This window comes from Gelidibacter salicanalis (genome assembly GCF_016469035.1).
Classification (GTDB): domain Bacteria; phylum Bacteroidota; class Bacteroidia; order Flavobacteriales; family Flavobacteriaceae; genus Gelidibacter; species Gelidibacter salicanalis_A.
In genome coordinates, this window is record NZ_JAEHJZ010000046.1 from 1 (window position 1) to 57,671 (window position 57,671).

Below are 57,671 nucleotides of genomic sequence, written 5' to 3' on the forward strand. Positions count from 1 at the left end.
TACCGACCAGACACTAATTAGAAATCCGTTGATATGAATTGGTGTCCCTAATGATATGGTCATGGAATAAAGGTTGCCAAATAAAATCGATCAAATTCGTGGTGGCATAGGTTTTCACAGATGATTTATATCCGCGGATTATGGATGCCAAATTTTTGGATTGTGGGCCAAATTTATTTGGTTGTTGTTGTTGTTGTTGTTGTTGTTGTTGTTGTTGTTGTTGTAGAGACGCAATATTTTGCGTCTCTACCGCACCCGCACCCGTCCCCGTTTCCATCCCCACACCCATCGGTTTATCAATAATGATAATTCCGTGTACATGATTTGGCATAATCACATGATTACCAATTTTACAAATGGAAAATGTTCAGGGATTGACAACCAATTTTGATCTGCGATTTTCCCAATTTCTGATAATTGCATTTGTAGAGACGCAATATTTTGCGTCTCTACAATATTTTGTGACCCTACCACATCCCCAAAATAATGGATTCTATTTTTTGTACAAATGGTTATAAAATAAGCGCCATTACTTCCATAATCCCAACTCTTCAATCGGGTAGATTCTATTCTATATTGATTTCTAAATTTTTCAGACATTTGTTACGGTATTTTGCTTTGGTGGAGATGCAAAATATTGCTTTGGTGGAGACGCAAAATATTGCGTCTCTATTCCACCGTCAGCACCAAATCATCTTGCATCACCATGGTTCCTTCCTTAAGTAGAACAGACTTTACTTTTCCGGCTTTAAATGCGGTTACGGTAGTTTCCATTTTCATAGCCTCAATGATAAATAAAGGGTCATTTTCTTGTACTTTCTGTCCGCGTTTCACTAATACCTTATACAACGAACCTTGTAAAGGTGCACCAATATGACTGGTATTGGAGGGGTCGATTTTCTCGTGGGTCTCCTTTTTTATATTGAGCGATTTGTCTAACACTTCCACAAATCTGTTTTCGCCATTTACGCTAAAGAATACAATTCTGACGCCATCTTCATTAGGGATGCCTACAGACAATAGTCTGACGATAATTGTTTTTCCTGGTTCTAGTTCAATCAGGGTTTCTTCACGCGGCTTCATGCCATAGAAAAAGTTTTTGGTAGGTACCAAACTCAAGTTTCCGTAAAGTTTATAATTTTCGTGGGCTTGTTCAAACACCTTAGGATATAGTGTATAGGACAAGAAATCTTCAATCTCGATAGCACGTGTAAATCCTTTTTGGAATTTCTTCTTGAAGGCTTCAAATTCTACGTCAAAATCAATCGGTTCTAAATGTGCGTTGGGCCTGTCAGTATAGGCTTTGTGGTTTCTTAAAATGATCTTTTGTAATTTTTTAGGAAATCCGCCGACGGGTTGGCCTAAATCACCTTTAAAGAAATTGATCACCGATTCTGGAAACGAAATTTCCTCACCGCGTTGCATCACGTCTTCTGGGGTCAGATTGTTGGTCACCATAAATATAGCCATATCTCCCACTACTTTAGAACTTGGGGTTACTTTAATCAAGTTCCCAAACATAGTGTTTACTTTGGTATACATCTTTTTAACCTCATCAAATCGATCGCCCAAACCAAGAGCAATGGCTTGCGGACGTAAATTGGAATATTGTCCACCAGGAATTTCGTGTTGAAAAACTTCAGCAGTTCCTGCTTTAAGGCCAGATTCAAAAGGATAATATAATTCTCGGGTATCTTCCCAATAATTCGAAAATTGGTTCAACGTATTGATATCAAAATCGTGTGCTCTTGGCTGCCCTTTCATCATTTCTACCACAGCATTGAAATTTGGTTGAGAGGTCAGGCCAGACAATCCACCCAATGCTACGTCCACAACATCCACACCAGCCTCGATGGCTTTTAAATAGGTTGCCGTTTGTAAGGATGAGGTATCATGGGTGTGTAAATGAATAGGGAGATTGACCGTGTCTTTTAAAGCACCTACCAATTCCGTTGCCGCATATGGTTTTAATAATCCAGCCATATCTTTAATGGCGATCATATGCGCCCCAGCATTTTCAAGGTCTTTGGCTAATTGGGTATAGTACTTTAAATTGTATTTGGTCTCCTTAACATCTAAGATATTTCCGGTGTAACTGATGGCGGCTTGCGCAATACCTCCCGTTCTATCTCGCACATAATTGATGCTTGGCTCCATAGCTTTTACCCAGTTAAGCGAGTCAAAAATTCTAAAGATATCCACGCCGTTTTCCCACGATTTTTCAACAAATTTTTCAATCAAATTGTCAGGATAGGCTTTATAACCTACGCCATTACTGCCTCGCAGAAGCATTTGGAATAAAATATTTGGGACAGCCTTTCGCAATTCGCGCAAACGGGTCCATGGGCTTTCGTGCAAAAAGCGTAAGCAGACATCAAAGGTAGCACCTCCCCACACTTCCATACTAAAGGTGTTGGGATGATTTTTTGCATAACTCTCCGCCACCCTCATCATATCAAAGGTTCGCATACGGGTGGCGAGCAGCGATTGATGGGCATCGCGCATGGTGGTATCCGTATAATGGATTTTAGTGTCATCTTTTAACCATTGGCAGAATTTTTCAGGACCCATTTCCGTCAACATGTCTTTGGTTCCTTTTGGATGTGCTGCTGTTAAATTAAACTTTGGCACTTTCGGGTTCCTAAAAACCTTGTTGTCCTCTTTATTTTTGACATCAGAATTGCCATTCACAATCACTTCTGCCAAAAACTGCGTCACTTTGGTCGTTCTGTCTTGTGGTAATTTTATCTTGAATAGAGAAGGGGTGTTTTGAATGAAATTAACCGTCACTTTTCCTTCCTTGAAGGTATCATGAAGAATCACATTCTGTAAAAAGTGAATGTTGGTATTGACACCTCTAACTCTAAATTCCTTTAAGGCCCTCACCATTTTACGTATGGCACCATCCAAAGTCCGCCCTTGGGCAGAAACTTTAACCAGCATGGAATCAAAAAACGGACTCACACTGTAACCTTGGTAGATGCTTCCGGCATCCAAACGAATACCCATACCTGAGGCACTTCGGTAAGTGGTTATCGTACCGTAGTCTGGGGTGAAATTATTACTAGGATCTTCTGTGGTCAATCGGCATTGCAATGCAAAACCATTTGTTTTTAATGATTCCTGTTCATAAATCTTAATTTGTTGATCGGATAATTTATAGCCCCCAGCCACAAAAATCTGTGTTTTTACCAGATCGATCCCCGTTACCATTTCCGTTACGGTATGTTCCACCTGAATCCGAGGATTTACTTCAATAAAAAAGACATTGTCTTCCTTATCCACCAAAAATTCGACAGTTCCAATATTATTATAATTGACTTCCGTGGTAATATCAATCGCGTATTTATAAAGGTCTTGTTTAACCTTTTCTGAAACGTTATGTGAAGGGGCAATCTCCACCACTTTTTGATGGCGACGTTGTACAGAGCAGTCGCGTTCAAACAAATGGCGAATGTTACCGTGATTATCGGCTACTATTTGTACTTCAATATGTTTTGGATCTTCCACATATTTCTCAAGGAACATGGTGTCATCACCAAAAGAATTAAGCGCTTCGTTTCTGGCAGAATCAAAATTCTGTTCCAAATCTTCATCTTTTCTGATGATGCGCATCCCACGTCCGCCGCCGCCAGATGCCGCTTTCAACATTAATGGGTAGCCAATGGTTTTAGCTTCTGATAAGGCAATTTTTAAAGACGTTAACTGCTTTTTGCTACTTTCAATAATGGGTACATTACATTTTACGGCAATTTTCTTGGCCGTAATCTTATCGCCCAAAGCATCCATAACCTCTGGATTTGGACCGATGAAGATAATGCCGTTTGCAGCACATTTTCGGACAAATTCTGAGTTTTCAGCCAAAAAACCATAACCAGGATGGATGGCATCCACATTTTTGGACTTCGCCAAAGCGATAATTTCGTCCATATCCAAATACGGCTTTAATGGCTGATTGTCTTCACCAATTTGATAGGATTCATCTGCTTTATTACGGTGTTGGGAATACCGATCTTCATACGTGTAAAGCGCAACAGTAGCTATATTCAGCTCTGTACAGGCGCGCATAACACGAATGGCAATTTCTCCTCGATTGGCAATAAGTACCTTTTTAATTTTCATGATGTGTTTATGTTATGTTGTTGTGGATGGCTTAGAATATGGAATCTTTGAGCGAAGCGGTCAGATGTTTTTTCCAAAAACAAGGGCTTTTGAAATGGTAATTCTGTTTTGGAAATGAGCTTTTTGTTCACAGATTTTCTAGGATTTGCTCGAAGATAATTTTTAAATTATTCAAAAACAAAAATGTTGACTCAAAATATAAAGGAGATTTATGCCGTGGCGTGCTTTAGTGTGCAGAATTTTTTGTGAGCCATCCGCGCTATTTGGGATGAAAATTAACTGTTACTAATTGACGACCTTGCATAAAAAAACCACCCCGTTTGCACGAAGTGGTTTTGTCTTAATACTTAATTCTAAAAGCGACTTGTGCTGAGCGCAGTCGAAGCAAGTGTTCTTAATTCTTATTTAATCATTTCATAAGAACGTTTGATGAATTCGCTCAACTCTTTTCCTTTTAGCAAGCCTTGAGATAAACGTGCTAAATCTAAACTTTGAGAGATTAAACGCTCTTGTTTTTTCTTGGTTTTGGTACTTAAAATCTCACCTACCAATTCAGAATTGGTATTGACCACCAAGTTGTACATTTCTGGCATATTGCCCATTCCGAACATACCGCCACCGCCAGTTGCCTGCATCTCTTTCATACGACGCATAAACTCTGGTTGGGTGATGATGAAAGGCGACGCATCACTATCCATAGCTTCTAATTGTACCATGAACTTCTCAGATGGAATAGCTTCTTTTAAAATAGCATCCAACTCTTTTTGTTGCTCATCCGTTAATTTTGAAATCTTAGTATCATCTTTCTTGATCAGATTGTCAATATGATCAGCATCTACACGTGCAAAGGTAATGTTCTCTTTAGAAGATTCCATTTTTTGCATTAAGTGACTCACAATTGGAGAATCTAATAGTAACACTTCATAACCTTTCGCCTTTGCAGCTTCCGTATAGCTGTGTTGTGCATCTTCATTGGATGCATATAAGATGACCAATTTACCGTCTTTATCGGTTTGGGTGTCCTTTATCTTATCAAATAACTCTTGATAGGTATAGTACTTACCGTCTACCGTTGGGTATAGTGCGAATGCATCTGCTTTGTCATAGAATTTATCTTCTGAAAGCATGCCGTATTCAATAACTATCTTAATGTCGTTCCATTTTTTCTCGAAATCGGCACGGTTTTCATTGAACAACGATTTTAATTTGTCAGCCACTTTACGAGTGATGTAAGACGAAATTTTCTTCACATTGCCATCAGCTTGCAAGTAACTACGCGACACGTTTAATGGGATGTCTGGAGAATCAATCACCCCACGTAACATCGTTAAGAATTCAGGAACAATACCTTCAACATTATCCGTTACGAAGACTTGGTTTTGGTACAGCTGAATTTTATCCTTCTGCATGTTTAAATCGCCCGTCATTTTTGGGAAATATAAGATACCAGTTAAGTTGAACGGGTAGTCCACATTCAAATGGATATGAAATAACGGCTCCTCAAACTGCATTGGATACAGCTCTCTGTAAAAAGCATTGTAATCCTTATCTTCTAACTCGGTTGGTTGTTTTGTCCAAGCCGGGTTTGGGTTGTTGATAATGTGGTCAACCGTAATTTTCTTTTGAGGCTCAGTAGTTTCCTTACCGTCCTTGTCTTTTACAGTTTCAGGTTTGTGATCTGGATCATTCACTTCCTTAGTTCCAAATTTGATTGGAACAGGCATGAACTTATTGTACTTGGTCAATAGCTCACGGATTTTAGATTCTTCTAAAAACTCAGTAGAATCTTCAGCAATGTGAAGGATGATTTCTGTACCACGTTCTGATTTTTCAGCAGGCTCTAAAGTGAATTCTGGAGAACCATCGCATGTCCAACGTGCAGCTTCTGTACCTTCTTTATAAGATTTGGAAATGAGTTCCACTTTTTCTGCCACCATAAAAGCAGAGTAGAAACCTAACCCAAAATGTCCGATGATGCCTGAATCTTTTCCGGCATCTTTATATTTATCCAAAAACTCTTCAGCACCTGAAAAAGCAATTTGGTTGATGTATTTTTCAATTTCTTCAGCAGTCATCCCAATACCTTGGTCAATGATGTGTAGTTTTTTGCCTTCCTTATCGATTTTTACTTCAATTTGTGGATTGCCATACTCTACTGCTGCTTCCCCAATACTAGTAAGGTGCTTTAGTTTTAAAGTTGCATCTGTGGCGTTACTAATCAACTCACGTAAAAATATTTCGTGATCGCTGTATAAGAACTTCTTAATTAAGGGAAAGATATTCTCTACCGAAACATTAATATTTCCTTTTGTCATATTTAATTTATTAAATGTTCCCACGAATCCCGATAGTTATCGGGAGGGAAACTGTTTGCACTATAAGTTTATTTCCGTAAGTAGTAGTCAACAAAAATGCCAATTCAACATTTGTGACAAGATGACATAGAAAAAAGCCATTCTGAATGAGAATGGCTTTAGATGATAACTATTACTGTAGTTAATTTTTAATCGTCTCCGTTGTTTCAATAGGAGCTTCCTTCTTTTTATTCTTCACATAAGTTTCCAGCCATTGGTCCTGTTCCCAAAGCATATGCATTACAGACTCTTTGGCACTGTACCCATGACTTTCTTTAGGCAACATGACTAATCTAACAGGAGCTCCCAATCCTTTTAAGGCATTAAAATAACGCTCACTTTGCATTGGGTAAGTCCCTGAATTGTTATCCGCTTCTCCATGGATTAATAATAACGGTGTTTTCATTTTGTCAGCATTCATAAATGGCGACATGGTGTTGTACACTTCTGGTGCTTCCCAATAGTTACGTTCTTCACTCTGGAAGCCGAACGGTGTTAAGGTTCTGTTATAAGCGCCACTTCTGGCAATACCAGCGGCAAATAAATTGGAATGCGACAATAAATTGGCTGTCATAAAGGCGCCGTAAGAATGGCCTCCAACTGCAACACGGTCGCGATCAATATAGCCCATAGCATCCACTGCGTCGATAGCCGCTTTAGCGTTTCCTACTAATTGGGCAACAAATGTGTCATTAGGCTGGTCATCTCCTTCACCAACAATAGGGAATGCGGCATCATCCAAAACTACATAGCCTCTGGTTACCCAATATAAAGGAGAACCGTATGATGGATAGGTGAATTCATTTGAATTGGACGTGTTTTGGCCAGCGCTATTTTTGTCTTTAAATTCACGAGGGTAGGCCCACATGATCATTGGATACTTTTCACCTTCCTTATAATCAGTTGGTAAATACAGTGTTCCTGTAAGTGGTAAGCCGTCATCACGTTTATAAGTAATCACTTCTTTATGCACATCTTGAATACTTTTGAATGGATTTTCAAATTGGGTTAAAGGTTGTATGGCGATGCGCTTTTTGATGTTTCTAATATAATAATTCGGGTATTCGTTTTTAGATTCAATTTGAACCACAAACTCGCCAGCTTTCGCATCTAATGCAAAGACGATGTTCTCAACTTTATCTGTGTAAGCTGATTGATACAAACGCTCTGTCTTTTGCGATTTCAGATTCATTTCATCTATAAAAGGAAATTGACCTTTATCACTAAAGCCATCACCAATTAAGTAAGCTTTGCCATCATTAAGATCTAATACGGATTCGTCGTAAGCATTTAAAGTGGTTACGAAATTTCCTGGATCACTATACACATCTTGGTAATTTCTATCTGAAAGCACTTTTGGTGCTTTACTGGCATTAGAAGGGTCAAATAAATAGGTTCTTGTGTTTCTACTATTCCACCATCTGTCATAAGCAATGGCAGTGGTTTCATTCCCCCAACGGATGCCGGAAAAACGATCTTTAGTTTTTAAAAGGGATTGCTTTTTAGCCGTGAATGGCGCCTTTTGTTGGAAGACTTCATCTCTGTAAGCTACTTCATTTGCAGGATCTCCACCGTCTAAGGCCTCTGTCCATACTAAGGTTGCAGGATGGTCATTACGCCATGTTAAGTCGCGCATGCCTGTACGTTCCGCCATAAAGCCTTGGGGTAAATCTTCAATAAGCGGAACTTCCAATACTTTTTTAACCAAGGTGCCGGCAGCGTCATAAATGGTGGTGGTGGAAGGGAAGCGGCTATACGGTACCAAATAGGAAAAAGGTTTGTTAATTGTGGTGACCAATATATAATTGCCATCTGGTGAAAAATTCAAGCTTTGGTAAATGTCTGTAGATTTCCAATTATAAGACGAACCATCTAAGTTTACTTTTTTAATGTCAGATAACGCTAACTGCTCAAAATTGTATTCGTCATTTGGATTTTTAAGTAAATCTTGATAGGTTCTGTTTTGAGCTTTTACTCCAGCTTCACTTACGGAGATTGTTGGACCTTCCGGAACAGAAGCTTTAGGATCAATCAATTCTTTTTTTGAGGTTGGCAATGTTTGGACCAAAAGTGAGTTGCTGTCTTTAAACCAGGTATAGGGCCTGCCCATATTGGCATTAAGATTGTCAGTGGTCAATTTTTTTGCATCTGAACTATTGATGTCCACAATCCACAACTCAACACCTTTAAGGGTCGTATTTGTAAAAGCGGCATAATTTTGGTTTGGCGACCAAGAAACATAGGCGAAACGTCCGTTTTCTGGCAATCCCTTGATGTCCTGTGGATCACCCTCTCTACCTTTTCTCATTTTGATATCGGTATAAAAGGTAGTTCTGCTCCCAATATTTGTTATCGGATTAATTCTTAATCCGCCCAAACGCATTTCAGTTTCAGAAAGTTCATCAATGCTTTTATAATTGCTTCTGTAAAGAAAAAGAATGTTTTCACCATTGTTATCCATACTGATACGCGGTGCCAAAGGAGCTTCTGCAAGATTTAGGATACTTTGATCGGGTTTTTGGTAGGACAAATTGACTTGTCCCACACTTATCACGGACCAGGTCAATAGGAAACTCACTAATAATGCTTTCATTGTAGATAGTTTAAGTTAAAGCTCTAAAAATACTCAAAACCATACGAGATAGTCATACAGTAAATGTTAAAAAGCGTCGCTTTTAGCTGCATTCTGCATTTAAAACAGGTAATTTTATGAAAACTATGAATAATGTTTAAATTGCAAGACTTTTTAATTCTAAATAAATTGACTTATGTATAACTCCAAAATAATTGGATTAGGGCATTACGTTCCTGACAATGTGGTGACCAATGACGATCTATCCAAAATGATGGATACTAATGACGAATGGATCCAAGAACGTACGGGAATAAAAGAACGCCGCTGGGCAATTGAAAATTCAGGAGATACAACATCTGCGATGGGGGTAAAGGCCGCTAAGGTGGCTATAGAACGCGCAGGTATAGATAAGGACGATATTGATTTTATAGTGTTTGCAACCTTAAGTCCGGATATGTATTTTCCAGGTCCAGGGGTTCAGGTGCAACATGCGCTCGGTATTAAAACGGTGGGTGCATTAGATGTTCGGAATCAATGTTCAGGCTTTATTTACGCGCTTTCAGTGGCCGATCAATATATAAAAACCGGCATGTATAAAAACATTTTGGTTATTGGTAGTGAGTTGCATTCTCATGGATTGGACAAAACAACACGTGGACGTGGCGTGACCGTAATTTTTGGAGATGGGGCAGGAGCCGCAATTTTGTCAAGAGAAGAAGATAATACTAAAGGTATTTTATCCACGCACTTGCATTCTCAAGGTGAACATGCTGAAGAATTGGTGCTCGTGGCTCCAGGAATGGGAAAACGTTGGGTGAATGACATTCTTAGAGATAATGACCCGAATGACGAAAGCTATTTCCCTCATATGAACGGACAGTTTGTGTTTAAAAACGCTGTGGTGCGCTTTAGCGAAGTGATTATGGAGGGTTTGATGCAAAACAATTTACAAAAGGAATCTATTGATATGCTGATTCCACATCAAGCCAATTTAAGAATTGCACAATTTATTCAGAAAAAATTCGGGTTGAATGATGATCAAGTGTTCAACAACATTCAAAAATACGGTAATACTACGGCTGCATCTATTCCTATAGCACTTACTGAGGCTTGGGAAGAAGGAAAAATAAAAGAAGGTGATGTGGTGGTCTTAGCGGCTTTTGGTAGCGGCTTTACTTGGGGGAGTGTAATTATAAAATGGTAGCAACAGGTTTCTAAAATAAAGATATTTCTAAGTCAAACAGAACATCTGCAAAGCTTGTTGCCTAACAAATTTATGTGTCATAAAAAACCCGAGACCTAACATCTCGGGTTTTCCTGCTATTAATCAACATTAACTAACACTTTTGATTAAATTACATTAACATCAACTAAGGCATTCATTAACCAATAACTTAAAAACTTATCACTACTTATATGACGTAAAAAGTTGATTTTTATTTCGTTAAAATGTAATTTTAACTATCAATTTAACATAGAGACGACAATTTGAAAGTTTACCCTTTCAATATTAACAAAGTTGTATGACATGGCTCTCTAAACCCGATAGTTGATTTGAGTTGTCTCTCAGGTTAAATTTAATTGTTACATAAAGCCACCGCTTCCCGATTTTTCATTACTATCTCTATTCTTTCTTTGCAAGGCACGATATTTTCCACCCCCAAAACGGTAAGACAAGCCTATGTTCCAAGTGTTGCTTTCCCAATTAAACTGTCCAACCTGTATATACGGTCTAGTGCTTTCAAACCTGGCCTTCATAGTGTTGAATATGTCATTGTAATTAAAGCTAAAAGTGGCTGCATCATCCAGAAAATTATAGCGCAACCCCGTATTGATAAAATACATAGATTTGCCCATAAACTGTAAGCCTTCACGTTTTGATCTATACATCCCAAATACCGAGAGACTCAAGTTTTTAGTGGCTTTAAAAGTATTGTTCATTCTGAAATTATAAGCAATATTGTCTACTTTAATTTCCGTGAGTGCAATATCATCTACCGTTGGATTTTGTCCGATAGGGGTGTTTAAAACTTCAGAAATCCCTTTTTGGGTCTGTGCAAAAAGATCAAAACTGGTATTAAAGTTCCACCATTTGGTCGGCTTATAGGAGCTTGATAGCTCCACACCATATGCAGTGGTATTATCAAAATTGTCATAGGTAAGGATGACTTTATTCAGATCCAATCGGTCAATAAAAACCGCACGGTTGATTTCATCTTCAATAATTCTGTAAAATACACCTCCAGTGATAGAGCCATTTTCAAGTTTTCTGGTGTAGTTGACTTCAACTGAATTGGTAAATTGAGGCTGTAGTTCAGTATTTCCAAAGGATGAAATTAATGGGGTACTCCATTCTCTAATAGGGTTGACTTGTTTTAAGCCCGGTCGGTCTACACGTCTGCTTACACTGGCCTGATAAGAATTTTTTTCACTTGGGGTATAGGTTAAAAAAGCAGAAGGATACACCTGGAAATAATCATTTTTAAATGGTGTTGTTTTGCTAGAGTTTTCTAAGGTGCTTATGGCTTTGGCATCATCTGTGACAGCTTCTGCTCGCGCTCCAAATTGATAGCTCCATTTGTCAAAAGTTTTACCGTAAGTGATATATGCGGAATAAATGTCTCTTTGGTAATTAAAATCTGTACTTGGCGTATTAATGATCATTCCTGATTCATCAAACGATTGTCCCGTGGACGTATAATTGACATCGGTATTGAATAATCGTGCCTCAAGGCCCACTTCCAACTTTGCTTTATCACTTAGCGGATTCACATAATCTAAATTAATCGTGGTCTGATCGCGTTGTGTGTTTACAAAATCTTCATAATTTGGAGGGAATGCAATATTAAAATAAGTAAAGTCTGAAGTTTCATGTTCTTCATAGGCATTATAATCTGCTTCTAACTCTATTTTTTCGCCTTCTTTGGCAAAATTGTGTTTGTAAACTAAGTTGTATTGGGATGAAATGTTATCTGAAACATTGCCGAAAAGTTGCTTTTGTTCTTCAGTATTGGAAGAGAAAATGCTAGTGGAACCATTTCCCTTGCCATCATACGTGTTCTGATTTGTAAATACAGAAATGGTATTGTTATCATCAGCATAAAAGTCAACGCCAAACTTGTAAAGATGCGACTTGTTATTATTGAAAAAATTAAATACCTGTTCCGAATTATCATCAGGTCTTGTGATCGTTCCATAATTGGTGCTTTTGCCAATATTGTTTCCGTAATTTCCGTAAAGGTTGAATTTTCCGTTTCTATAGTTTAAATCGATGGAGCTGTTAAATCTCGCGTTGATTTCTTTGGTCAAGCCGATATTAAGGTTTCCGTTAAACCCAATATTGGTATTTTTATGAAGAATGATATTGATAATACCACTCATACCTTCAGGGTTGTATTTTGCTGAAGGATTGGTTATCAACTCAATTTGTTTGATAGAGGTTGACGGAATTTGTTTTAACAATTGATCTACCGGAACATTGGATAACTTGCCGTCTACCATCACCCGAACATTTTCATTGCCACGCAAGCTCAAATTACCGGTTTGCTGATCAATACTTACAGAGGGGATATTGTTCATGATATCTGATGCCGTAGCTCCAGATGTGGTCAGGTCTTTGCCAACGGTAATGACCTTTCTGTCTACTTTTTGTTGAATGGTAGATACTTCTGCAATAACGGTAACTTCATCTAGTGCCGCCACGTCTTCTTCTAAAAGGATGTTGCCCAAGTTGACATCATAACTGTCTTTCCCTATTTGAAAAGATTGCGTAACAGTTTTGTAACCCATATACTGAATGAGCACAGAAAATGTACCTTCAGACAGTTTCGAAATTTTAAAACTTCCATCTTCTTGAGTAATGGCGCCAGTAACGTTAACGTTGCTGCCGTTTTTAATAACAATGCTAACATAGGCTAAGGGTGCATTGAGTTTTGCGTCTAAGACAGTTCCAGAAACTGAGCCTTCTTTTAGTAAGGTGGTGGTGGCGGATGTTTGTGCCGTTAATGTGGAACACATTATTAAGCAGCATAAAATTAATAATTTCATTTGTGTGTGATTTTTTGATTTGATTGATGAATTTTGATTTGATTGTTATAAAAGAGACGTGTACTTTTGCATATTGTTACGCTCTTATAAACTTTTTTTACAAAAAACAATCTTGAAACTATGCAAACAAATAAAAAAACCTTGGTTTTTGGAGCTTCTTTAAACCCGAGTCGGTATTCAAATTTGGCCATGCACAAATTGGTGGCTCACAAACATGAAATTGTCGCTTTCGGATTGCGGGAAGGGGAAGTTGCGGGTATTACAATTGATACAGAATTGATCCCCTATACAGATATTGATACGGTCACTTTATATATGAATGCCACAAGACAGGCGCCATTTTATGAGTATCTGATTGGTTTAAACCCTGAGCGTGTAATATTCAATCCCGGTACAGAGAATCCTGAGTTTTTTAAGTTATTGAGAGCGGCTCAAATTGATTTTGAAATGGCCTGTACTTTAGTGATGCTTGGTACGAATCAATATTAGTCCTGAAAATGTTAAGAGGCCATTGAGGATGAGAATAAAATATCCAAACTCAAGGCCCAACCACTTTAAGCTGTTAACACTGATAATGTACGATAGGATTGGAGACAGAATGGCAATAACAGGAACCCATTTGTCTTTTATTTGCCAGGTGGTGAATAATCCAAAAGCATAAAGCCCCAGCAAGGGGCCATAGGTATAGCCCGCAAAAAGCAAGAGTTTAGCAATGACACTTTCGTCTTTAATGGCATATTTAAAAGCGATGATGACCAAGATTAATACCAACGAAATCATAATGTGAATGCGCTTTCTAATTGCAATTTGCTTAGCCGGATCATACTTTTTTTCAATGTCTAAAATGTCAATGCTAAAGGATGTAGTCAACGCTGTCAAGGTACTATCGGCACTACTGTATGCGGCAGCGATCAATCCCAGTAAAAAGAATACAAATACGCCAATACCTAAATGGTTTTTTGCCAAAATAGGGAAGAGCTCATCTTTGTGCGCATCAATGCCATTCTTTTGGGCATAGACGGTTAACAATAATCCCAAGCTTAAAATTACAAAGTTGACAATGGTTAAAATGATGGTAAACCAGAACATGTTTTTCTGTGCATCTTTTAGAGTTTTGCAGGTTAAGTTTTTTTGCATCATGTCCTGATCCAATCCGGTCATGACGATGGCAATAAACGCGCCGGATATAAACTGGTTCCAGAAATAATCGCCCGATTTAAAATCGTCAAAAAAGAAGGTTTTAGAGAGGTCGCTTTCTAGGATATAACCTAAAAGATTGCCGCCACTAATCCCCAAATCATCGCTCACATAGTAAATTGTTACGCCAACGGCAATGAGCATAAATAAGGTTTGCAGCGCATCAGTCCAAATAATGGTCTTAATGCCAGATTTAAAGGTATAGAGCCATATTAAAAAAACGGTGATGGTTACCGTTTGCCAAAAGCTGATGCCCAAATCGTCAAAAAGAAGCACCTGTAGTACATTGGCCACTAAATACAGCCGGAAACTCGAGCCTACCATTCGAGAGATAAGAAAGAAGGACGCACCTGTTTTATAGGAGGCGTTTCCAAAGCGCTGCTCTAAATAGGTGTAAATAGAGGTGAGATTGAGTTTGTAATAAACAGGAAGAAGCACCGTACCAATCACGAGATACCCTACAATATAACCCAACACCATTTGCATATAGCTAAATTGTGAGGACTCTATCCAACCCGGAACTGAAATAAAGGTCACGCCAGACAGTGAGGCGCCAATCATCCCGAAGGCCACCACATACCACGGTGCCTGTTTATTTGCTTTAAAGAAGGTGTTATTATCAGATTTTTGTCCTGTGAGTAAAGAGATTAAAACAAGTACTCCAAAATAAGAGAGTATAAGCAGGATATTGGCTGTAGAATTCATGTATTGTAAATATGGCGCAAATAACTTATTAAAAAAATCAAATTCCAAAATTATAAGAATCAATCATTATTGTCCGGTAAAGAATTAAGATCGCTGCGCTTATAGTCCCGAACTATCGGGAAAAGAACCAAGACTTGATAGTAACTGACTGATAAACGGTCGTCATTCTAAATTAAATTTGCCCAATCACTCTGAGTGAAATTGGTTTCAAAAACAAGGTGTCATTTTTAAGTTCTCGAACCAGATCATGTTTTAAGGGGATTTACAAACTTTTCACCTGCTATACCGGACACTGATGCGCATCAATGTAAAATAAGTCTGAAGTAAAGCGTTCAAAATGTGGACTAAAATTGTAATTTTGTACCCATGGAATTTTCTTCAAAACTACTCGAAAAAGCAGTATATGAAATGTCACAGCTCCCAGGAATTGGGAAACGTACGGCGTTGCGTTTGGTCTTGCATCTACTAAGACAACCTCAAGAACAAACCGTGCATTTGGCTTCCGCCTTGCAACACATGAGGAATGATATTAAGTTTTGCTCAAGTTGCCACAATATAAGTGATACACAACTTTGTGAGATTTGCGCCAATCCGCGTAGAACTGAAGACATCATTTGTGTGGTAGAAGACATTAGAGATGTGATGGCCATTGAAAATACAAGTTCCTTTAAAGGCCTGTATCATGTGTTGGGCGGCAAGATTTCACCTATGGACGGGATCGGTCCCAATGATCTGAATATTACAACCTTGGTCAGTAAAGTAAAAGAAGGCCGTGTAAAGGAATTGATTTTTGCATTGAGCTCCACAATGGAAGGCGATACTACCAACTTTTATATTTTTAAGCAAATTCAAGACTGTGAGATTGTCACGTCTACCATTGCCAGAGGAATTTCAGTGGGCAACGAGTTGGAATATACAGATGAGGTCACCCTTGGAAGAAGTATTTTAAACAGAATCCCGTTTGAAGCGTCCTTAAAATCCTGATTTTCTTTGAAACTATCTGTCGTCATAGTAAATTATAATGTACGTTACTTTTTGGAGTTATGCCTAAAAAGTGTGCAAGCCGCGATTACCACCTTGGACGCTGAAATACTGGTGGTCGATAACCATTCTTCAGATGATAGTTGCCAAATGGTAAAGCAGCTTTTCCCAGAGATCACATTAATCCAAAACGAGCAAAATCTCGGGTTTTCTAAAGCTAATAATAGGGGCGTTGCCCACGCAAAAGGCGAATATGTGTGCATGTTGAATCCTGATACTGTAGTGGCTGAAGATACGTTTATCAAATGTTTGGCATATGCTGATAGTGTTTCTAAATTGGGCATTTTGGGCTGTCAACTCATTGATGGGCGCGGTCAGTTTCTTCCAGAGAGCAAACGAAATATTCCAACACCAAAAGTGTCATTTAAAAAAATCCTCGGCTTTCCAAAGTCCTATTATGCCACTCATTTGGCGCCGTCAGATATTGGAAAGGTTGAGGTGCTGGTAGGAGCTTTTATGTTGTTAAAAAAATCAGTTTTCCATCAGGTTAACGGGTTTGATGAAGATTATTTTATGTATGGTGAGGATATTGATCTTTCCTATAAGGTTTTAAAAGCCGGCTATCAAAATGTTTATTATGGAGAAATGACTATCCTTCATTATAAAGGAGAGAGCACGCTTAAAAACAAGGTTTATATATCCCGTTTTTATGGGGCGATGCAGATTTTTTACACTAAACATTTTAAATCCAATCCTGCTTTTAATACGATGGTATGGATGGGGGTCAAATGGTCGCGTTTCCTTTTTAAATCACCAAAACAAATAGAGCCCCACACCAGTAATTACGTGGTAGTGTCTGACCAGCTCAATTTTAATAAGAAACTTCCATTTCAGTTTCAGGTAGTTGCGAATAGCAAAAGTGTTTCTACACATACCCAATTTATTTTTGACGGGAATGTTATAAAGTATAAGGACATTATTGCGGATATGGCTACTTTAGACAAGAAAAAATCTTTCACCTTTAGAATTTTACCATCCAACGCCCAATTTATTATTGGTAGCGATAGCTCAGAGCAGCGTGGCGAAGTGCTTTTATTCCCATAATACGAATGAATATATGCACCGTGAAGTCGGAAATTATAGAGGATTATGTAATGAAGTATGGCATTTTTAATTAATTTTGCAAGAGCAAATAAAAATTTTAGCATTAGAATAACAATATGGCAAAGTTTGAATTGAAACTTCCAAAGATGGGAGAAAGCGTAGCAGAAGCAACCATTACCTCATGGTTGAAAAATGTTGGAGACACTATTGAAGCTGATGAAGCAGTGTTGGAAATCGCAACCGATAAAGTGGATAGTGAAGTGCCCAGTGAAGTGGATGGCATCTTGACCGAGATCCTTTTTAATGTGGATGATGTAGTAAAAGTGGGTCAAACTATAGCGATTATTGAAACTGAAGTGGATGCAGCCACAGTGCCTTCTTCATCACAAGAGACACCAGGGCAAGCACCGGTAACTGAAACAGCTGAGGTAGCGCAAGTTATACAAACTGTTGAAGCAGCAAAAACGGCGGTAGCAGCACCGGTAACTTCTACTGAAGATCGTTTTTATTCGCCATTGGTTAAAAACATAGCCAAACAAGAAGGCATTTCGCAATCTGAATTGGATAAAGTTTCTGGAACAGGAAAAGAAGGGCGTGTCACCAAAAGTGATATTCTGGACTATATTGAAACGAGAAAATCTGCACCGGCAGCAGCATCTCAGGTTTCTACAAACGTTGTCAATGAAATTCAACAATCAACTGTGCAAGCTGAAAAACAACCGGCTGTAGCAAAACCAGCACCTGAGAAAGCCAAGGCAGCTTCTGAAGTCTTAGAGAATGGCGACGAAATTATTGAGATGAGCAGAATGGGCAAGCTCATTGCACATCATATGGTAGAATCTGTACAAAAATCAGCACATGTCCAAAGTTTTATTGAGGCTGATGTTACCAATATTTGGAACTGGCGTAATAAAGTTAAAAACGATTTTGCAAAACGCGAAGGTGAGAGTTTGACGTTCACTCCAATTTTTATGGAGGCCATTGCAAAAGCATTGCGTGAATTCCCCATGATGAATATTTCGCTTCAAGACGATAAAATCATTAAAAAGAAACATATTAATTTAGGAATGGCTGCGGCACTACCTGACGGAAACTTGATTGTTCCAGTTATTAAAGATGCTGACCAATTGAATCTTATCGGCATGACCAAGCGGGTTAATGACTTGGCCAACAGAGCCCGTTTAAATCAATTGAAACCAGACGATATTCAAGGAGGCACCTATACCGTTACTAATGTGGGAACGTTTGGGAGTATTATGGGTACTCCAATTATCAATCAGCCACAAGTTGGTATTTTAGCATTGGGTGCTATCAGAAAAGTACCGGCGGTTGTAGAGACGCCTCAAGGCGACTTTATTGGCATTCGTTATAGGATGTTCCTTTCCCATTCCTATGACCACCGTGTTGTTAATGGGGCTCTTGGTGGACAATTTGTAAAAGCTGTTAAAGATTATTTGGAAGCTTGGGATGTGAACAGAGAGATTTAATATATCTACCTTACCTTATAGTCCTGAAACTTGGGAACTGTAAAGTCTTTATAAATACAAAGCCTAAACAAATCATAAACCCAATCTTAAACTAGTTGGGTTTTTTTATTTTTACGCTGATGAATATCAGACCAATAAAAACATTTAATACAATTTTATTATGACACTTAATCTTACCAAACCCATCTGCTTTTTCGACCTTGAAACTACAGGCATCAATATTACAAATGACCGCATTGTTGAGATTGCTATTTTAAAGGTCTTTCCTGACAGCAAAGAAGAACGGAAAACATGGTTGGTCAATCCGGAAATGCCAATTCCCGCTGAGGTTACGGCTATTCATGGTATTTCTGATGCAGATATAGCAGACAAGCCTACCTTTAAGGAATTGGCCAAGGAAATTCATACCATGGTTAAAGATTCTGATTTGGCAGGCTTCAATTCCAACCGTTTCGATATTCCGTTATTAGCGGAAGAAATGTTACGTGCAGAGGTTGACTTTGATATGAAAGGACGCGTGGCTGTTGATGTGCAAACAATTTTTCATAAAATGGAACAACGCACACTTTCTGCCGCTTATAAATTTTACTGTGATAAAAATTTAGAGGATGCCCATAGTGCCGCTGCAGATACAGATGCCACTTATGAAGTCCTAAAAGCACAGTTGGCCAGATACGATGAACTGGAAAACGACACCAAGTTTTTGGCCGAATTCAGCTCTCGCAAAAAGTTTGCAGATTTTGCCGGATTTATCGTGTACAACAAATATAATGAAGAATGTTTTTCTTTCGGTAAGCATAAAACCAAGAGGGTAGAAGATGTCTTAAATGAAGAACCCGGCTATTTTGGCTGGTTGCTTAATGCTGATTTTCCGCTGTATACTAAAAAAGTCTTGACGGCCATTAAGTTACGAGCGTTCAATAATAAATTGGCGTAGTTCAGTTGGCAGTTGTAGGGTTATAATGGACGGTTAGGGAAAAAAGTAGCCTAAATGGAATAATTTGTAAGCCGAATTTTAACTGCTTTTCGCGAATCAGAAAGTCAGTGTTCAATACTAATATAAAATAAATTTACCACGTGAAAATCATCTGCATAGGTCGTAATTATACGGAACACATCAAGGAGTTGGCCAATGAAAAACCGACAGATCCCGTGGTGTTCTTAAAACCAGACACGGCCATCCTCTTAAAAAAACAACCGTTTTTTATTCCTGATTTTTCCAATGATGTGCATCACGAAGTGGAGATTTTGGTCAAAATCAATAAGGTCGGAAAATACATTGATAAAAAATTTGCCCATAAATATTATGATGACATCGGTCTTGGCATTGATTTTACAGCGCGCGATTTACAGCAGCATTTAAAAGATAAAGGCTTACCCTGGGAAAAGGCTAAAGCTTTTGATGGTGCAGCAGTCATAGGTGAATGGTTGCCAAAATCAGAATTTGAATCTGTAGATGCACTTAGTTTTACCTTAGAAAAAAATGGAACTGTTGTACAACAGGGCAATACAAGTCATATGCTTTGGAAAATTGATGAGCTTATAGAATATGTCTCAAAATATTTCACTTTAAAGATCGGAGACATTATCTTTACGGGAACCCCTGCAGGAGTTGCTAAGGTAGAAGCTAATGATGAATTGAGGGGGTGTATTGAAAACGTTGAAATGTTTAAAATAACAGTCAAGTAAAAATGGAAAATAATTATAAACTCTATCGTGTTCGAGAGCTCGCAGATGGGGATGAGGATTTTGTTAAGGCACTTGCCGCTGCATTTTTGGAAGAAGTTCCGGAAGATGCCGCGCGTCTAAAAAAAGCGGTTGCTGAGGTAGATTATTATACGACCTATCAAGCGGCGCACAAAATGAAGCCAACTATTGATTTGTTTGAGCTTGGTGTTTTGGAAGATTTAATCGTCGTGCAGGATTGGGGTAAATTGGAAAAAAAAGAAGATGATGTTTCCGTGCAATTACAATCGGTTTTGGAGGCAATAGAAAAAACTGTTGAAGAAATTAAAAGTGATTTCAATCTCTGATGTTAGCAGAAATCATAACCATTGGAGACGAAATTTTAATTGGACAAGTTGTTGATACCAATTCTGCATTTATCGCCAAACAACTTAATAAAATTGGGGTGTCTGTATATCAGATTACCTCTGTTCAGGATGATAAAGAACATATCTTAAAATCTCTTAGGGAAGCAGAGGAGAATGCAAGTATCATTATTCTTACGGGTGGATTAGGCCCCACTAAAGATGATATCACCAAAAACACCCTTGCCGAATATTTTGACGATACCCTGTTAAGAAACGAGGCCGTTACACAAAATATCAAGCGTCTTTGGGCTGATTTTGTCAATAATATTCCCACCCAAGTCAATTTGGACCAAGCGTTAGTGCCTTCTAAAGCACAAGTGTTAATGAATTTACACGGGAGTGCCCCAGGCATGTGGATCGAAAAAGATGGTAAAGTGTTTATCTCGCTACCTGGTGTCCCATATGAGATGAGAGGATTGATTGACGATGTGGTAATTCCGAAGTTAAGAAAGCAATTTAAATTCCCCTATATACAACATGACACCTTATTGACCTATGGTTTGGGTGAAAGCGCTTTAGCAGAACGTATAGAGGCATGGGAAGACCAATTGCCTCACTATATAAAACTCGCGTATTTGCCTAGCTTAGGACGCGTGCGCTTGCGACTTTCAGGCAAGTCCATGGACAAACAAATGATTCAAAATGAAATAAAACATCAAATAGCGTTGGTATTGCCACTAATTGAAGATGTCTTTGTGGGCTTTGAACGCGATGAGTCTATTGAAGCGGTTATTGGGAAACAATTAACCGCAATGGGTAAAACGGTGGCCACTGCAGAAAGTTGTACAGGCGGAAAAATAGCCGAATTATTTACGGCCAATGCAGGTGCGTCACGTTATTTTAAAGGCAGTGTAGTCAGCTACGCTACACAAGCCAAGATAGATGTACTGGGGGTTGACGCTCAGTTGATTGAAGAATTCTCAGTAGTCAGCGCACAAGTGGCAGAAGCCATGGCTACAGCGGCCATAAAACTTTTTGATTCAGACTTTGCCATTGCTACTACAGGAAATGCAGGACCTGAAAAAGGCGATGCCGATACTGAAGTGGGGAAGGTGTTTTTAGCTATTGCCACACGGGATAAGGTGTTTTCAGAACAATTTACGTTTGGAAACCATCGGCTTAAGGTGATTGATAGGGCAGTAAATAAGGCCTTTGAAATGCTTCAAAAAGAAATTTTAAAAAAGTAACAATATTAGTTTGTGGGTATTGTAAAGTTTTACTAAATTTGCAAACTGTTTTAAATAACATCATTAAAGTTAGAAAGAATGTCAAGAGTTTGTGAACTTACTGGAAAAAAAGCGATGGTTGGAAACAACGTATCTCATGCGATGAATAAAACGAAACGTAAATTTGATGCAAATCTGATTAAAAAACGTTTCTATATTCCTGAAGAGGATAAATGGGTGACTTTAAAAGTTGCTACATCTGCATTGAAGACCATCAATAAAATTGGAATTTCTGCTGCGATTAAGGAAGCAAAATCTAAAGGATTTTTAAAATAATAGCCAACAAGGATGAGGTTTCCGTAGTTGCGGAAATGATAAATAAAATATTTTACAATGGCAAAAAGAGGTAATAGAATACAAGTCATATTAGAGTGTACTGAGCATAAAGAGTCTGGACAACCAGGAACTTCTCGTTACATCACTACAAAAAATAAAAAGAATACGCCAGATAGAATGGAGATTAAGAAATTTAATCCTATCCTTAAGCGTATGACAGTTCATAAAGAGATAAAATAAATGTAGATTCCCATTTTCATGGGAATTGTAAAAATAAGTTTTCCAATGGCAAAAAAATCAGTAGCATCGTTACAAACAGGATCTAAAAGATTAACCAAAGCTATTAAAATGGTTAAATCCCCAAAAACAGGAGCTTACCAGTTCGTTGAACAAGTCATGGCACCTGAGTTTGTTGACGAATTCTTAAAGAAAAAATAAATATATACACTATATTTTTTAAAAACTGCTTTCATTTGAAAGCAGTTTTTTTATGTCTATATTTGAGTTAAATATGACAAATTAGCAGATTGTACTTTAGGGCAAGAAATTTGTTATCAGTTTTTTGTGCGTTAGCTTACAGGTTACCGCAATTTAGGCGTCACAACTAACATAAGACGTTATAACCAACTACAACTAACTTAAAGACAATGAGCTTTTTTAAAAAAATATTCTCTTCTGAAAAAAAGGAAACCTTAGATAAAGGATTGGAAAAATCCAAAGCTTCTTTTTTCACCAAGCTCAATAAGGCCGTTGCCGGAAAATCCAAAGTCGATGAAGACGTTCTAGATAACCTGGAAGAAATTCTGGTAGCAAGTGATGTCGGTGTAAATACAACCTTAAAGATCATTACAAGAATTGAGGAGCGGGTGGCTCAAGACAAATATCTTGGTACTTCTGAACTCAATCAAATTTTGAGAGAGGAAATTGCCGGATTATTATCTGAAGTGGATAGTGGTGAAGCTACCGAATTTACAGTTCCAAAAGATAAAAAACCATATGTGATCATGGTGGTTGGGGTGAATGGTGTTGGAAAAACGACCACCATTGGTAAACTGGCATCCCAATTTAAAAAACAGGGGTTAAGCGTCGTTCTGGGTGCTGCTGACACCTTTAGGGCTGCAGCTATTGATCAACTTCAAATTTGGGCAGACCGTGTAGATGTGCCCATGGTACGCCAAGATTTTGGGAGTGATCCAGCTTCTGTGGCTTTTGATACTCTAAAAAGTGGGGTCAACCAAAATGCTGATGTAATTATTATTGACACCGCTGGGCGTTTGCATAATAAAGTAAACTTGATGAACGAGTTGACAAAAATCAAACGTGTGATGCAAAAAGTTATCGTTGATGCGCCTCACGATGTGTTGTTGGTATTGGATGGTTCTACAGGACAGAATGCTTTTGAACAAGCCAAACAGTTTACCGCAGCTACTGAAGTCACTTCTTTGGCAGTGACAAAACTCGACGGAACCGCCAAAGGTGGGGTGGTGATCGGAATTTCTGATCAGTTTAAAATTCCAGTAAAGTATATTGGGGTAGGCGAAGGAATAGACGATTTACAAGTCTTTAACAAATTCGAATTTGTCGATTCTTTCTTCAAATAATTGGTGCTTTAACTGTTGTCAAATTTCAATTTATACTGAGAATGCCATAATTTACTATTTCTATATACCAACATTATAGTAGTCATACGTATTTGCGGTTTTAACTGCATCGAATCATTCTTCATAAAGTCTTAGGTTTAATTCAACGACCTCACCATAATTGATGGGTTTTTATTATTTTTAAGCATCAGTCCGGTATTATGACAGGTGAAAAGTTTACAAACCCCTTAAAGCATAATCTGGTTCGAGAACTTAAAAATGACACTTTGTTTTTGAAACCAATTTCACTGAGAGTGATTGGGCAAATTTAATTTAGAATAACGATTGTTTATCAGTTAGTTACAATCAAGTCTTTGTTCTTTTCCCGATAGTTATCGGGACTATAAGCGCAGCGATCTTAATTCTTTATCGGACAATAATGATTTTTAATAAAAATACCCACTATGAAATATCTTTTAGTTTGTACTGCCTTTTTATTTGTCTTTTCCTGTAAGAATTCTCACAATACAACCAAGCCCACTACTGATACGGATATCAGTGCTATTTCCACTAAGGAGTACACTGAATTTAAAGTTTTAGATTCCAAATATATTAACACTGATGAGCTATGGCAGCCATTTCATAAAGATCTGGAAGCGTTTACTGAAAAAGAATATCAGGCTTTGAAGCCGCTCATCTTAGAGCAGGATATTCCAACCTTACAAGCCCATATTCAAAATGGCAATCTGACTTATGAAAATCTGACAAAATTTTACCTCTATCGCATCCGGAAATTTGATCGGGAGAATGCCTTGTCGTTAAATTCTGTCATTTCTTTAAATCCAAACGTTATTTCTGAAGCTCAACAAAAAGACGAGGCATTAAAAAATAGGATGCGCAAACACCTAATCTTTGGAATGCCCATTCTTTTAAAAGATAATATCAATACAGCTACTATGCCTACCACTGCAGGTGCTGTAGCCTTTCAAAATAATACCACTGCTGATGCGTTTATTGTTGAGCGCTTAAAGGAAAACGGTGCTTTAATTTTAGGAAAAGCCAACTTAAGTGAATGGGCGTATTTCTTTTGCGGCGATTGTCCTAGCGGGTATAGCGCCATTGGCGGTCAAACCTTAAACCCTTACGGTCGTAAAGTAATGGATACCGGTGGATCGAGTTCTGGGAGTGGGGTAGCAGTAGCCGCTAACTTCTGTGTTGCTGCTATCGGCAGTGAAACTTCAGGGTCTATTCTTTCGCCATCAAGTCAGAATTCGGTTGTCGGTTTAAAACCGACCATAGGTGTGTTGAGTAGGAGTGGTATTATCCCAATTTCTTCAACCCTTGATACCCCTGGGCCAATAACAAAAAATGTTACAGACAGTGCGATAGTCTTGGATGCCATGTTGGGGTATGATGGTAATGATTCTAAATCCATGTCTACAAATTGGGACAATGGTTCGCTTTATGAAAATTTTGATGACCACACATTAAGAGGAAAACGTTTTGGTGCATTCAAAGAACTATTAGAAGACTCTTTATATGTGAGAGCGCTTACAGATTTAAAATCGAAAGGAGCCATCATTATTGAGATTGATGAAGAAAAAGTTAAGCTCCCAGGGTTTATAAGACTTTTAAATTTAGACATGCAGAATGATTTCCCTAGTTATGTTGAAGCTTCCGGAGATCCATCTCTACATTTAAAGTCCATTCAGGATGTTATCGCTTTTAATAAAAAAGATTCCATTACTACTATGCCATACGGGCAAAAACTGTTTGAAGGTGTCGTTACCGATCGTGCATCAGAAGCTGAATTTGATGAGATTAAGACCATACTCAAAACCAACGGTCGATTGTTTTTTGACACCCCAATGGAAACTCTTAGTTTGCACGGATTTCTCTCTGTAAATAACTATCATGCGGGTGCTGCGGCCGTGGTGGAATATCCAGCTATTACTGTGCCAATGGGGTATAAGGACAATGGCGAGCCAAAAGGCTTGACCTTTATAGCTAAACCGTTGTCAGAAAATGACCTCTTGTCATGGGCGTATGCCTATGAACAGGCCTCCCACAGACGCATGGCTCCAAAGAATTATAACTAAGATTTTCATGCACATTATACTTGGAATGATTCATTTTTTCACATCCCAGAGAAAAATAAATCCTATCCTATAAATCGTAAATCATTACGTATCTTTGCACACTTAATTTTTGTGGATATGAGAACGAAATCGCTTAAAAAGAATCGCATCAATGTGGTCACACTAGGTTGTAGCAAGAATGTATACGACAGTGAAGTCCTTATGGGGCAACTTAAAGCGAGTGGTAAAGATGTGGTACATGAAGAAGAAGGTAACATTGTAGTGATCAATACCTGTGGCTTTATCAATAATGCCAAAGAAGAAAGCATCAATACCATTCTCGAATTTATGCAGAAAAAGGAAGATGGTGAAGTAGACAAAGTATTTGTTACCGGATGTTTGAGTGAACGTTATAAGCCAGATTTGCAAAAGGAAATCCCAAATGTGGACCAATATTTTGGAACTACGGAACTCCCCGGATTATTAAAAGCCTTGGGTGCAGATTATAGACATGAACTGATTGGAGAACGTTTAACCACGACGCCTAAAAACTATGCCTATTTAAAAATTGCTGAAGGTTGCGACAGGCCATGTAGTTTCTGTGCCATTCCGTTAATGCGTGGTAAGCATAAAAGTACACCCATTGAAAATCTTGTCATTGAAGCTGAAAAATTAGCCGCTAATGGCGTAAAAGAGTTGATCTTGATTGCTCAGGATTTAACTTATTACGGACTCGATATTTACAAAAAGCGTAACCTGGCAGAATTGCTGGAAGCGCTTGTAAAAGTTGATGGTATTGAATGGATCCGACTGCATTATGCTTTTCCTACGGGCTTCCCTATGGATGTGCTGGATGTTATGAACAGAGAGTCGAAAATATGCAATTATCTGGATATTCCTTTACAACATATTTCCGATACGATCCTTAAAAGTATGCGACGAGGGACGACTAAAGAAAAAACCACTAAGCTTTTAAATGAATTCAGAAAAACAGTTCCGGAAATGACCATCAGAACCACATTAATTGTGGGGTATCCTGGAGAGACAGAGGAGAATTTTCAAGAATTGAAACAATGGGTTACCGAGATGCGTTTTGAGCGTTTGGGTTGTTTTACGTATTCTCACGAGGAAAATACTCACGCTTTTAATTTAGAAGATGATGTTCCGGAAGAGGTTAAAATGCAACGAGCCAATGAGATTATGGAAATCCAGTCGCAAATTTCATGGGAATTGAATCAGGCCAAAATTGGAAATGAATTTAAAGTAGTCATTGACCGTAAGGAGGGCAACTATTTTGTTGGCCGTACAGAATTTGATTCGCCAGACGTTGATAATGAAGTGCTGATTGATGCCTCTAAATGCTATTTAAAAACAGGTGAGTTTACTACGGTAAAAGTTACTGAAGCGGAAGATTTTGATTTGTACGCGGAGGTTGTGGCTTCGTAAAGAACCATTGTTGTCAGATAAAGAATAGAGAATAGAGAATAGAGAATAGAGAGTAGTTCATAGAGAAAATTAACTGACTGATAAACAATCGTTATTCTAAATTAGATTTGCCCGCTCACTCTAAGTGAAATTAGCTTCAAAAAGCAAGGTATCATTTTAAGATTACATATCAGGTTTTGCTCTAGCTGGGTTTGTAGACTTTAATCTGGTTTACCATAGAAAATAGTCTTATGATATCAATAAAACCAAATCTGGATCTTAATAAAGACTTTCATCTGGTTTTTTTATGTAATTATCAGAATCCGAAATATTTTGATGCAATAGAAAAATAAATAAGCACCCCACAAATATCAGAAAGTGATGTGACCAAGGGCGCACTAGCGGTAGCAGGATCAATTTTTAATTTGGTAAATATGAACGGCAATAACATGCCTATTAAACTCCCCAGCATAACATTGAGCACCATGGCAATACAGACTACCACGATGACTTCCGGCGCTCTAAAACTCGCTACCGCGGCAACACTTGCTGCCATGGTAAGACCCAGCAAAAATGAGATGATCAGCTCCCTGCCAATCAGTTTATACCAGTCTGATATTTGAATTTCTCCCAAAGCTAAATAGCGAATCATTAAGGTAGCAGATTGTGATCCGGCATTTCCGCCACTGTCTATCAGTAACGGTAAAAAGAACACCAGGGCCACCACTTGCTGAATCACATCTTCAAAGTTCGCTAAAGCAGCGCCAGAAAAGACATTCATAAAAACGAGAAGCACCAACCAGACAATTCGATTTTTATACAAAATAAGAATGCGTTCCTTTAGTGGGTTCTTGCTCGCATTTTGAATGGAACCGAATTTATGAAAATCTTCTGTAGACTCTTCTTCTATAACATCCAGGATATCATCAAAGGTGACAATTCCTAAAAGCACACCTTCTTCATTCAGCACCGGTAAGGCTTCCCGATCATAATCTTTAAACACCTGAATGGCTTTTTCCTGATCGTCCAAAGCATTTAAAAACACAAACCGATGGTCTATAAGGTCGGCTACACGTTCTTCAGGACCGGCCAAAATTAAATCTTTAATGGAGAGATCGTCAATTAATTTCCAATGTTGGTCAATGACATATATAATGTTTAATGTTTCAGAATCCTGTCCAAATTTTCTAATATGTTCAAACGCCTTCGCAACGGTAAAGTCTTCCTTAATGGCTACAAACTCAGGAGTCATTAGTCGCCCAATACTGTCCTTTGGATAGCCCAATAACTGCACTGTTATTTTGCGCTCTTCGGGAGATAATTTTTGTAACAGTTGACTTACAATGTCTGGGGCTAAATCTTCAAAAAAAGCCGTTCTATCATCAGGTTCAATGTCATTGAGCAATCGCGATAGCTTTTGGGAATTTTGAGATAAGCCTTCAATGACGTCTTGCTGATCAGCTCGCGACAGCATTTTAAAAACCTTTTTCGCCCGCCTTCTCGATAATAACCGGATCAAAATAATTTTATCAGTTTTTGAAGCCTCTTTTATCAGAAGAGCAACATCTAGAGTGTCTCTATTTTCCAATAATAATTTGAGCTCTCGCCAGTTACTATTGGAAATTAGATTTTGGACATTAGGTTTTGTGGTGCGCATAAAAATAGAGTCTTATACCATGAAATCCATCTAAACAAAAGCTCGTTTTAGGGGCTTCTATGGATTAATGTGTATAAATATAAACCTTATATCTTGTATAATTTAACCGTTGGGATTATTCATGAAAGGAAGCCTATTTTTGATATTTTATAGAAGGTTTTTTGAGTCTCATTCAGCGATTTTTGATGTGAGTCATTAGTTTGTTTCCTTTTGTTTTTCCAAATGCCTGTTGATTTTATCAATAGCCGATTCTATGGATTTTTCGGGTTCTATTATATTGTATTCACCCCAAAATGCCGGATCAGAAAATCCAGAAGCTTCTTCGCTTAATATGACTGTCGGGCGTAAGGTCTCTCTTCGGGTTGGGTCGTCGTTCAATGTCTTTGCCCAGTCCGTTACCGCCATTTCACTACTTAAAGTATATACGCTATTAAACAAGCGGCCCTTCCAATTTACTTTAAAAGTCAAGAGGATGTTACTATAGCCATAATGCCATTTGTTATCCTTGAGTCTGTAATCTACCCGATAAGCGGCCTCAGTAGGGTAAACCGTAACTCTGTTAGGTTTCTTTTTCACAAAAAGTTCGGCAGCCCTTTCTCTGTTTTCAACATTTAAATTGTAGATGGCGCTAATGAGCGAGAAGGTTTCGGCATCAATATAAAGTTTTCCATAATGCATCGGTTCAGTGATGTTGGGGCGTTGTTTAAATTTAACCACATAGACTGATCGGTTATTAATTTCAGTCGGTTTATCGAATGAAAACTCATATTCGGCAAAGGTAATATCGTTAAAAATAAACTGCGGATATTTGATGACATCAGCATAAATAGCGCTGAATGGACCGCCTTGCAACTTTACTGCGAGCGTATCCAATCGGCTATAGTCTGTGCTTTTACGAGCTTTGATAAGCTTAATTTTATCTGCTTTAGACGAACTAGAAGGTTGTCGATAAATTTCGACGATAGCTTCAGATAAAGAGGCATCGCGACGTCTCTTTTTGATGGTTTCCCGGTAAAACGCCGTCATTACCGTTTCTTCACTCAGGTTGTACTCGCCTTTTTTGTCTAGGGCTGCCTTTACTAATGACTTGGCGTCTTTGGGAGCGTTAATTTTTATTTCGGACAGCTGCATGGCGGCTTCTTCCAATAAAATATGGATGTCTTCACCATTCAGACTCGATAGGGGGATGGTTTTAGTCTGATACCCCAAGAATGAAATATGAATGCTATTGGATATATAAGAACTAGGGACTTTTAACAGAAACTCGCCATCTGAATTGGTAATGGTACTGATATTGGTTTCTAAAACGTTTATTGTCGCAAAAGCGAGTGGCTCTTTCGATTGACTATCAATGATGGTGCCTCTAAACTCGCTAAAATCCTGTATGGCTTCAGGGAGTTGTTGTAACGTCTTCGCGGTCAGTGGAATTCCAGACAACACAAGGAAAATCACCAATATCCAAAGATTCTGGAATTTAGAAATGCTTAATTTGATTGTACGATTCATAACACGCTATTTTGTAATGATTAAATTACTAAAAATATGCAGGTTATGAGGTGTTTTAGCTGTTAATATTGAAGGATTTATAATTTGAAAGCATTGTTATTCACAAAGAAAATGGCATTTACGAAGAATAACTTACCATTTTCCCAGAAATTACGGAACAGTATATTATCAGCCATATAAATGATGCTACCATTACCTAAGCGTTCTTCACCAAAAATCAAGGAGTTTTCTAGATTTTTTAAAGTATGTTTTCCAGCAAAACCAGATACATTTTTAGGATCCTCGCCTAAATACGCCACATTATAACCGTCTTCTAAAAGACTATAGGCGCTAGAGCCCGATTTTAAAGTAAAGTAATTTTTATCATACCCAAACGCCAAGGGGTGCGTAGGGTCGACTTTCGATTTAAAAATGGCACCAGTAATCATCCCATTGGTGGCTTCACGTTCGCGTTCAGCATAGGGCGTGAGGTTTGTTTTGGTTGCGGTCGAATCTTTGGTAGTGTTGCGTTTCAGACCAAAATCTTTATGATCAGCAAATATATTGAGCGCCCCATCTATGGCAATAACTTTACCGCCTTTCTTGATCCAATGCTGTAGTTTTTCCAAATTCGATTCGTTAAAGAAGCGATTGTAATACCCATTAGGAATTACCAAAACAGAATAGGCATCAAGGTCTGTTTGGGCAAAATTGTCAGTATTTATAGAGGTTACGGGATACTGCAATTGCTGTTCAAAAAAGTGCCACACTTCGCCATAAGCCAATGACGAGGTGTAATTTCCGGAAAGTAAGGCTACCTTCTGCTTATGGACCAATTTGACATCTGGTGATCCGAAATCTGGACCCGTTTGAGAAAATCCGCTAGCAATAGCCACGATTTTTCTCTTGAATTTATTGGCAGCCGCAATTACAAGAGCATCAAAGTTGTCTATTTTTTTATTGTCACCTCTAACAATAATCAATGCCCCACTATCAAAAGACTGCTCTGGATTTTTAGTGGTCAGTGCTTTTTCTGTAAAACGGACTTTAATATTCTGTTTTAATAATTCAGCCAAAAATGCAGCATCCTTCATATGATCCCATTTGGCCATATAGCCGGTAGCACTTGTGTTTTTCTGATTTGTTTCGACCGTTGTTGATGTGGTGGTTGTAGCAGCCAAAGTGGTACTAGCAATGGCATCCAAGCCGTAAGCATGCGGTAAACTCCATGCAGTAATATCGTACGTAATTGAATCGGCCAAGGTCGTATTCGGCTCAAACAACACTTGCACCATTTGGCCTTTTGGCTGATTGGTACTCACTACTAAATCTTCAGAAGTTCCGCTCAAGTTTCCACTTTTGTTGTCTTGATACTTATACCCAGAAATTTTTCCGGAGGCTGCGGCACCATAGGTAATATCATGCTTGTCTAATAAGGTTTTTAAACCTTCAATTTTATCAGAACTGCCACGCAACACATAACTCTTGTATTTAAAATTTGTATTGGCAAAATACTTTTTAAATTCCGTGTTTAATTTTTCAGCATTTTTTGAGGCAATTTCTACTGTAGACAAACCTGTGGTGTGGTGGTGTTCCACCCGATCTACAAGGGTTAATACATTGCCTTCATCATTTAGAATGCCTAATCCTGATTGTCCGCCTTGCTCATAAGTCATCCCGATGGCGCCAAGATAGGTAGGGTAGGTATCGCCGTAGCTTGGGTATAGCAGATCAAAGCGTTCGCGTGTAAAATATAACCAGCCATTGGCGTCAAAATATTTCGCGTGATTTTCCCCAATTTGCGTTTGGAAATCGCGTTGCCAATCCGTAATGATCTCATGAAAAGGTTCCGCTGCCGGTGCAAAATAATAGGGCTCATTGATGCCTTGTTCATGAAAATCCACATGAATTTGTGGTAACCATTTGTTGTACACTTTTAAACGCGCTTGGGTTTCCTTTTGGCTCGCCCAAACCCAATCTCTATTTAAGTCAAATAAATAATGGTTGGCTCTTCCTCTTGGCCAAGGCTCATTTTGTTCATTAGCTTGTTGGTCGGTATCATACGGCGTGCTTTTGGTTTGGTTATACCAATTCACATACCGGTCACGCCCATCAGGATTGAGACAAGGATCAATAATAACCACCGTATTTCTTAACCATTCTTGTTTTTCCGTCAACAAGCTGTGAATGGTTTTCATGGAAGCTTCCGTGCTAGATGCTTCGTTGCCGTGTACATTGTAACTTAACCAGACAATGGCAATACCATTTGAGCCTAGATTTCCGTCGCCAATTCCTGCATTTTTCAGATGGTCTAGTCGGATGTTTTCGAGGTTTTTTATGTTGTCTTCAGAAGAAATAATAGCCGTGTACAAGGGCCGTCTTTCATAAGTTTCGCCATAGTTTTCAAGTTTTACTTGATTGGGCAGTTGTGAAGCTACCATTTTAAAGTAATCAACAACTTGATGGTGTCTGGTAAATTCTGTACCTAAAGTATAGCCTAGAAAATCTGACGGCGATTGGAGGTTTTGTGCTTTTGAGACAAAGATACTGCTCATAAGAACAAAAATAACAACGGATATTTTTTGCATGATAAAGTGGTGTGGTGTAATTAGTAGAGTAAAGATAGCTAGTCAAAGTGAATTAACTAAAATTTAGTACTCAAAAAAAGTTAAGAGCGCTATCTTTACATCTCAATTTTAAATTCTAATATGCCAACCGATTGTATCCCATTTAGAGACACCAATTATTTTTCGTCATTGATCACCGATTATCTGGATGAAAAAGAGGACTTAAAGCCATTTTATAATCGGTTTCCATCGCTTGAGAATTTTGAAGCGCAAATTGAAGAAAAGCAACAATCATACAATAAAAGCAATCGATCAGATGTGGTAAAGGCATTGATGATGCAATATGAAGGCTTGAGTATTTCTTCTATGACGCTAACCAATATTGATCTCCTAAAACACGGTACAACCTTTACGGTGACCACAGGACACCAGCTGAATTTATTTACAGGTCCGTTGTATTTTTTCTATAAAATTATCTCCACAATAAATTTATGTAAAACCCTTAAAGAGAAATATCCGCATTACAATTTTGTACCTATTTATTGGATGGCAACGGAGGATCATGATTTTGAGGAAATCAATTTTTTTAATTTTAAAGGCAAAAAAGTTCAGTGGAATAGAGATGCTTCTGGTGCAGTGGGCGAATTTGATCTGCAAGGTTTAGATCAGGTGTATGAGGTATTTGCGGCACAATTGGATACTAGCCTCAATGCAAAGTCTTTAAAAAAGCTATTTCACCAAACGTATTTAGAACATGATAATCTAACTACAGCCACACGATTTTTGGTCAATAAATTATTTTCAATTAGTGGTTTGGTCATTTTGGATGGTAATGATCCCATCTTAAAAAAACTTTACAAACCTTATATCGAAGACGAATTAATACATCAGTCTTCATTTAAAAAGGTATCAAAAACCAATGAAGACATCAATGCATTGCCTTCTAATTACAAAATACAGGTTAATCCGAGAGAGATTAATTTGTTCTATATCCATAACGCTATAAGGGAGCGCATTCTCGAAACAGATGGTGTTTTTGGCGTGTTGGATACAGATATACGTTGGACGAAAGATGAATTATTAGCTGAGGTGAATGAACATCCAGAGCGTTTCAGTCCGAATGTCATTTTACGTCCGCTCTATCAAGAAATTATTTTGCCTAACCTCTGTTATATTGGAGGTGGTGGTGAATTGGCGTATTGGTTACAGTTAAAGTCCAATTTTGAAGCTCAAAATGTTGCGTTTCCAATGCTGCTGTTGCGTAATTCCGTATTGCTCATTACTGAAAAACAGAAAGAGAAACTTGAAAAGATGAATATTTCTGTAACTGATTTGTTTTTGAAACAGGATGATTTAATGACTAAGGTTACAAAAGCTATCTCAGAGATCAACATTGATTTTAGTCCACAAAAGGAACAACTTCAAAAACAATTTGAAGACCTCTATGATTTGGCAGAGCAGACGGATAAATCTTTTAAAGGTGCTGTTGCTGCTCAGGAAGTCAAACAAATTAAAGGCCTTGAACATCTTGAAAAACGCTTGTTAAAAGCCCAAAAAAGAAAATTGGAAGATGTGTTGGAGCGGGTTAGACTGTTGCAAGATGAATTATTTCCGGGCCAAAGTCTACAAGAACGCCAGATGAACATTTCAGAATTTTACTTAGAATATGGCGAAGAGATCATTCTAACATTGGTTCAAAACTTAGATCCTCTACATTCTGAATTTCTAATATTAGAAGTATAAATTCCACATAATATATAGTGAACTTATGACGAGTATGCATAAAATTGACATGGACCTCATTGAGATGACTTTAGATGTTATGAAATATGCTATTGGGCGTATTTCAGCAACTGAGCATCCTATTGGGAAACCTAAAAAAGAAGAAGAACTCAAAGCATTGGTAGGAGAAACCATTACGGCGAAAGGCGTGGGTGGCGAATATGCGTTTAATTTGTGGAAGGAACATTTAGCAAAGGCTAATGTACCGGTAGATCATCCGCGGAATTTGGCATTTGTACCAGCTTCGCCAACTAAGGCCGCTATTATGTTTGATTTGGTCACTTCGGCGTCCAGCATTCACGGCGCGTATTGGATGGAAGGTGCAGGCGGTATTTTTTGCGAAAATGAAGCTATGAAGTGGATGGTGTCCCTCACCGGACTGCCAGAAGGTGCTTTTGGGGTGTTCACCAGTGGCGGAACGGCGGCAAATTTATCTGCCATTGTAACAGCAAGGGAACATTGGCGCGAAAACCCAGAATTTCAGCGCGAAAAAGGCTTGATCATTACGTCAATTGGTGCGCATTCGTCCATCAAAGCCATGGCAAAAGTGGCTGATGTCGATATCCTTTTGGTCGATTCAGAAGAGCGTCTTACAGGGGACGATTTAATGACTACTATTAAAAGCTTGGACGACCATCAGCGTAAACGTCTTTTTGCTGTAGTAGCCACTGGAGGTACTACTAACGCAGGAATTATTGATGATTTAGAAAGTGTCGCTCAGGTTTGCGAACAAGAAAATCTATGGTTCCATGTGGATGCCGCTTACGGTGGCGGTGCATTGGTGGCAGACTCTGTGCGTCATTTATTTAATGGTATTGAAAAAGCAGATAGCATTACTATAGATCCACACAAATGGATGTTTTCACCTTATGATTGTGGGGCGGTAATTTATAAAGAACCTGAATTGGCAAAAAATGCCCATTCCCAACAAGGATCGTATTTAGATATTTTTAAAGATGAAGGCGCACATGGTTTTAATCCTACAGATTACCAAATTCAATTAACCCGACGTGTGCGTGGTTTACCATTGTGGTTTTCTTTGGCCACACACGGTACTGATCGTTATAAAGAAGCTGTAGAACGCGGTATAGAACTGGCTCAAATTGCAGGTAAAATGATTGAGGCGCATCCAGATCTCGAACTGGTGCGAGAACCAAGTTTATCTTGTGTGTTGTACAGAAGAAAAGGCTGGGATCCTGAGGACTATACACACTGGACCTATGAAAACCATCGTAAAGGGTTTGCTTTGGTAACACCAACCAAATGGAAAAATGGCGACACTTTTGAAACCGTTTCCCGCTTCTGCTTCATTAATCCTGATACAACAGAGAAAGATATTGAAATGATTTTGGAGACCATGGTCTAATTCTAGTGATATAATACTTAAGAGTTGCTATTTTATAAGAGTTTCAGAGCTAAATGCCTTTAAAATTTCAGAATCAAGCGCTCACTAAAACCTAGTGTTTTTTATTAATTTTCATTGGCGCTAAATGGTAAATCTAAAAATCAATCCTTATTTTTGCGCATGCAACACAACAAAGTCCTTATTTTAGATTTCGGTTCGCAATACACACAGCTTATTGCGAGACGCGTTAGAGAACTCAACATTTACTGTGAGATCCATCCATTCAACAAAATCCCAACTGACATTGACAGTTTTAAAGCCGTCATTTTATCTGGTAGCCCATCTTCTGTGAGAGCAGAAAATGCGCCTCATCCGGATTTGTCAAAAATAAGGGGACAGGTTCCATTGCTCGCTGTATGTTATGGCGCACAATACTTATCGCATTTTTCTGGAGGATTGGTGGAGCCGTCCAATACACGTGAATATGGTAGAGCCAATTTGACTTTTATAAAAGAGAATGAACCTTTATTCAATCAAATTGAGGTCAGAAGTCAAGTATGGATGAGCCATAGTGATACCATTAAAAATTTACCAACCAACGGAACGCTGATTGCCAGTACGACTGATGTGGAAAATGCCGCTTTTACAATTGAAGGCGAGCAAACCTATGGCATTCAATTCCATCCTGAAGTGTATCATACTACAGATGGGAAACAATTGCTGGAAAACTTTTTAGTGCATATTGCCCGCGTGGAGCAAGATTGGACGCCACAGTCATTTGTGGAAGAAACGGTAGAAGCGCTTCAAGAAAAAATAGGTAATGATAAAGTTGTATTAGGTCTTTCAGGAGGTGTAGATTCATCGGTAGCGGCTATTTTATTACATAAATCCATCGGCACAAATTTATACTGCATTTTTGTGAATAATGGTTTGCTTCGTAAAAATGAATATGAAAGTGTCCTTGCCCAATATGAAGGTATGGGACTCAATGTAAAAGGCGTTGATGCTTCGGCACGTTTTTTGGATGCCCTTGCAGGATTGAGTGATCCGGAAATGAAACGAAAGGCTATAGGTCGTGTGTTTATTGAGGTTTTTGACGATGAGGCGCATCAAATTAAAGATGTAAAATGGTTGGCGCAGGGTACTATTTATCCAGATGTGATAGAGAGTGTTTCTGCAACCGGAGGGCCAAGTGCGACCATAAAAAGTCATCATAATGTTGGTGGGTTACCAGATTTTATGAAATTACAAGTGGTAGAACCTTTAAAAGCATTATTTAAGGACGAAGTGAGACGTGTTGGGGCATCAATGGAGATGGACGCAGCAATTTTAGGACGTCATCCTTTTCCTGGTCCTGGATTGGCTATTCGTATTTTGGGGGATATCACCGCGGAGAAAGTACGCATCTTACAAGAAGTTGATGCCGTATTTATTGACAACCTGAAGTCATGGAATCTCTACGATAAAGTTTGGCAAGCGGGAGCAATCCTTTTGCCAGTTAATAGCGTAGGAGTGATGGGTGATGAACGTACTTACGAAAAATGCGTGGCCTTAAGAGCTGTTGAAAGTACTGACGGAATGACCGCAGATTGGGTGAATTTGCCGTATGAATTTTTGCAAAAGACCTCAAATGAAATAATAAATAAAGTAAAAGGCGTTAATAGAGTAGTGTATGACATTAGTTCTAAACCGCCAGCAACTATTGAATGGGAATAGACAGTAAGCAATTTTCAATTATCGGTCATCTCGCAACGAGCAATTACATCTAAAAGGAACATGAAAAAACTTATATTAATTTGTATCATTACTTTGTCTTGCAATTTATTTGCACATGCACAAAAGTTCAAGGCACATACCGTTCAGGCAGGTGAAACTGTAGAGTCCATCGCAAAGAAATATCAAGTTTCTGTGTCGGATATTTATGCGTTAAATCCGGATGCCAAACGCAAATTGAATCCTAATGCGGTATTGATTATTCCCAATGCTACAATTCCATTGGCATCGCAAGAAGTAACTAAAGAGCTCATTGGCTATGAAGATCATAAAGTGAAACGCAAAGAGACCTTATATAGTATCTCTAAGGAATATAATGTTGATATTGAAGATATTAAAAAGCACAACAAAAGCCTTTATGCTGAAAATTTAAGAAAAGGTGATCAAATTCGGATTCCGCGTTATAAAACTATTTCTTCTCAAGTAACCCCTGGAAATGCCATTAAAACCTATACAGTTCAGCCGAAAGAAGGCAAATGGCGTGTGGCCTATAAATTTGGTATTTCTGTAGCAGAACTAGAGGTCTTAAATCCAGAAATGAATGAGGTATTACAGCCAGGAGATATAGTCAACATTCCTAGTGCTTCTGATGAAAAGAGTATCGATGAGAATTTTGATTATTATACCGTTCAAAAGAGCGAAGGCTACTATCGTTTAAAGGTGAAGTTAGGTTTGACGCAAGAACAATTGGAAAAGCTAAATCCTGAATTGAAGACTGATGGTTTAAAGGATGGTATGGTCTTAAAAGTGCCACAGAAAACGAATGTTGGTGAAGTAACAGGTCCTATTGAGGAAACCAATTTGACCAATAAATTAAGAAATTTAAAAACGAAACAAATTGCTGTCATGTTACCATTCCGTTTAAATAGGGTGGATACTGATTCTATACAAGAAGCGAAAGATCTGATCAAAACAGACCGACGTTTATCTGTTTCCTTAGATTTCCATTCTGGAGTTTTAATGGCAATCGATTCGGCAAAGCAGTTAGGTATTTCTACAAAATTGAAAGTATTTGACACCCAAGATCAGCTTGCTGAAATTTCAAAAATTTTAAACAGTACTGATTTTTCTAACTATGATGCCATTATTGGGCCCCTAATGCCTACTAATTTAGACCGTGTGGCAAGGGCAGTACAAAAAGATGGAGTGCCTGTAATTTCTCCCATTACCAAACCAGATCAGTTGCTTGAGAATGTATTTCAAACCGTTGCTGACGCTGAAATGCTTGAAAATGCCATCATCAAATTTGTGGGATCAGATGTGTTAAAACGAAATGTGGTGATTATTGCTGACCAATCGCATAGGGCCATTAGTAACCGTTTAAAATCCGAGTTTGGAAGTGCGAGACAAGTGTTTTCTAGAAAAAACAAGAGTGGAAATGATGGGTATTACATTATGGCTGCCGATTTGAGTGGCGTTTTTGTAAACGGTAAAAATTACGTGTTTTTGGAAACTGCCAATGAAGCTTTAGTTTCTACCGTAACTAGTATGTTGAATGGATTGACCAATAAAAATCAAGAAATCATTATAGTAAGTACCAATAAAACCGATGCTTTTGAAGGTCCAAATGTGTCTAATTTTCATTTGGCGAATTTAAAATTCCATTACCCATCCATTAATAAAAGCTTCAATATTGACCAGCCGGATACTTTTGTAAAAGCTTACAAAAAAAAGTATGGCATTGAACCTAATAAGTTTGCGGTAAGAGGGTTTGACCTAACTTTAGATGTTCTTTTACGATTGGCCTCTGATGAAAACTTATACAAAGCCTCCACCAATGGTATTGAAACACAGTATACTGAAAATAAGTTTAGATATTCTAAAAAACTATCCGGTGGGTACTTTAACGAAGCGGTTTATATTGTAAAATATACAAGTGATCTCACTATAGAAGAAGCAAAATTATGACCTCAAAAGTAGTTTACCTTGGCGATTTAAGAACGGAATGCACACACGAGCAATCTGGAAATGCTTTTATTACAGATGCACCAACAGACAATAATGGTAAAGGCTTGGCATTCTCACCAACAGACACTGTTGCTACAGGAGTGGCAAGCTGCATGATGACCGTAATGGGCATAAAGGCACGTGATATGCACGTAGACATGACTGGTACGACTGCTGAGGTTACAAAAACAATGGCTAGTAATCCGCGTAGGATTTCAAAAATTGAAGTTGTGATGACCTTGCCTTTTGAGGCTGATCAAAAAACGAAAACAATTCTTGAGAATATTGGTAATACCTGTCCTGTACTGAACAGTCTTCACCCTGATATTGAAAAAGCCATTACCTTTAACTGGGCTTAACTAGTCTCACTCTTTTTTAAGATTTTGAAGCTTATTCCAAGATCATAATTATGTTAGTGTTTTAAGAGAATCGCTTAATAGCTATGTCTGTCTAAATAGACAATGCAATAAATCTTTATAACAACTACAAAACAACATTGTAACCTGTGCTGCAACCAGATAAAAATTTTCTCATCAAATTAGCCCATACAAAAATGCCGTTTGGCAAATATGAAGGAAAGTTCCTGATTGATCTGCCAGAATATTATGTGGTTTGGTATCATAACAAAGGGTTTCCAAAAGGACAATTGGGACTAATGCTTGAAACTGTGTATGAGCTAAAACTAAATGGTTTAGAGGAACTAATTAGGAATATAAAATTGAGGTATCCAAAGTAATTTTTTAATTTTGAGCTTAAATTATTTACCTCATGGCTGAAGCACATATCGAAAAAAAATTCAAACTAAAGCACTTGCCGTCTTTATTTGCAAATGCTTTTAAGGCATGGAATGATGATGATCCGTGGCGGTTAAGTGCGGTAGTTGCCTATTATGCAGTTTTATCCTTGCCTGGGCTTATCGTTATTTTAATCAATGTGGTGGGCAGTATTTGGGGGCCAGAAATTGTGCAAGGCCACTTGACCGATGAGATATCTACAGTTTTGGGACAAGATGCGGCGGATACCATAAAGGTGATGATCACGGAGACCCTCAATACTGAAAAGAACATTATCTCAACACTGATTGGTATTGCCAGTATTATTTTTGGTGCAACAGGTGTGTTTTACCAACTTCAGATATCCCTTAACAAAATTTGGAAGATAGAAGACTCAGGTAAATTCAGTTTTAAAAGATTACTGACTGATCGCGCCAGAAGCTTTGCGTTCATATTGGTTATTGGGTTTTTGCTGCTGATCAGTTTTATGGTTACTGCAATTTTGGGGGCTTTGAACACCTACATAAAGGAGATGTTTCCTAATATCGTATTATATGTGGCATACCTATTGGATCTTATCCTATCTGTTAGTGTGGTCACCACACTGTTCGCACTAATGTTTAAGTATATGCCTGATACCCAGATTAGATGGAAAACTGTTTGGATAGGCGCGTTTATAACAGCCATTCTTTTTACGCTCGGCAAATATTTATTGGGACTTTATTTTGGAACTGCCAACCCCGGATCGACCTACGGCGCAGCGGGAACCATAGTTTTAATCCTATTATGGGTGTCGTATTCGTGTCTCATTTTCTTTTATGGCGCCGCTTTTACGCGCGTGTTCTCTCTACGGTATGGGCATGATTCCCATACGTTATCTGAAATACTGACGGATATTCGCAATGAAGATGGGCTTCCGAATAATCAATCGGTTTAAAATTTTAAAACTTATCTTTGTAGAAATTATTAGAATATGCATAAAGCTGGTTTTGTAAATATCATAGGAAATCCTAATGTTGGTAAATCGACATTGATGAATGCCTTTGTGGGCGAGAAATTATCGATTATCACCTCAAAAGCACAAACTACAAGGCACCGTATTCTTGGTATTGTCAATGGTGAAGATTTTCAGATGATTCTATCTGACACTCCCGGAATTATCAAACCCGCTTATGAACTTCAGGAATCGATGATGGATTTTGTAAAGTCTGCTTTTGATGACGCTGATGTGCTGCTTTACATGGTAGAAATTGGAGAACAGGAACTGAAAGATGAAGCGTTCTTTAGGAAAATTACCAATTCAAAAATTCCGGTGTTATTGTTACTGAACAAGATTGATAAATCTGATCAGCAAGAATTAGAAGCCCAAGTGCAGTTATGGACTGAAAAAGTACCCAATGCTGAGATTTACCCAGTCTCTGCTTTAGAAGGTTTTAACGTTAGGGAAATCTTCAACAGAATAATTGAATTGTTACCAGAATCGCCTGCATTCTATCCGAAAGATCAACTCACAGACAGACCAGAACGGTTTTTTGTAAACGAAACCATCCGGGAAAAAATCTTAATACACTACAAAAAAGAGATTCCGTATGCCGTTGAAATCGATACCGAAGAGTTTTTTGAAGAAGAAACCATCATCAGAATGCGCGCTGTAATTATGGTAGAGCGTGAAACACAAAAAGGGATTATCATTGGACATAAGGGCGCTGCCCTTAAAAGAGTAGGTGTCGAAGCTAGAAAAGATCTGGAGCTGTTTTTTGGTAAACAAGTCCATCTGGAACTCTATGTAAAAGTGAATAAAAACTGGAGAAGCGACCAGAGGCAATTGAAGCGCTTTGGGTATAACCAGAAATAGGGTTTAGTTGGCAGTTTTTAGTAGGCAGTATTCAGTTGGCAGTATTCAGTAGCTAGTATCGCTATATGTACAATTGTAATTTTCGGACGAGTCATTTACATAAAACTCTCTGTGTAACTCCGTGAGCCTCTGTGGATCTCTGTGTAATAACCTATACAGTCCTCAAACCCCACACCTCAAACCCCATTAGACCAACCCATTGTTGCTTAACGTCGTATTCATAAAATCATAAAGTTCATGCATTTCTGCTTTCCCTTTTGCTCTTCCAAAACGACCTGCAACATAGAGCACCACCCAGATAACAACCATTAAAAGCATCATCCCCAACTGTATGCCATACGGATTACTCAACGTCCAATTGGTATACGTCCAGATACCAAAAGCAATGAACAGTCCTGCTACTAAAAAATGCAGGAACATAAACATGGTCCAAACGGTAGGATTAGGCCCAAATAAACCATGAAGCATGGAGGTGTTTTGATCCACCTCATTAATTTCTAAATGTAATTGAGGCGACCAAAAATGCTGTTTATGAGTAGGCAAGCGGATAAAGATATGATCGTCAACCCTAACAATCTTAAAGGTTTTATTTGTAGTCTTAGTCTCTTCAAAGACTTTTAAAACGGTAGCATGATCGTGATTTAATTCTTTTTTAAACCGTGGTCTTAAAACAATTTCGTTCGTAATTGGCATGGTTATCATTTAATGCGCTGAAAAATACTCTTTTTTTTTAGAAAGGAAACACTACCTTTGCAAACAATTTAATAGACATGAGTAATATAGTAGCCATCGTTGGTCGCCCAAATGTAGGGAAATCAACCTTATTTAATCGTTTAATTCAGCGTAGAGAAGCCATTGTTGATGCCGTAAGCGGTGTGACCAGAGATAGACACTACGGGAAATCAGAATGGAACGGTCGAGAATTTTCTGTTATTGATACGGGAGGCTATGTCATTGGGAGTGATGATGTCTTTGAGGCCGAAATTGATAAACAAGTTGAACTTGCTATTGATGAAGCTGATGTGATTGTGTTTTTGGTGGATGTAGAAACCGGTGTTACCGGAATGGATGAAGATGTTGCTGAACTCCTCAGAAAAGTCAATAAACCTGTGTTTTTGGCCGTAAACAAAGTAGATAATAACAAGCGTGCGCAAGATGCCGTGGAATTTTATGCATTAGGTTTAGGCGAATATTTTACCATTGCAAGTATTAATGGTAGTGGTACTGGAGATTTGTTAGATGCTGTAGTCAATGCATTGCCAGAACATGTTGAAGAAGAAGAAAGTGATTTACCGAGATTTGCTGTGGTGGGGAGACCTAATGCTGGAAAATCGTCGTTTATAAATGCTCTTATTGGTAAAGACCGGTATATTGTGACTGATATTGCAGGGACAACAAGAGATGCTATAGATACGAAATATAACCAATTCGGATTTGAATTTAATTTGGTCGATACTGCGGGAATCCGTCGTAAATCAAAAGTAAAGGAAGATTTAGAATTCTATTCGGTAATGCGTAGTGTTAGAGCCATTGAACATTGTGATGTATGTTTATTAATTCATGATGCCACACGTGGGTTTGACGGACAAGTACAAAATATTTTTTGGTTGGCTGAACGCAATAGAAAAGGTATTGTGGTTTTGGTCAACAAGTGGGATTTGGTTGATAAAGAGACCAATTCCGCTAGAGATTATGAAAAGCAAATCCGTAAGGAAATGGAACCATTTACAGATGTTCCTATTGTCTTCATTTCAGTGCTCAATAAACAACGTATTTTTAAGGCCATTGAAACCGCCGTGGAAGTATATAATAACCGTACCAAGAAAATAAAAACGAGCAAGCTTAACGAGATCATGTTGCCTATTATTGAGAATTATCCTCCACCAGCTCTAAAAGGCAAATTTGTTAAGATTAAATATATCATGCAGTTGCCAACGCCGCAACCTCAATTTGCATTTTTCTGTAATTTGCCCCAATATGTCAGAGAGCCATACAAACGCTTTTTAGAAAACAAATTACGTGAAGAATTTGACTTTCATGGGGTGCCTATTAGCATTTATATGCGTAAAAAGTAAGGGGTCCAATTGATTGGATGAGAGTTTTTATCAAAGAAATATGTAGGTTTTCTCGTATATATTTGTTTATTTGACAGCTATTTAATTGTCATCAATCAAAATCATGAATAAATTACTCTGCATCCTTGCGTGCTTATGCACATGCTTGGCCTATTCTCAAAGTACCCCATTTAAAATTTCTGGAAAATTAATTAGTGAAGAAGATCAATCGCCATTAGAATCCGCAACCATTTATTTGGAAACGCTCAAGGATTCTACGCTGATAACCTATACCATTTCAGATAAAAATGGCGAATTTGTCTTGGACAATACTACATATGAAGACTCTCTAAATCTTACCATTTCCTACATCGGTTTCGAGTCGCATTTGCAAATTATAAAAATAGGAAAAGACCCTATCACTCTCAAAACCGTCCGACTGAAAACCGCTAATTTATTAGAAGAGGTGATCATCAGGTCGCGGGCACCCATCACTGTAAAAAAGGATACTTTAGAATTTAATGTGGCATCTTTTAAAACTAAAAAAGATGCAAATGTTGAAGATTTGCTAAAGGAGCTTCCAGGAGTAGAGGTTGAAGAAGACGGTAGCATTAAGGTAAATGGGAAAGCTGTGAGTCAAATATTTGTGAACGGCAAACCGTTTTTCGGAAATGATCCCACCATTACTACCAGGAATCTGACCAAAGAATTGATTGAAAAAGTGCAGATCACCGATACGAAATCTAAAGCAGAAGCCTTTAGTGGTGAAAAGGGAGATAGTGAGAGCAAGACCATAAATCTAACTATTAAGGAAGAGAATAATAAGGGTGTGTTTGGCCGGGTCTCGGCAGGAGCTGGCACAGATGAACGTTATGAGTATGCCGGAATGGTGAATATATTTGATAATGAACAACGCATTAGTATTCTTGCCGGTGGAAACAACATCAATTCTTCAGGATTTAGTTTTGGCGAAATCCGTAAAATGTTTGGTGGCGCCAGAAACATGTCGATGAGTGGCGGCGGCTCCTTTACCATTGACGGGCGTTCCTTTGGAGGTGGTCAAGGTATTACTACATCAAATACTGCAGGTGCTAACTACGCTGACGAATTAGGAAAGGGCAACGATTTTTCCGGGGATTATTTTCACTCTGGTAGCCGCTCTAAAGATGCCACAAGAACACAACGCGAGAATATTTTACCAACTTCTAGATATTTTACAAATTCAGAGTCCAATTCTGATAATACCACGGATAGTCATAGTGCAAACATGACATTTAATATTAAAGTTGATTCTACATTCATGGTCAATGTGAGACCTTCCTTTCGATTGTCAAATTCGAGCACAACGTTTGACAGGCAAGAGGCATCCAGGGATGAAAATGAGGTGTTGACCAATCAGTCAGAAACTGCATCTTTTGTGGAATCTATTGGGAGAAATTTTGGTAATGATGTCGATATCACCAAACGGTTTGGCAGTAAGGGTTCATTCTTAAGATTGAATGCTAATATGGATGTTAATGATACGGGATCAGATGATTTCCTAAATTCAGAAACCAATATCTATGGTGATGCTTCAGAAGATATTAGCAGAAAACAGTTTACAGACGGTGATACAAGATCAAACAATTTTAATACTGGTATTACCTACCGATTGCCGTTGGAAGCGAAGAAATGGTTTCTCGACTTTAAATATGGCTTTGGATCATCCAATCGTAAAAATGTCAGAAGTACATATGATTTTGACCTGGAGGCGCAGGCATATGATGATTTCAACACAGAGTTGAGTACTGATTTTACCAATAAAAATCTACGCCACAGTCCGAATATTAGGCTTGTTTACAACGATGAGAAAATGTCTTTTAGAGTGGGCTCAGGTTATACTAATAGAACAATTGAAAATTCAGATAGATTACGACCTGAATTGAGCTTAAAGCAAACCTTTAATTTTTTGGATCTAGATGCAAATATGAATTACCGTTTTAGTCCAAAGTCATCTCTAAATTTCAATTATGATTTTGACAATGATGCGCCTTCAATTTCCCAGTTGCAACCCTTTAAAGATGTCTCTGATCCTTTAAATACAATTACAGGAAATCCAGATTTGAAGCCTTCTCAACGTCACAGTTTAAATTTTGGTTATAATAATTATGATTTTCAAAAGAGAACAGGATTTTACATCTATGCAAATGCTAACCTTATAGAAGACAAGGTGGTATCTAAAACTACCGTGGATGAGAATTTTGTAAGAAATACAAACTATACCAATGTTGACGGCAACTATTGGATGTACATAGGGTCTAGTTATAGTAAGGATTTTAAAGTAGATTCACTGCAAACCGTCAAAATACGACTAGGCCTTTCAGGTAATGTAAACAAACAGGTAAACTTCAATAACGGTATAGAATATGCCACAACAAGTAATCGGTTAAATCCAAATTTAGGGATCACTTACACATGGAATAAGCTTTTTGAAATCATGCCAAACTACCGATTGTCCTTTACGAAAACTCATTATGATTTGGATGATTTTGAAGATCGTAATTTCATCAGTCACAACTTAGGAATTCGTACGGCAACCTTCTTTCCAGATAAATTGGAATGGCGAAATGATATTAGTTTTATGTACAACCCCAATGTTGCCCAAGGCTTTCAAAAAAGTGCCTGGTTTTGGAATGCGACCTTAGCGTATTCCATACTCAAGGATAATGGAACGGTGACGTTAAAGGTGTACGATCTCTTAAATCAGAATACCAATGCACAACGTACAACAACTGAAAACTATATCCAAGATTCACAAAGTACCGTCTTAGAACAGTATTTTATGTGGAGTTTTAGTTGGAAATTCAATAGTTTAGGGCCTAAAGGTGAAAGTAGGGGTGGAGATATGCATTTTATGATGTAAATAAACCGTAACGTTTGTTTGGATCTAGCAGAATAACTGATTACTGAAGACTGCCTACTGCAGACTAAAGAGGTTATTACACAGAGTTGCACAGAGAAGCACAGAGTTCCACAGAGTAGAGCAAGCTCTTTGTACCTTAAAGTTTTAAACTTAAATCGTACTAACTGAATAATGAATACTGAATACCGAATACTGAATACTGCCCACTAAAGAGGTCATTACACAGAGTTGCACAGAGGAGCACAGAGTTTCACAGAGTAGAGCAAGCTATATGTACCTGAAAGTTTTCTTCGTTCCCAATAAGAATCGATGCTTTTTTTAGTCTGAAACATGGGATTCCTCCTGACGTCGGAATGACAAAGTAGAGACTGAATGAAAAAGGGCAACAGGAATGACAGGGGCGCAATTTGTCATGTCGAATGTAATGAGACATCACATAACAGCAGTCTTACCTAGGATTACTGTTATGTGATTCCTCCTAACGTCGGAATGACAAATTGCAAGGGGATGACAGGGCGTAGAAATCCCACAACTTTTTGACTTGATCCGTTTTAAACGTAAATCGTACTAACTGAATACTGAATACTGACAACTGAAAACTGAAAACCTACCATCCTCCAGAAGCGCCTCCGCCTCCAAAGCCACCACCACCGAAGCCACCGCCGAATCCGCCTCCGCCTCCAAAGCCACCGCCTCCGCCAAAGCCACCGCCGGAAGAACCGCCACCAAGGCCACCGCGACCTAGGCTGCTTAAAATAATGGCATCCCAAATACTAAAATCGTTTCTACGATTATTACCTGGTCCGTTGCCGCCGCCACCTCGCTTATTTTTAGAGATGGAAATCATGATGATTATAAACACCACAAAAAGCATAAACATAAACCCGATAGGAAGCCCTTCTGTAGTGTTATTGACTTGTCGGGTACCTTGGTATTCGCCAGTCATGACTTCAAAAATAGCATCAGCACCTCGGTTGAGTCCGCCGTTATAGTCGTTTTGTTTAAAGTATGGAATGATGTCTTGTTCAATAATGCGCTTAGACATGGCGTCCGTTAATAAATGCTCTACACCGTAGCCTGTGTTAATGGCAATCTTTCGATCGTCTTTGGCTAACAATATTAATATGCCATTATCTTCTTTTGCCTGTCCAATACCCCATTTTTGTCCCCATTGCGCACCAAGATAATTGATGTTTTCGCCATTGGTAGAACTAATTATAGCCACCACAATTTGTGTTGAGGTCGTATCAGAGTATTTGATTAGTTTTTGTTCTAAACTATTTTTTTGACTTTCAGACAATAAGGGTGTAAATTGATACACACTGGTTTGTTCTGTAATGCCAGAAGGTTTCTCAGGAATTGTAAACTGAGAAAACCCAGAATGTATACCACATATAATCATCAGTGCGCTAAAAAGAAAGCGTTGAAAAACGCTGTTCTTAATACGGAATAAATGTTGACTGCCGATTGCTGTTTGCATACTTGGATCCTTCTTTTTAATTGCTGTTATGTTCCATCTTAAAGAACTTAAAATAAGCTATGATATCTTATAGACCTCAAAATATTGAGGTTTTTAACCTATAGAAATATCGTCCGGAATTTCATTTCTATCGTCGCTTTGCCATGGAAAATGCTCTTCTAATTGTTTTCCGGCCTTTAAAATACCATCCACCAGACCTTGCTTAAAATGCCCTCTCTTAAAATGGCCTTGCATGATATTTTTGGTGCTTTCCCAAAAATCATCTTCCACTACATTATTAATACCTTCATCACCAAAAATAACGAACGTTTTGTCTTCCACGGCCACATAAATCAAAACACCATTTTGAAGTTTTGTATTGTCCATTTTTAGCATATGAAAGACCTCTAATGCGCGTTCATAGGTGTCTATTTTAGAGGTTTTTTCAAGGTGCACACGAATTTCTCCTGAGGTATTCTTTTCGGCGGTCCGGATGGCGGCAACAACTTGTTGCTCCTCTTCAGGTGTAAGAAAATCTTCTGTTTTAGACATGCTTTTTGGTTCTTTTTATTGAGTGATTTTCTCAGGTTTATACTTGTAACACAAGAATATGACTAGATTTATTTGAAATCGAAATCCACATCTGGTGCTTTTTCAGCACCTGCATCTGCTTTGTAGTAGCTCATGTCTTCAAAATTAAAGAGTCCTGCCAATACAGTGTTTGGAAACGTTTTGATGTGTTTGTTATACGGCTCTACGGATTCGTTAAAACGATCTCTTGCCACATTGATTCTGTTCTCGGTACCTTCCAACTGCGATTGTAATTCCAAGAAGTTTTGGTTGGCTTTTAATTCAGGATAACGCTCCACAGAAACTAATAATCTGGAAAGTGCACCACTCAAACCATTTTGCGCTTCTTGAAATTGCGCCATATTTGCTTCATTAAGATTGCTGGCATCAATAGTAGTAGACGTTGCTTTTGCTCTCGCTTCAATTACGTCTGTCAATGTTCCACGCTCAAAATCAGCGGCACCTTGTACTGTTTTCACAAGATTGCCAATAAGATCATTACGGCGTTGGTAGCTGCTCTCTACGTTACCCCAGCTTCTTGTAGCTGTTTCTCTAAGTTCTACTGCTGTATTGTTAAAGTTTTTTCCCCAAGTGTAAAGTGCTATAGCAATTAAGCCGATAATTATTACAGGAATAAGCCATTTTTTCATAGTGAGTTGGTTTTAAAGTTGATTTTTAATTTTTAAAAGTTGAGATTTTATATGTTCTAATTTACTGATAATTTCAAAAGTATTAAGTGCTTGTTGTTTTTCTTCCTTTAAGTGGGTTTTTGCACCTTCTAACGTAAAACCGCGTTCTTTGACCAGATGAAAAATGAACTTGAGGTTCTGAATGTCTTCTGGTGTAAATTTACGGTTGCCCTTAGCGTTCTTTTTAGGTTTGAGGATGTCAAATTCCTTCTCCCAAAACCGGATTAAAGAGGTGTTGACTTTAAATGCCTTAGCCACTTCGCCAATGCCATAATATCTTTTTTCGGGGAGGTCGATGTGCATATTAATCCAGGGATTGATTTTCTAAGGCAGCGTGTTCCAATAAATTGCTATATTCTTCAGCTGATAAATTGCCATAATAGAAATTAATAGGGTTGATACGGTCATTGTCCTTCCATACTTCATAATGCAAATGCGGTGCTTCAGACCGTCCAGTGCTTCCCACAAAACCTATCAAATCGCCACGTTTCACTTTTTGATTGGCGCGTACATTGTACTTGTAAAGATGGGCGTATAATGATTCGTAACCGTAACCATGATCTATACGGATATGGTTGCCATAACCTGTTGCCGTATTATCTGCTCTGGTAACTACCCCGTCTCCTGCTGCGTAAATAGGACTGCCTCGAGGCGCTGTAAAATCCATACCGTAATGGAATTTTCTAACCTTCGTAAAAGGATCTGTTCGATACCCATAGCCCGAGGCCATTCTGGTTAAATCTTCATTATTTACAGGTTGGATTGCAGGTATTGAAGCTAAAAATTTTTCCTTATCAGACGCTAACACGGCTATTTCATCTAAAGATTTAGACTGTACAACAATCTGCTTTTGCAAGATGTCCATACGTTTATTGGTTTCGATGATGATTTTTGAATTGTCAAATCCCTCTAAACTTTTATAGCGATTAATCCCACCAAAACCTGCTTTACGCTGTTCTTCCGGAATAGGATTCGCTTCAAAATAAAGTCGGTATATGGCGTTGTCACGTTCTTCAACATTGGACAGAACTGATTGCGCTTCGTCCATCTTCTTATTCAAAAGCCGATACTGTAATTCCATATGCTGAAGTTCTCTAGCTAAAGCACGCTCTTTAGGCGATTTTACAAATTGGCTAGCTAAAAACACAAAAAGAAATGCAAAAAGCGCTGAACCCAAAATAAAAATAGCGCCATACTTAAAGGTATTCCTTTTTTTGCGCTCTATTTTCTTATAAGAGAGGGTGTCAGAATCGTAATAATATTTTACCTTACTCATTTCCTAATTTATACTATTTTTGCACAGTTAAAATGACACTAAAAACGTCATTAAACATTAACCAAACGGACAAGCCTACAAAATATTTCAATTGTAAATTTAGTAAAACTAAACCAAAATCGATTAATGTAGACCTGCGATATGCAAACTTTAAAATAAATTTGTGATAAAATGTGCATTCAGGCCATTTTGAATACTAATAAGACATCAATACCATCATGAAATCTCAAGACATACGATCAAAATATTTAACTTTTTTTAAGAATAAACAGCATGATATTGTGCCTTCAGCTCCTATGGTGTTAAAGGATGATCCCACCTTAATGTTTGTCAATTCTGGAATGGCACCTTTTAAGGAGTATTTTTTGGGCAATGCACAACCAAAAAACACCAGAATTGCCGATAGCCAAAAATGCTTACGAGTTTCAGGAAAACATAATGATTTGGAGGAAGTAGGGTATGATACCTATCACCATACCTTGTTCGAGATGTTGGGCAATTGGAGTTTTGGAGATTACTTTAAAAAAGAAGCCATAGCTTGGGCTTGGGAATTGCTGACCGAAGAATATGGTATTGATAAAGATATCCTCTATGTTACGGTGTTTGAAGGCGATAAGGATGATAATTTACCAATGGACCAGGAGGCTTACGATTTATGGAAATCCTTTATTTCTGAAGATCGTATTTTGATGGGTAATAAAAAGGATAACTTTTGGGAAATGGGCGATCAAGGGCCGTGTGGGCCATGTAGTGAAATTCACGTTGATATCAGATCAGCAGAAGAAAAAGCAAAAGTAGATGGTAAGATCTTGGTGAATATGGACCACCCGCAAGTAGTGGAAATATGGAACCTCGTATTCATGCAATACAACAGAAAAGCAAATGGATCCTTAGAAAACTTGCCACAAAAACATATCGATACAGGTATGGGGTTTGAGCGGTTGTGTATGGTATTACAGGGCGTTCAGTCTAATTATGATACCGATGTCTTTACGCCAATTATTCGTGAAATTGAAACCATTGCCAATAAAACGTACGGAAAAGACGAAGAGATAGACGTCGCTATTCGTGTGATTTCTGATCACGTACGTGCCGTGGCCTTCTCTATTGCAGATGGGCAGCTGCCCAGTAATACAGGCGCCGGTTATGTGATTCGTCGAATTCTACGAAGAGCCATTCGTTATAGTTTTACCTTTTTAGATCAAAAGGAACCATTTATCTATAGATTGGTAGATATATTGAGCAAGAAAATGGGCGATGCTTTCCCAGAATTGAAATCACAGAAACAATTGATTGAAAATGTGATTAAGGAAGAAGAGCAATCGTTTTTAAGAACTTTAGATCAAGGTTTAGTCTTATTAAACAGGGTTGTTGAAGAATCCACTTCTAAAGTCATCTCTGGAGAAAAAGCCTTTGAACTTTATGATACTTTCGGATTCCCGATCGATTTAACCGCATTAATACTGCGCGAAAAAGGATTGGAATTGGATGAGACCGGTTTTAAGTCTGAAATGAAAAAACAGAAAGACCGTTCGCGTGCCGCTGGTGAAATGTCTACCGAAGATTGGATCGTTTTAAAGGAGGATGATCACCAAGAATTTATAGGCTATGATGTACTTGAAGCCAATGTAAAAATTACCCGCTACAGAAAAGTGGTTTCTAAAAAGGATGGGGAGATGTACCAATTGGTGTTTAATTTGACCCCTTTTTATGCTGAGGGTGGCGGACAGGTAGGCGATAAGGGCTATTTGGAAGACAGCCATGGCGATGTGGTATATATTTTGGATACCAAAAAGGAGAACAACGTCACGATTCACTTTACCAAGAATTTACCCAAAGATCTGAACGCTGCATTTAAGGCGTCAGTAGATGACAAGCAACGGAGACGGACGGAAGCAAATCATACCGCAACACATTTATTGCACCAAGCGTTGCGTGAAATATTAGGAGCGCATGTAGAGCAAAAAGGGAGTGCCGTACACTCTAAATATTTGCGTTTTGACTTTTCACATTTTTCAAAAATGACCGCAGAAGAATTGCGTGATGTTGAAGATTTTGTCAACGCACGGATTGATGGCAAGCTGCAACTCCATGAACAGCGCAATATTCCTATGCAAAAGGCCATCGATGAAGGTGCCATTGCCCTTTTTGGTGAAAAATATGGCGATACCGTAAGAACGGTCCGTTATGGGCAGTCGTTTGAATTGTGTGGCGGGACGCATGTGAAAAACACAGCAGATATCTGGTATTTTAAAATTATATCAGAAGGCGCAGTGGCTTCAGGTATTCGGCGTATTGAAGCCATTACCAATGATGCCGTTAAAACGTATTACCAAGACCATGATCGTGCCTTCTTTGAAATAAAAGGATTGTTGAACAATGCTCAAGAACCGGTAAAAGCCATTCAAAGTTTGCAATCAGAGAATGCTGATTTAAAGAAGCAACTGGAAGGCTTATTGAAAGACAAGGCGAAAAACATGAAAGCTGATCTTAAACATGAATTGTCTGAGATTAACGGTGTCCAATTTTTAGCTAAAAAAGTAGATTTGGATGCCTCCGGAATTAAAGATCTATCCTTTGAATTGGGTCAACAGTATGAGAACTTATTCTTATTGTTTGCCGCTGAAAATGATGGCAAAGCACTTTTATCCTGTTATATTTCTAAAGAACTGGTAGCGAGTAAAGGCTTAGATGCAGGTACCATTGTGCGCGAATTGGGTAAATATATCCAAGGCGGCGGCGGCGGACAGCCCTTCTTTGCGACTGCCGGTGGTAAGAATCCTCAAGGCATTGATCAGGCATTAGCCGCAGCTCAAGAGTATTTGAAATAATTGGTTTTGGCCCTCACAAATGACAGCGTGTTTTTTGTCATTCCGAGGCACGACGTCTGGTTGTCATTCCGAGGCACGACACATAATTGTCATTCCGAGGCACGAGGAATCCCATAATACTAAGTTCTTTAAAAGAAGGAACGGAATCATAAGAATAGCAAACAACCCTTAAAAACGAAGCACCAATAATTGTCATTCCGAGGCACGACACATAATTGTCATTCCGAGGTACGAGGAATCCCATAATACTAAGTTCATTAAAAGAAGGAACGGAATCATAAGAATAGCAAACAACCTTAAAAACGAAGCGCCAATAATTGTCATTCCGAGGCACGACGTCTGGTTGTCATTCCGAGGCACGAGGAATCACATCACATCACATCACATCACATCACATCTCGTCCCCTAAAAATGACAGGAAAACAGTAACTAATTTTTATGCGGAGAACTTAACATCTCCGCACCTTTGCAAGAAAAAAAATGAAACTACAAACCCAAATCCCACTCCACAAAAGGACTGATAAGCTTATCAACTATCAGTCTAAACTGTTGTTATTGGGATCGTGTTTTGTGGAAAATATGGGACAAAAGCTAAAGTACTTTAAATTTCAAGCCACTCAAAATCCATTTGGCGTATTGTTTCACCCTCAAGCGATCGAAACCCTTGTTTTGAGAGCTTTTCAGGATAAAAAGTATGTGGAAGACGAGGTTTTTTTTCACAATGAACAATGGCATTGTTATGATGCCCACTCTCAATTGAGCAACAGTTCTAAATCAGAAGTGCTCAATCAGTTAAACACACAACTCGAAACTACAAAGCTGCTGTTAAATGAAGCGAGCCATGTAGTTATTACTTTAGGAACTGCTTGGGTTTATAAGCAAAAGTCTACTGACATAACGGTAGCAAATTGTCACAAAGTACCGCAAGTTAATTTCCAAAAAGAATTGTTATCAGTAAAGGAGATCGTTGAGACGCTTCAGGTGATCCTTGAAGCAATTAGAACTTTAAATCCGGCTGCTATTGTCATCTTCACAGTATCTCCTATTCGGCATCTTAAAGATGGTTATGTTGAAAACACACGAAGTAAGGCCCATTTAATCTCATCAGTTCATGAAGTCGTTTCGGAAGCACATAACAATTGTTATTTCCCGTCCTATGAAATTATGATGGACGAACTCAGAGACTACCGCTTTTATGCAGAAGACATGCTGCATCCAAATGCTACAGCCATCAATTATATTTGGGAGAAATTTCAGAAGGTTTGGATCTCTGACGAAGCTTTAGAGATTATGTCTGAAGTTGACACTATTCAAAAAGGACTTTTGCATCGACCATTTAACCCAGATTCAGAGGGACATCTTAATTTTCTTAAACAGCTTGAGCTCAGAAAAGAAAATGTCAAATCTAGAATTCAACATATTCGTTTTTAAACTTGACAAAACAGTTTTGGTTAATTGAAGGAAGTCTCTCAACGCTCTAATTTATAGTATTTTGTAAAGTCCGAATAAAAATGAATTGCATTTGTTAGAAAAGACGCTTAGCCCTTGATTATAGTTTTTTAACGATAAAATACTGACAAATACATATTTATAATTATATTAGATATGCTATTGATCAACTTTGAAAAAGCATCAGTAATCTGCAAAATTGAAACGTTTTGTTTATGTCTGATGCTTTTTTATGGGATAAAGTGAAGCTGCGGATAGTTGTTTTTTATTCTTGATGAACCCTTACACTAGCGGGTACCAAGACGGTATAATCGCCATCATTTCTTATGACATCCCTAACGATTGAAGACGAAATATAAGAGGTGCTGGCCGCAGTTAGTAAAAAGACCGTTTCAATGCGGGACAGTTTTCTGTTGGTATGCGCAATAGCCTTTTCAAATTCAAAATCGGCTGGGTTGCGCAAACCTCTTAAAATAAATTGCGCATCAATTTCTTTGCAAAAATCGATGGTCAAGCCTTTATAGGTCACAACTTTAACTTTAGGGTGATCTTTAAAGGCTTCTTTAATAAATTTCTGGCGCTCTTCTAAAGAGAACATATAGTTTTTATCAGCATTAAGGCCAATGGCAACCACCACTTCATCAAACAATTTTAGCCCGCGACTAATAATATCAGCATGGCCTAGGGTAAGGGGGTCAAAAGACCCAGGAAAAAGTGCGCGTTTCATTGATAAGCTTTTGTCATTCCATCGTAAGAGGGAATCTTATGTTAGTTAGTAATTCAAATATACAATTCTTTTCCAGAAATTATTTTTGACAGCAATCGAAAGGGTTACACTCTAAAGCACTCTTCAATTGCATTTCCAAACAACTCTGCCAAACTAATCCCAGCTACGGCAGCTTGCTGTGGTAAAATACTTGCTTTGGTCATACCAGGCACGGTATTGACCTCCAACAAATGTGGTTCACCATCCTTAAAAATAAATTCACTGCGGCTAAAGCCCTTCATTTTTAAAACCTCGTAGACCCGTTTGGCAATGTCACGAACTTTTTCTTCTTGTTCGGTTGTCAATCGCGCTGGCGTGATTTCTTGAGATTGGCCTAAATATTTGGCCTGATAATCAAAAAAGTCATTATTACTTACAATTTCGGTAATAGGGAGCACGGTCACTTCGCCTTTATACGTAATGACACCTACAGATACTTCAATACCATCTAAAAACGACTCAATAATCACTTCGTCATCCTCTTTAAACGCGATTTCTAGAGCTTTTTTGAACTCTTCTTTTTTATAAACTTTACTGATTCCGAAACTGCTTCCCGCTTTGTTGGCTTTTACAAAACAAGGCAACCCTACTTTGGCAATGATGGCATCTGCATCAATAGCATCGCCTAGATTGACATAAAAAGATTCCGCCGTCTGAATACCATACGGTTTTAAAGTGCTCAAACAATCGCGTTTATTAAATGTCAGCGCCGCTTGGTACATATTGCAGCTGGTTTGGGGGATGTTTACCAAATCTAAATAGGCTTGCATAAATCCATCCTCTCCAGGCGTACCGTGAATAGCATTGAAAACGCAGTCAAATTTGATCTTTTCGCCATCAATGGTCACAGAAAAATCGTTTTTATCAATAGGATGTTCGTCATTATCAAGGTTTACATACACCCATTTATCTTTGAAAATGTGAATGCGATGTGCATTGTATTTAGAAGGATCAAGCGTTTCGTAAACCACTTGTCCGCTATTGAGGGAGATTTCGAACTCACTCGAATACCCGCCCATGATGATGGCAATGTTTTTTTTCATCTCAATTTCCTACAGATGCAGGAATCGCATTAATAACGTTTATATTCATTTTAATGAGGACAGTAGCTTGTAATTCACAATAAAATAATAGTCAAACTATACCGTTTGATAGTCATGAATTGAAGCTGTATCTTCACAAACAAAAATATCACATTAAAAGCAAAAGAAAAAACGGTTGTGTTTTTATATATTTGCCAC

General features: G+C 38.3%; 45 protein-coding genes. 27 read left to right on the forward strand and 18 right to left on the reverse strand.

Going from position 1 to position 57,671, the window contains the following annotated elements; genetic code table 11:
- Window positions 1-13: 13 nt before the first annotated feature.
- From JEM65_RS16985 to JEM65_RS17005, 5 genes are all read right to left on the reverse strand, one after another.
- On the reverse strand, window positions 14-331 hold the full coding sequence (locus tag JEM65_RS16985) for a hypothetical protein (RefSeq protein WP_199602200.1): 318 nt from the start codon (window positions 329-331) through the stop codon (window positions 14-16).
- A 2-nt stretch (window positions 332-333) separates the two neighbouring features.
- Window positions 334-600, reverse strand: coding sequence for a hypothetical protein (locus JEM65_RS16990; RefSeq protein ID WP_199602201.1), 267 nt, complete (start codon window positions 598-600; stop codon window positions 334-336).
- 69 nt (window positions 601-669) lie between these two features.
- Entirely contained in the window at window positions 670-4,122 is a 3,453-nt protein-coding gene (locus JEM65_RS16995) for a pyruvate carboxylase (RefSeq protein WP_199602208.1), read from the reverse strand.
- Between the two features lie 401 nt (window positions 4,123-4,523).
- A complete protein-coding gene (htpG, locus tag JEM65_RS17000) occupies window positions 4,524-6,437 on the reverse strand; it encodes a molecular chaperone HtpG (protein ID WP_199602210.1) in 1,914 nt (637 codons plus the stop codon).
- A gap of 181 nt (window positions 6,438-6,618) precedes the next feature.
- Window positions 6,619-9,069, reverse strand: a complete 2,451-nt coding sequence (locus JEM65_RS17005) for an alpha/beta hydrolase family protein (RefSeq protein ID WP_199602212.1) — start codon at window positions 9,067-9,069, stop codon at window positions 6,619-6,621.
- Window positions 9,070-9,244: 175 nt separating this feature from the next.
- Here JEM65_RS17005 and JEM65_RS17010 point away from each other — a divergent pair, with 175 nt between their 5' ends.
- Window positions 9,245-10,255 carry a 3-oxoacyl-ACP synthase III family protein gene (locus JEM65_RS17010; protein WP_199602214.1) on the forward strand — a complete coding sequence of 337 codons (1,011 nt, stop codon included), beginning with the start codon at window positions 9,245-9,247 and terminating at the stop codon, window positions 10,253-10,255.
- Window positions 10,256-10,635: 380 nt separating this feature from the next.
- Here JEM65_RS17010 and JEM65_RS17015 read toward each other — a convergent pair whose 3' ends face one another.
- Complete coding sequence (locus JEM65_RS17015; protein ID WP_199602216.1) at window positions 10,636-13,098, reverse strand: outer membrane beta-barrel family protein; 2,463 nt, start codon at window positions 13,096-13,098, stop codon at window positions 10,636-10,638.
- Between the two features lie 120 nt (window positions 13,099-13,218).
- Between JEM65_RS17015 and JEM65_RS17020 the strand changes: the two genes are divergently transcribed.
- A complete protein-coding gene (locus tag JEM65_RS17020) occupies window positions 13,219-13,587 on the forward strand; it encodes a CoA-binding protein (RefSeq protein ID WP_199602218.1) in 369 nt (122 codons plus the stop codon).
- Here the strand turns inward: JEM65_RS17020 and JEM65_RS17025 are convergent.
- The gene (locus tag JEM65_RS17025) at window positions 13,558-15,000 is read right to left on the reverse strand and encodes a sodium:solute symporter (RefSeq protein WP_199602220.1); all 1,443 of its coding nucleotides are present in this window, start codon (window positions 14,998-15,000) and stop codon (window positions 13,558-13,560) included. The two genes, JEM65_RS17020 and JEM65_RS17025, sit on opposite strands and share 30 nt — an antisense overlap.
- A 366-nt stretch (window positions 15,001-15,366) precedes the next feature.
- Between JEM65_RS17025 and recR the strand changes: the two genes are divergently transcribed.
- The 13 genes from recR to rimO all read left to right on the forward strand — a co-directional run bounded on the left by recR (window position 15,367) and on the right by rimO (window position 27,271).
- Window positions 15,367-15,984 (forward strand): recombination mediator RecR, encoded by a 618-nt coding sequence (recR, locus tag JEM65_RS17030; RefSeq protein ID WP_199602222.1) that lies wholly within the window; start codon window positions 15,367-15,369, stop codon window positions 15,982-15,984.
- A gap of 6 nt (window positions 15,985-15,990) precedes the next feature.
- A complete protein-coding gene (locus tag JEM65_RS17035; protein ID WP_199602224.1) occupies window positions 15,991-17,085 on the forward strand; it encodes a glycosyltransferase family 2 protein in 1,095 nt (364 codons plus the stop codon).
- Window positions 17,086-17,201: 116 nt separating this feature from the next.
- Window positions 17,202-18,572: a dihydrolipoamide acetyltransferase family protein gene (locus tag JEM65_RS17040; RefSeq protein WP_199602226.1), complete on the forward strand. Its 1,371-nt coding sequence runs from the start codon at window positions 17,202-17,204 to the stop codon at window positions 18,570-18,572.
- A 160-nt stretch (window positions 18,573-18,732) separates the two neighbouring features.
- Window positions 18,733-19,509, forward strand: coding sequence for a 3'-5' exonuclease (locus JEM65_RS17045; protein WP_199602228.1), 777 nt, complete (start codon window positions 18,733-18,735; stop codon window positions 19,507-19,509).
- Between the two features lie 140 nt (window positions 19,510-19,649).
- Window positions 19,650-20,261 (forward strand): fumarylacetoacetate hydrolase family protein, encoded by a 612-nt coding sequence (locus JEM65_RS17050; RefSeq protein ID WP_199602230.1) that lies wholly within the window; start codon window positions 19,650-19,652, stop codon window positions 20,259-20,261.
- 2 nt (window positions 20,262-20,263) lie between these two features.
- Window positions 20,264-20,605: an Hpt domain-containing protein gene (locus JEM65_RS17055; RefSeq protein WP_199602232.1), complete on the forward strand. Its 342-nt coding sequence runs from the start codon at window positions 20,264-20,266 to the stop codon at window positions 20,603-20,605.
- Window positions 20,605-21,852, forward strand: coding sequence for a CinA family nicotinamide mononucleotide deamidase-related protein (locus JEM65_RS17060; RefSeq protein ID WP_199602234.1), 1,248 nt, complete (start codon window positions 20,605-20,607; stop codon window positions 21,850-21,852). The genes JEM65_RS17055 and JEM65_RS17060 overlap by 1 nt, the downstream gene beginning before the upstream one ends.
- Window positions 21,853-21,930: 78 nt before the next feature.
- Complete coding sequence (gene rpmB / locus JEM65_RS17065; protein WP_146888311.1) at window positions 21,931-22,167, forward strand: 50S ribosomal protein L28; 237 nt, start codon at window positions 21,931-21,933, stop codon at window positions 22,165-22,167.
- A 57-nt stretch (window positions 22,168-22,224) separates the two neighbouring features.
- On the forward strand, window positions 22,225-22,407 hold the full coding sequence (rpmG, locus tag JEM65_RS17070) for a 50S ribosomal protein L33 (RefSeq protein ID WP_033959164.1): 183 nt from the start codon (window positions 22,225-22,227) through the stop codon (window positions 22,405-22,407).
- Between the two features lie 45 nt (window positions 22,408-22,452).
- Window positions 22,453-22,605 carry a DUF4295 domain-containing protein gene (locus JEM65_RS17075; RefSeq protein ID WP_146888314.1) on the forward strand — a complete coding sequence of 51 codons (153 nt, stop codon included), beginning with the start codon at window positions 22,453-22,455 and terminating at the stop codon, window positions 22,603-22,605.
- A gap of 209 nt (window positions 22,606-22,814) precedes the next feature.
- Window positions 22,815-23,768 (forward strand): signal recognition particle-docking protein FtsY, encoded by a 954-nt coding sequence (gene ftsY, locus JEM65_RS17080; RefSeq protein WP_199602236.1) that lies wholly within the window; start codon window positions 22,815-22,817, stop codon window positions 23,766-23,768.
- Between the two features lie 443 nt (window positions 23,769-24,211).
- A complete protein-coding gene (locus JEM65_RS17085) occupies window positions 24,212-25,846 on the forward strand; it encodes an amidase family protein (protein WP_199602238.1) in 1,635 nt (544 codons plus the stop codon).
- A gap of 117 nt (window positions 25,847-25,963) precedes the next feature.
- A complete protein-coding gene (gene rimO / locus JEM65_RS17090) occupies window positions 25,964-27,271 on the forward strand; it encodes a 30S ribosomal protein S12 methylthiotransferase RimO (RefSeq protein ID WP_199602253.1) in 1,308 nt (435 codons plus the stop codon).
- A 295-nt stretch (window positions 27,272-27,566) separates the two neighbouring features.
- Here the strand turns inward: rimO and mgtE are convergent, their stop codons facing one another.
- From mgtE to JEM65_RS17105, 3 genes are all read right to left on the reverse strand, one after another.
- Window positions 27,567-28,907 (reverse strand): magnesium transporter, encoded by a 1,341-nt coding sequence (gene mgtE / locus JEM65_RS17095; RefSeq protein WP_199602261.1) that lies wholly within the window; start codon window positions 28,905-28,907, stop codon window positions 27,567-27,569.
- 195 nt (window positions 28,908-29,102) lie between these two features.
- Window positions 29,103-30,413 carry a carboxypeptidase-like regulatory domain-containing protein gene (locus JEM65_RS17100; protein WP_199602264.1) on the reverse strand — a complete coding sequence of 437 codons (1,311 nt, stop codon included), beginning with the start codon at window positions 30,411-30,413 and terminating at the stop codon, window positions 29,103-29,105.
- 77 nt (window positions 30,414-30,490) lie between these two features.
- Complete coding sequence (locus tag JEM65_RS17105; protein ID WP_233530711.1) at window positions 30,491-32,947, reverse strand: M14 metallopeptidase family protein; 2,457 nt, start codon at window positions 32,945-32,947, stop codon at window positions 30,491-30,493.
- Between the two features lie 153 nt (window positions 32,948-33,100).
- Here JEM65_RS17105 and bshC point away from each other — a divergent pair, with 153 nt between their 5' ends.
- The 8 genes from bshC (at window position 33,101) to era (ending at window position 42,434) form a co-directional block, all read left to right on the forward strand.
- A complete protein-coding gene (gene bshC / locus JEM65_RS17110) occupies window positions 33,101-34,702 on the forward strand; it encodes a bacillithiol biosynthesis cysteine-adding enzyme BshC (protein WP_199602268.1) in 1,602 nt (533 codons plus the stop codon).
- Window positions 34,703-34,736: 34 nt separating this feature from the next.
- Window positions 34,737-36,107, forward strand: coding sequence for a pyridoxal phosphate-dependent decarboxylase family protein (locus tag JEM65_RS17115; protein ID WP_199602270.1), 1,371 nt, complete (start codon window positions 34,737-34,739; stop codon window positions 36,105-36,107).
- A gap of 159 nt (window positions 36,108-36,266) precedes the next feature.
- Window positions 36,267-37,802, forward strand: coding sequence for a glutamine-hydrolyzing GMP synthase (gene guaA / locus JEM65_RS17120; RefSeq protein ID WP_199602277.1), 1,536 nt, complete (start codon window positions 36,267-36,269; stop codon window positions 37,800-37,802).
- A gap of 60 nt (window positions 37,803-37,862) precedes the next feature.
- Window positions 37,863-39,767 (forward strand): PBP1 and LysM peptidoglycan-binding domain-containing protein, encoded by a 1,905-nt coding sequence (locus JEM65_RS17125; RefSeq protein WP_199602288.1) that lies wholly within the window; start codon window positions 37,863-37,865, stop codon window positions 39,765-39,767.
- Window positions 39,764-40,165 carry an OsmC family protein gene (locus JEM65_RS17130; protein WP_199602290.1) on the forward strand — a complete coding sequence of 134 codons (402 nt, stop codon included), beginning with the start codon at window positions 39,764-39,766 and terminating at the stop codon, window positions 40,163-40,165. The genes JEM65_RS17125 and JEM65_RS17130 overlap by 4 nt, the downstream gene beginning before the upstream one ends.
- Window positions 40,166-40,311: 146 nt before the next feature.
- Window positions 40,312-40,542 carry a DUF3820 family protein gene (locus tag JEM65_RS17135; protein ID WP_439953514.1) on the forward strand — a complete coding sequence of 77 codons (231 nt, stop codon included), beginning with the start codon at window positions 40,312-40,314 and terminating at the stop codon, window positions 40,540-40,542.
- Between the two features lie 32 nt (window positions 40,543-40,574).
- The gene (locus JEM65_RS17140; RefSeq protein WP_199602292.1) at window positions 40,575-41,516 is read left to right on the forward strand and encodes a YihY/virulence factor BrkB family protein; all 942 of its coding nucleotides are present in this window, start codon (window positions 40,575-40,577) and stop codon (window positions 41,514-41,516) included.
- Between the two features lie 36 nt (window positions 41,517-41,552).
- Window positions 41,553-42,434 (forward strand): GTPase Era, encoded by an 882-nt coding sequence (gene era, locus JEM65_RS17145; RefSeq protein WP_199602297.1) that lies wholly within the window; start codon window positions 41,553-41,555, stop codon window positions 42,432-42,434.
- Window positions 42,435-42,620: 186 nt separating this feature from the next.
- On the opposite strand, the gene JEM65_RS17150 is transcribed toward era, so the two are convergent.
- Window positions 42,621-43,127: a GTP-binding protein gene (locus tag JEM65_RS17150; RefSeq protein ID WP_199602298.1), complete on the reverse strand. Its 507-nt coding sequence runs from the start codon at window positions 43,125-43,127 to the stop codon at window positions 42,621-42,623.
- A 77-nt stretch (window positions 43,128-43,204) separates the two neighbouring features.
- On the opposite strand from JEM65_RS17150, the gene der reads away from it, so the two are divergent.
- Both der and JEM65_RS17160 read left to right on the forward strand, forming a co-directional pair.
- Entirely contained in the window at window positions 43,205-44,509 is a 1,305-nt protein-coding gene (gene der / locus JEM65_RS17155) for a ribosome biogenesis GTPase Der (RefSeq protein ID WP_199602299.1), read from the forward strand.
- A 103-nt stretch (window positions 44,510-44,612) separates the two neighbouring features.
- Window positions 44,613-47,390 carry an outer membrane beta-barrel protein gene (locus tag JEM65_RS17160; RefSeq protein WP_199602300.1) on the forward strand — a complete coding sequence of 926 codons (2,778 nt, stop codon included), beginning with the start codon at window positions 44,613-44,615 and terminating at the stop codon, window positions 47,388-47,390.
- 607 nt (window positions 47,391-47,997) lie between these two features.
- Here JEM65_RS17160 and JEM65_RS17165 read toward each other — a convergent pair.
- From JEM65_RS17165 to JEM65_RS17185, 5 genes are all read right to left on the reverse strand, one after another.
- A complete protein-coding gene (locus JEM65_RS17165) occupies window positions 47,998-48,792 on the reverse strand; it encodes a TPM domain-containing protein (protein ID WP_439953515.1) in 795 nt (264 codons plus the stop codon).
- 171 nt (window positions 48,793-48,963) lie between these two features.
- Window positions 48,964-49,401, reverse strand: a complete 438-nt coding sequence (locus tag JEM65_RS17170; RefSeq protein WP_199602304.1) for a TPM domain-containing protein — start codon at window positions 49,399-49,401, stop codon at window positions 48,964-48,966.
- A 68-nt stretch (window positions 49,402-49,469) separates the two neighbouring features.
- Window positions 49,470-50,069 (reverse strand): LemA family protein, encoded by a 600-nt coding sequence (locus JEM65_RS17175; protein WP_199602306.1) that lies wholly within the window; start codon window positions 50,067-50,069, stop codon window positions 49,470-49,472.
- Window positions 50,070-50,081: 12 nt separating this feature from the next.
- On the reverse strand, window positions 50,082-50,411 hold the full coding sequence (locus JEM65_RS17180; RefSeq protein ID WP_199602308.1) for a MerR family transcriptional regulator: 330 nt from the start codon (window positions 50,409-50,411) through the stop codon (window positions 50,082-50,084).
- Between the two features lies 1 nt (window position 50,412).
- The gene (locus tag JEM65_RS17185) at window positions 50,413-51,384 is read right to left on the reverse strand and encodes a M23 family metallopeptidase (RefSeq protein WP_199602315.1); all 972 of its coding nucleotides are present in this window, start codon (window positions 51,382-51,384) and stop codon (window positions 50,413-50,415) included.
- Between the two features lie 218 nt (window positions 51,385-51,602).
- Here JEM65_RS17185 and alaS point away from each other — a divergent pair, with 218 nt between their 5' ends.
- Together alaS and JEM65_RS17195 are read left to right on the forward strand one after the other, a co-directional pair.
- On the forward strand, window positions 51,603-54,215 hold the full coding sequence (gene alaS, locus JEM65_RS17190; RefSeq protein ID WP_199602317.1) for an alanine--tRNA ligase: 2,613 nt from the start codon (window positions 51,603-51,605) through the stop codon (window positions 54,213-54,215).
- 480 nt (window positions 54,216-54,695) lie between these two features.
- Entirely contained in the window at window positions 54,696-55,646 is a 951-nt protein-coding gene (locus JEM65_RS17195) for a GSCFA domain-containing protein (protein WP_199602319.1), read from the forward strand.
- A gap of 283 nt (window positions 55,647-55,929) precedes the next feature.
- Here JEM65_RS17195 and coaD read toward each other — a convergent pair whose 3' ends face one another.
- Together coaD and JEM65_RS17205 are read right to left on the reverse strand one after the other, a co-directional pair.
- Window positions 55,930-56,391, reverse strand: a complete 462-nt coding sequence (coaD, locus tag JEM65_RS17200) for a pantetheine-phosphate adenylyltransferase (RefSeq protein WP_199602321.1) — start codon at window positions 56,389-56,391, stop codon at window positions 55,930-55,932.
- Window positions 56,392-56,495: 104 nt separating this feature from the next.
- Window positions 56,496-57,473: a D-alanine--D-alanine ligase gene (locus tag JEM65_RS17205; RefSeq protein WP_199602323.1), complete on the reverse strand. Its 978-nt coding sequence runs from the start codon at window positions 57,471-57,473 to the stop codon at window positions 56,496-56,498.
- Window positions 57,474-57,671 lie beyond the last annotated feature (198 nt).

What these genes read in the sequence shown, in the direction of transcription:
- JEM65_RS16985 (WP_199602200.1), bottom strand. Translation starts at nt 331, where the DNA reads ATGCCAAATCATGTACACGGAATTATCATTATTGATAAACCGATGGGT.
- JEM65_RS16990 (WP_199602201.1), bottom strand. Translation starts at nt 600, where the DNA reads ATGTCTGAAAAATTTAGAAATCAATATAGAATAGAATCTACCCGATTG.
- JEM65_RS16995 (WP_199602208.1), bottom strand. Translation starts at nt 4,122, where the DNA reads ATGAAAATTAAAAAGGTACTTATTGCCAATCGAGGAGAAATTGCCATT.
- htpG (WP_199602210.1), bottom strand. Translation starts at nt 6,437, where the DNA reads ATGACAAAAGGAAATATTAATGTTTCGGTAGAGAATATCTTTCCCTTA.
- JEM65_RS17005 (WP_199602212.1), bottom strand. Translation starts at nt 9,069, where the DNA reads ATGAAAGCATTATTAGTGAGTTTCCTATTGACCTGGTCCGTGATAAGT.
- JEM65_RS17010 (WP_199602214.1), top strand. Translation starts at nt 9,245, where the DNA reads ATGTATAACTCCAAAATAATTGGATTAGGGCATTACGTTCCTGACAAT.
- JEM65_RS17015 (WP_199602216.1), bottom strand. Translation starts at nt 13,098, where the DNA reads ATGAAATTATTAATTTTATGCTGCTTAATAATGTGTTCCACATTAACG.
- JEM65_RS17020 (WP_199602218.1), top strand. Translation starts at nt 13,219, where the DNA reads ATGCAAACAAATAAAAAAACCTTGGTTTTTGGAGCTTCTTTAAACCCG.
- JEM65_RS17025 (WP_199602220.1), bottom strand. Translation starts at nt 15,000, where the DNA reads ATGAATTCTACAGCCAATATCCTGCTTATACTCTCTTATTTTGGAGTA.
- recR (WP_199602222.1), top strand. Translation starts at nt 15,367, where the DNA reads ATGGAATTTTCTTCAAAACTACTCGAAAAAGCAGTATATGAAATGTCA.
- JEM65_RS17040 (WP_199602226.1), top strand. Translation starts at nt 17,202, where the DNA reads ATGGCAAAGTTTGAATTGAAACTTCCAAAGATGGGAGAAAGCGTAGCA.
- JEM65_RS17045 (WP_199602228.1), top strand. Translation starts at nt 18,733, where the DNA reads ATGACACTTAATCTTACCAAACCCATCTGCTTTTTCGACCTTGAAACT.
- JEM65_RS17055 (WP_199602232.1), top strand. Translation starts at nt 20,264, where the DNA reads ATGGAAAATAATTATAAACTCTATCGTGTTCGAGAGCTCGCAGATGGG.
- JEM65_RS17060 (WP_199602234.1), top strand. Translation starts at nt 20,605, where the DNA reads ATGTTAGCAGAAATCATAACCATTGGAGACGAAATTTTAATTGGACAA.
- rpmB (WP_146888311.1), top strand. Translation starts at nt 21,931, where the DNA reads ATGTCAAGAGTTTGTGAACTTACTGGAAAAAAAGCGATGGTTGGAAAC.
- rpmG (WP_033959164.1), top strand. Translation starts at nt 22,225, where the DNA reads ATGGCAAAAAGAGGTAATAGAATACAAGTCATATTAGAGTGTACTGAG.
- JEM65_RS17075 (WP_146888314.1), top strand. Translation starts at nt 22,453, where the DNA reads ATGGCAAAAAAATCAGTAGCATCGTTACAAACAGGATCTAAAAGATTA.
- ftsY (WP_199602236.1), top strand. Translation starts at nt 22,815, where the DNA reads ATGAGCTTTTTTAAAAAAATATTCTCTTCTGAAAAAAAGGAAACCTTA.
- JEM65_RS17085 (WP_199602238.1), top strand. Translation starts at nt 24,212, where the DNA reads ATGAAATATCTTTTAGTTTGTACTGCCTTTTTATTTGTCTTTTCCTGT.
- rimO (WP_199602253.1), top strand. Translation starts at nt 25,964, where the DNA reads ATGAGAACGAAATCGCTTAAAAAGAATCGCATCAATGTGGTCACACTA.
- mgtE (WP_199602261.1), bottom strand. Translation starts at nt 28,907, where the DNA reads ATGCGCACCACAAAACCTAATGTCCAAAATCTAATTTCCAATAGTAAC.
- JEM65_RS17100 (WP_199602264.1), bottom strand. Translation starts at nt 30,413, where the DNA reads ATGAATCGTACAATCAAATTAAGCATTTCTAAATTCCAGAATCTTTGG.
- JEM65_RS17105 (WP_233530711.1), bottom strand. Translation starts at nt 32,947, where the DNA reads ATGAGCAGTATCTTTGTCTCAAAAGCACAAAACCTCCAATCGCCGTCA.
- bshC (WP_199602268.1), top strand. Translation starts at nt 33,101, where the DNA reads ATGCCAACCGATTGTATCCCATTTAGAGACACCAATTATTTTTCGTCA.
- JEM65_RS17115 (WP_199602270.1), top strand. Translation starts at nt 34,737, where the DNA reads ATGCATAAAATTGACATGGACCTCATTGAGATGACTTTAGATGTTATG.
- guaA (WP_199602277.1), top strand. Translation starts at nt 36,267, where the DNA reads ATGCAACACAACAAAGTCCTTATTTTAGATTTCGGTTCGCAATACACA.
- JEM65_RS17125 (WP_199602288.1), top strand. Translation starts at nt 37,863, where the DNA reads ATGAAAAAACTTATATTAATTTGTATCATTACTTTGTCTTGCAATTTA.
- JEM65_RS17130 (WP_199602290.1), top strand. Translation starts at nt 39,764, where the DNA reads ATGACCTCAAAAGTAGTTTACCTTGGCGATTTAAGAACGGAATGCACA.
- JEM65_RS17140 (WP_199602292.1), top strand. Translation starts at nt 40,575, where the DNA reads ATGGCTGAAGCACATATCGAAAAAAAATTCAAACTAAAGCACTTGCCG.
- era (WP_199602297.1), top strand. Translation starts at nt 41,553, where the DNA reads ATGCATAAAGCTGGTTTTGTAAATATCATAGGAAATCCTAATGTTGGT.
- JEM65_RS17150 (WP_199602298.1), bottom strand. Translation starts at nt 43,127, where the DNA reads ATGCCAATTACGAACGAAATTGTTTTAAGACCACGGTTTAAAAAAGAA.
- der (WP_199602299.1), top strand. Translation starts at nt 43,205, where the DNA reads ATGAGTAATATAGTAGCCATCGTTGGTCGCCCAAATGTAGGGAAATCA.
- JEM65_RS17160 (WP_199602300.1), top strand. Translation starts at nt 44,613, where the DNA reads ATGAATAAATTACTCTGCATCCTTGCGTGCTTATGCACATGCTTGGCC.
- JEM65_RS17165 (WP_439953515.1), bottom strand. Translation starts at nt 48,792, where the DNA reads ATGATTATATGTGGTATACATTCTGGGTTTTCTCAGTTTACAATTCCT.
- JEM65_RS17170 (WP_199602304.1), bottom strand. Translation starts at nt 49,401, where the DNA reads ATGTCTAAAACAGAAGATTTTCTTACACCTGAAGAGGAGCAACAAGTT.
- JEM65_RS17175 (WP_199602306.1), bottom strand. Translation starts at nt 50,069, where the DNA reads ATGAAAAAATGGCTTATTCCTGTAATAATTATCGGCTTAATTGCTATA.
- JEM65_RS17180 (WP_199602308.1), bottom strand. Translation starts at nt 50,411, where the DNA reads ATGCACATCGACCTCCCCGAAAAAAGATATTATGGCATTGGCGAAGTG.
- JEM65_RS17185 (WP_199602315.1), bottom strand. Translation starts at nt 51,384, where the DNA reads ATGAGTAAGGTAAAATATTATTACGATTCTGACACCCTCTCTTATAAG.
- alaS (WP_199602317.1), top strand. Translation starts at nt 51,603, where the DNA reads ATGAAATCTCAAGACATACGATCAAAATATTTAACTTTTTTTAAGAAT.
- JEM65_RS17195 (WP_199602319.1), top strand. Translation starts at nt 54,696, where the DNA reads ATGAAACTACAAACCCAAATCCCACTCCACAAAAGGACTGATAAGCTT.
- coaD (WP_199602321.1), bottom strand. Translation starts at nt 56,391, where the DNA reads ATGAAACGCGCACTTTTTCCTGGGTCTTTTGACCCCCTTACCCTAGGC.
- JEM65_RS17205 (WP_199602323.1), bottom strand. Translation starts at nt 57,473, where the DNA reads ATGAAAAAAAACATTGCCATCATCATGGGCGGGTATTCGAGTGAGTTC.